This window comes from Hymenobacter montanus (genome assembly GCF_014699115.1).
Taxonomy (GTDB): domain Bacteria; phylum Bacteroidota; class Bacteroidia; order Cytophagales; family Hymenobacteraceae; genus Hymenobacter; species Hymenobacter montanus.
The window spans coordinates 1-57,671 of record NZ_JACXAD010000028.1; the positions used below are offsets into that span (position 1 = coordinate 1).

Genomic DNA, 57,671 nt, shown 5'->3' on the forward strand with positions numbered 1-57,671 from the left:
CGCAAATCATTCGAATAGGCTTTCATGTGCAAAAGATACACCCAAACCCATACACCATCCTGAGAACCGCTCTAGTTGGTTTAATACCGAGCTGCAAGGGAGAAGTTACTGAGTGCTCCCGTGTAATTACCAGTCGAGCTGGATTCCGGGATGGCAAACCGCTGCGCCGGGCCGGTGTTCTATCTTTGGTATGGCCAACACATTCAGGGCCCTTATTTCCCATGCCTGCTTCCTACGAAAACCTGCTTTACGATCTAGACGCCACCAGTGGCATTCTCACCATCACCATTAACCGGCCCAGCAAGCTCAATGCGCTGAACGCGGCCACCATCGACGAAATCGCTGCGGCCATGCAGCAGGCGCTCGACGAGCCGACGGTGCGCGGCATTATCGTGACCGGCAGCGGCGAAAAAGCCTTCGTAGCCGGAGCAGACATTGCTGAGCTGGCGGCCCTCACGCCCGCGCAGGCCGCCCGCGCGGCCGAGCGCGGCCAGGAAGCCTTCTGCCGAATCGAGGAAAGCACTAAGCCAGTGGTGGCCGCCGTGAACGGCTTCGCGCTGGGGGGGGGCTGCGAGCTGGCCATGGCCTGCCACATGCGCGTGGCGGCCGACAACGCCCGCTTTGGCCAGCCTGAAGTGAACCTGGGCCTGCTGCCGGGCTACGGTGGCACTCAGCGGCTGCCGCAGCTTATCGGCAAAGGCAAGGCCATTGAACTGCTACTCACGGCCGACCAAGTGAAGGCCGACGAGGCCCTGCGCCTGGGCTTGGTCAACCATGTGGTGCCGCAGGCCGAGCTGCTGCCGTTTTGCCACCAGTTGCTCAGCAAAATTTTGGGTAAGGCGCCCTTGGCCGTAGGCATGGTGCTGGACTGCGTGAACGCGCACTACGTGAAGGATGCCAACGGCTACGCCATAGAGGTGAAAGCATTTGGCCAGGCCTTCGCAAGCGACGACTTCAAGGAAGGCACGCAGGCGTTTATCGAAAAGCGGGCGGCCGTTTTCCGAGGAAAATGAATTCAATTAAAAATTAAAAATGGAGAATTAAAAATTAAAAGGAAAAGAGGAGCCGTCGACTGGTTGGGAAGGCATTTTTAATTCTCCATTTTTAATTCATTCTGGATGAGTATTTTTAAGAAGCTAGCCTCGCAAACGGCTGTGTACGGGGTCAGCAGCATCGTGGGCCGGGTGCTCACCTATTTGCTGGTGCCGATATACACCAGCGCGTTTGCGGCAGCAGAGTACGGCGTGGTTACGGCGCTCTATGCCTACGTGTCGTTTCTGAACGTGGTGTTCACCTACGGCATGGAGACCACGTTTTTTCGCTTTGCCAACCAGCCGGGAGCCAACCGCCGCGAATTGTACGACCGGGTGCTTAGCCTGCTGCTGCTGAGTACGGCCGGGCTCACCGCTGGAATGGTGCTGCTGGCCCGCCCGCTGCTGGGGCTGGTAGATATTCCGCCGGAACACGAAAGATATGCCGAATGGGTAGCGCTCATTCTGGGGCTGGACGCGCTGACGGCCATTCCATTTGCCCGGCTGCGGCTGGAGAACCAAGCGCGCAAGTTCGCCGGCATCAAGTTGGCCGGCATCGTAGCCAACGTGGGGCTGAACCTGTTCTTTATCGTGCTGTGCCCAGCCGTGACCCGCGGCCAGCTGCCCGCCGTACAGCCTTTGGTGGCGCGCGTGTACGACCCCACGATGGGCGTAGGCTATATTTTCCTGTCGAACCTGTTCGCCAGCGGCCTCACGCTGCTGCTGCTGTGGCGCGAGCTGCTCGGCTTTCGCTTCCGGCTGGACCTGGCCTTCCTGCGCCCGCTGCTCGGCTACGCGTATCCGCTGATGCTAATGGGCCTGGCGGGTATGGTGAACGAAACGCTCGACCGCATTCTGCTGCCCAAGTGGCTGCCGGCTAATTTTTACCCCGGCCAGAGCAGTCTGACGGCCGTGGGTATTTACGGCGCTTGCTACAAGCTGAGCATCTTTATGTCGCTGGTGATTCAGGCGTTTCGCTACGCGGCCGAGCCATTCTTCTTTGCCCAAGGAACGGAAAAGAATTCGCCCGCCACGTTTGCCTTAATTCTAAAATGGTTCACGCTGTGCTGCGCCATTATCTTCGTGGCAATCAGCTTAAACGTGGAAGACATCGGGCCATTATTTCTGAAGCGGCCCGAGTATTTGCAGGGCTTGGTGGTGGTGCCCATTCTGCTGCTGGCCAACCTGTTTCTAGGCGTTTACTACAACTTATCGGTCTGGTTTAAGCTGACGAATAAAACGTACTACGGCACCTACATCGGGGCTGGCGGGGCGGTGCTCACCGTTGGCCTCAACTTCGTTCTGATCCCGCTGCTGGGCTACCTGGGCTGCGCCATTGCCACACTGGCCTGCTACTTCACGATGGCCGTGCTGTGCTGGCGGCTGGGCGAACGACACTTTCCGGTGCCCTACCCAGCTTTGCGGCTGGGGCTGTGGCTGCTGGGCGCCTCGGGGCTGGTAGCGCTGGGCTGGCACCTGCCCGTGGCCGGGTGGTGGGCCCGCCATGCCTGGCACGCGGGCCTCACGGGGGAGTTTCTGCTCGCGCTGTACCTGGTAGAGCGGCCCCGGCGGGCGGTGGCGTAAGCCGCGAGTACTAACAGTTTCTCGTCGCGCCAGCGTCAAAGCCCCCCAAAGCCAGCGGTAGCTAGGGCTGAGCCGGGGCCGCCCGCAGCTCCCAAACCTGGAAGTCGCCCACGCGGGTTACTTCCCGGGCCAGGTACGGCTGCAGGCGGGGGTCGCGCAGGGTGGTGGAGTCGTCCGAGTACAAGTAGCGGGCCCCGCGGGTCACACATTCGGCCACGTACGGCTGGCCCGCGGATCTTTTTTCCAGCAACTGTTCCGGGCGGTCAAAGCCGAAGCCCTTCTTGTGCAAGAAGTAAAAATATTCGCAGCCGGAATCATCAGGGCCCACCAGGCACAGCGCGGCCGGGGGCGTGACGGCTTCCAGCGCGGCCCGGGTAGCGGGGTTGAACAGCTCGGGGGCAATGGCCGGGCCGCCCTTCAGCCAACGGTTCCACCCTATGCGTATAAATGCCCACCCGGGCTGCACCAACAACAGGGCCAGGAACAGCCCGTGGGCCCGCGGAAACCGGCGTAGCCAGGCCGCCCCCCACACCCCCAGCAGCAGCAGCACGGGTAGCAGCGGCAGCATGTAGTAGGTGTGGGCCTGCATCTGGTGCAGCTCGATGAGGTAATAGGCCAGTAAGGCTCCGGCCCAGGCCACGCCCGGCAGAAACCACGCGTGGTGGGTTGGAGCATGGCGCAGCAGCCGCCACAGCCCCACGAGCAGCAGCCCCAAACCGCCGTAACCCAACAGCAGTTCCGGCCAGTCCGACACCAGGTTGCGTTTGATAATGGCCAAGGCCGTGGCGACGTCGGTGGCAGACCGAATCTCAAGGCCAAAATCGGCCAGACCGGAAGCTTTAATAAGATTTATGGCGTAAGCGTACCAGGCCAGCGGCACCCCTACGGCCACGAGGGCGTAGGCCGCCAACCCGGCCAGCGCCGGCCAGGACAGGCGGCCTTGCAGCAAATCACGGACTACAAAGACGGCAATGGGAACGCCCACCACCAGGAACTGGAGCTTGGTGAGGCCGCCCAGCGTAACCGCCAGCAGGCTTAGGAGCAATAAGCCTGAATGCCGACTTTCGCGCCAGCGTACAAACCAAAGTAAGCCCGCCACCGAAGCCGTTAGAGCCAGCACATCGGGTAAGGCATTAATGCCGTGGTAGTACATTTCCGGGCTCCAGGCCAAGCACCAGGCGCCCACCGCCCCGAGCCAGTCGGCCCCGCTCACTCGCCGCACCAACTGGTAGAAAGCCAGCACCCCAGCCATATAAATCAGCCAATTGATGAGGCGAGGCAGGCTTTCGTGAAACCCCAGCAGGTGGTAGCTCCCCGCCACCAGCCACTCGTAGGACGGAAACTGCATGCCCGTGATCCCGTTGGTGGTATTGCGCCGGTCTACGCGCGGCTCCAGAATGTTCATGCCTTCGTCGTAGAAATTACGCGCGACGGCCATGGTGTTGCATTGCCGCCAGACGTGAATGCCGGCCGGCGGCAGCCGGAAGAAGGGGGCGTGCAGCAAGAAGTTTAAGCCCAACAGTAACGGCCAGAACCACCGGGGCAGCGGCCCCGCAGTCAGCTTTTCAACAATAGTCATGCAATCGCAAACGAGTAAGTCAGGGCCGTAAAGGTATGGTTTGTTCCAACGGCCGGGGGAGTTAGAGCAGCGCGCCGCTAAGGTTCTCACCCGGCGAAGAAAGCAGGCAGCCTTTTACTGGCGGCGGGGCTTACTCGGGCAATTCCGCCGGTCCCTATCTTTGCGCGCCCTTCCCGCCCTTCGTTATGCACATTCCCGTTCTTAACCGCTCGCGCCACCCGCTGCCGGAATACCAGACGGCCCACGCGGCGGGCCTTGACCTGCGAGCTAACCTGGATGCGCCCGTAACGCTCGGGCCGCTGGAGCGAGCCCTGATTCCGACTGGCCTAAGCCTGGAGATTCCGGTCGGCTACGAAGCCCAGGTACGGCCGCGCAGCGGGCTGGCCGTGAAGCATGGGATTGGCATAGTGAATAGCCCCGGCACCATCGACGCCGATTACCGCGGGGAAGTGCGGGTGCTGCTCATTAACTTATCCAATGAGCCGTTCGTGGTGAACGACGGCGAACGCATTGCGCAGCTGGTGGTTGCCAGGCACGAAACCATTTCCTGGCAGCCCGTTGAGACATTAAGCGCAACCCAACGCGGCGCGGGCGGGTATGGAAGCACGGGGCAGAGTTAGTTATTAACTGCTGGTTGCTACTTGTCGGGGTTCAGCCGGGAACCGTCATCCAAACTCAAACAGCTAACCATCAGCCCCGCCCCCATCAATCAGCCACCACTTACTAGCTACCAACAATAATTATAACCCACCCAGCAACATGAAAATAATCGTCCCGATGGCCGGCATGGGCAAGCGCATGCGCCCCCACACGCTCACCGTTCCCAAACCCTTGATTCCAATTGCGGGCAAGCCCATCGTGCAGCGCCTCGTGGAGGACATCGCCAAGGTGTGCGGCGAGTCGGTCGACGAGGTGGCCTTTATCATTGGTCGCTTCGGCGAGGCAGTGGAGAAAAGCCTGGTGAAAATTGCCGAATCCGTGGGGGCGCGGGGGACCATCGTGTATCAGGACGAGCCGCTGGGCACGGCCCACGCTATTCTGTGCGCCAAAGAATCGTTGACGGGGCCGCTGGTGGTGGCTTTTGCCGATACCTTGTTCAAGGCTGACTTTACGCTGGACTCGTCGGTGCCCGGCACCATCTGGGTGCAGCAGGTGGAGGACCCCCGGCCTTTCGGCGTGGTAAAGCTGAACGAGCAGGGCCAGATTACCGAGTTTGTGGAGAAGCCCCAGGACTTTGTGTCGGACCTGGCCATCATTGGTATCTACTATTTCCAGGACGGCGAGTATCTGCGCAAGGAGCTGCAGTACCTGCTCGACAACGACATCAAGGACAAAGGCGAGTACCAGCTCACCAATGCCCTGGAAAACATGAAAAACAAAGGCACAGTGTTCGTACCCGGCCGCGTGACCGAATGGCTGGACTGCGGAAATAAAGACGCTACGGTGTTCACCAACCAGCGCTACCTGGAGTACCTGCGGGAGCGCGGCGAGTCGCTGGTAGCCGAATCGGCCACCATCACCAACTCGGTGCTGCTGGAACCAGTGTACGTCGGCGAAAACGCGGTAATTACGGATTCGGTCGTGGGCCCGCACGTGTCGTTGGGCGCCCACGCCAACGTGCGCGACTCCCGCCTGTCTAACTCCATCGTGCAGCAGTCGGCTTCGGTACTTAACGCGGTCATCACTAATTCGATGATTGGGAACTTCGCCACCGTAGCCGGCACGCCCGACGACCTGAGCCTGGGCGATTATAATCAGCTGCGGGTGTGACGTTTTAAGACGGAAATGCGTTACTAGCGACGCGGCTTTCTGGTGGAGGCCGCGTCGTTGGGCATTATTACCCGTATTTTCGTGAGCCGGGTTGAGGGTTCGGTTCTATTGTATATGCGTCAAGTTGTTCTTATTCTGCTATTTTGGCTGGGGCTGACGGCCCTGAGCTACGCTCAGCCCACGGATGGTACCCCCATGCCCCCCGCCAAAATGACCCGTAAAGAAAAGCGGGCCCTGGAAAAAGAGCAGCGCGATTGGGACCGGGAGCAGATCAGCACCATCATCCGGCGCGGGGGACCGCGGACGTCGACGCTGGCGCAGCTCTCGGAGCGCGAGCGCGAGCAGAGCGAGGCGCTGTTTGTGGAAGGAGTGAAGTACGTGCTGCTGGAAGACTACAACAAGGCCCTGGAGCGCTTGCTGAAATCTTACCTGATGAACCCCAATAATGCCGCCGTCAATTACAAAATAGCCGAAGCCAACCTACTGAGTGGCAACTTGCGCGACGCCACCAACTACGCCGAGGCAGCCGTCCGGCTCGACCCCCGAAACGCGTATTACTACCTGCTGCTCGCCCAGATTCAGGCCAGCCAGAAGCAGTACGACGCCGCCACGAGAACCTACGCGGCCCTGATTAAGCAGGTGCCCAACTCGGGTGGCTACCTGTTCAATCTAGCCGATCTGTATTTGGCGCAGAACAAGCTGCCCGAGGCCCTGAATACGCTGGATCAGGCCGAAAAAGAGTTCGGGCAGGTAGATGAAATCTCCTTCAAGAAGCAGCAGATCTACTTAAAGCAAAACAAGCTGGACCTGGCCTTGGCCGAAGGTGACAAGCTCATCAGGGCCAACCCCACCGAAAGCCGCTACGTGCTGGCCCAGGCCGAGATGTACGCCAGCAACAACCGCCTGCCCGACGCCCTGCGCGTGGCCCAGCAAGCCCTGCGCCTCGACCCCGGCAACCCGCAGGGCCACATGATCATGGCCGAAGTCTACCGGCAGCAAAGCCAGCCCGACGAAGCGGCCCAGCAGCTTAAGCTGGCCTTCGCCAGCCCGACACTCGGCATCGATGAGCGGGTGCGCGTTTTGATGGGCTACATCACGCAACTGCCCAGCCCTAAGGAGTCGGTAAACCAACTGGCCCGCGACCTGGCGGCCGCTACGATTAAAACCCACCCTAAGGAGGCCAAGTCCTACGCCATGGCCGGCGACATTCACCATCGGACGGCCCACAAGAAGGAAGCACGCAACGCCTATCTACAGGCCCTGCGCTACGACAATTCCAAGTTCCAGCTCTGGCAGCAGGTGGTGCTGATCGACGCCGAGCTGAACCAGACTGACTCGCTGCTTACCCACACCGACCGGGCGCTGGAGCTGTTCCCGAACCAGTCGTTGCTCTGGTTTTACAACGGGGTGGCGCACTTGCTGAGAAAGGAGCCCCAGAAGGGCATCAAGGCCCTGGAGCACGGCCGCAAGCTGGTAATAAACAACCCCGAGTCGCTGGGGCAGTTCGACGCGCAGCTGGGCGACGCCTACCACGAGTTGCGCGAATACGAAAAATCCGATGCGGCCTACGAATCGGCGCTGACTAACGACCCTGGTAACGTGCAGGTGCTAAACAACTACAGCTACTTCTTATCGCTGCGGGGCGAGAAGCTGGAAAAGGCCAAGCAGATGTCGGGCAAGGTGATCAAGCAATTTCCCGACAACGACACCTACCTCGACACTTACGCGTGGGTGCTGTATAAGATGAAAGATTACACCGGCGCCAAAGCCGCGCTCGAAAAAGCCCTGCAAACTACCAAAGACGCCTCCGTGATCGAGCATTACGGCGACGTGTTGTTCCAGCTCGGCGAAAAAGAAAAGGCCGTAGCGGAATGGCAGCGGGCCCGCAAAATGGGCATCGCTTCCGACCTGCTGGAGCGCAAGCTGAAAGACCGGAAATTGTATGAATAAACTCACTTTGCTGCTGGCCCTGGGGCTGCTGCTAGGCAGTTGCCACCGCAAGGCGGTGCCCACAACCACATCGGCCAACGGGCCGGGCACGTCGGTGTCGATGCCCGGTTTTAAAAGGCTGGAGCCCGCGCTGCCCTCAATGCGGGCCGTTAATACCACGTTCATCTTTCTTAATGCCAAGGGCAAGGCGCAAATCAACCTCAAGGGCAACAAGCAGGGAGCCAACCTGGCCCTGCGCGTGCGCCGCGACAGCATCATTTGGGTGTCGGCCTCGCTGGTCGGCGTAGAGGGCGTACGGGCCGTGCTCACCCACGACTCGGTACGCGTGCTGAACCGACTAGAAAAAACATATTTTTCGGGCGACTACAAGTACCTGAGTAAGCTGTTGAACGTGCCCGTAAGCTTTGCGCAAATGCAGGCCCTGCTGCTGGGCGATTACCTGCCTGCACCAGCCGGCACCACCCCCACCATGGCCACCGAAGAGGGGGGCCGCCAGCGCGTAAGCTACCCCTTGGGCGAGGTGGTGGTTGAGCGGCTGCTGCAAGCCGGCACCGGCCGGGTGCAGCAGCTAAAGGTGAGCGATGAAGCCACCAAGCGCAATCTCACCGTAGATTACACCGACTTCCAACCGTTGGAAGGACCGGGAGACTTGGTGTTCGCGCACGCCATGCTCATCCAGGCCCAGCAACCGTCGTCGGGCGTAACGACGGCCGCTATTAACTTCAGCAAAGTGAATGCCGGGCGCGAGCGCCTGGCTTTTCCCTTTAGTGTGCCGAAGGGCTATAAGCGGCAGAAATAAGTAGTGGTTTTGAATGGCGCACCTTGAATAAGCGAGGACGAACGGTAAGCAATACATCCAACGCCTGGGGGCAGCCCCTCGCGGGGCTAGCCCGCGGGTGGCTGCTGCTGGGCCTGCTGGCTTTGGGGCTGGCAATGCCGGCGGCCGCGCAGCAGCGCAAGAAGCAGCCGGCCCGGACCACCAAAAACACTAGGCCCGGTCCTCGGGGCAACGGCAAGCCGCCCAGAAGGAGCGTCCGCGCAGCCAACGTTAAAAGCAAGGCCCAACTGGAGCGTGAGCGCCTGGCGAATCTGCAGCGAATTCAGGAAACCAGCCAGGCTCTCGACCAAACCCAGGAAAAGAAGAAGGTGAGCCTGGGCCAGCTCCACGTCATCAAGGAGAAGCTGACGCAGAAACAGCAGGTAATCGAAGGTATTTCGACCCAGTTGCGGGGCATCGAAACCAACGTGCACCAAACGGCTACGCAGGTGCTGCAAACTCAGAAAACCCTGCGCCAGCTAAAAGCCGAGTACGCCCGGATGGTCTACACGGCTTCTAAAACGGCCAATGGCTTCAACCGGCTGATGTTTTTGTTCGCGGCGGAATCCTTCAACCAGTTCGCGCTGCGACTGCGCTACATCCGGCAGTACACTGAGGAGCGGCAGCGGCAGGCGGCCCGCATTATGGGGACGCAGTCGCGGCTCCACCAGCAGCTGTCGGGCCTCACCCAGCAGCAGCGCCGCAAAAGCAGCCTGCTCAACAACCAGCTGATCGAGAACAAGAACCTGCTAACCCTGAAATTTAAGGAAGACGAGATGGTGCAGCAGCTCAGCCAGCAAGAGCAGGGCCTGCGGCAGGAGCTGGAAGAGCGTCGCCAGGCCGTGAGCCGCCTCGATAACCTGATTGCCGAGCGGGTGCGGGAGGAGATGGTCCGCGCCGCCCGGGCAGCGCGCCTCGCGGCCCGCCGCCAAGCCGCGCTGGCCGCCCGCCGGGCGTCCCGCGGGTCGGCCCCCGTCCGCCCGCGCCGCGACCCCGAAGTAGCGAGCAACGACCCCGACGACGCTACCGCAGCCCCCGAAAGCGACGCTCCCGAAACGGCGGCCGAAACCGCCGCCGACCGCCGGGCCGTGCGCATCGCCCTTACTCCGGAAACGGCGGTGCTCTCGTCGTCGTTCTCCGGCAACCGGGGGCGCCTGCCCTGGCCCGTGAGCCGGGGCTTCATCACCCAGCGCTTTGGCCGGCACCCGCACCCGGTGCTGAAAAACGTGACCGTCGAAAATCGCGGCATTGACATTCAGACCGACGCCGGGGAACCGGTCCGGGCCTGCTTCGATGGCAAGGTGCTCACCATCGCCACCATCGCCGGCATGAACAACATCGTCATGATTCAGCACGGCGACTTCTTTACCGTGTACGCCAAGCTACGGGGGGTGAGTGTGCAGGAAGGCCAGCACGTAAGCGCCCGCGAAGTGATTGGCACCGTCGCCACCAATGCCGAGGGCACCTCGGAAGTGCAGTTTCAGGTGTGGCACAACTCGGCTAACCTGAACCCGCAAAACTGGTTGAGGCGCCGGTAGTCCCCTTGGCGGGACGCCCGCTGGCCCGCCCCGAAAAGCCATCCGCAGCCCTTCCGCTGCTTCAGTTGGCTGCTGGCGCCCCCACCACTCCTAAACCAGAAGCAGCTCTTATCAAGCGGCCGGCCACCAACGACTAGCCGAGCCAAGGCACTGACCCGTAAAAACACAAAAAAACCCCGACCAAAGGTGGGGGTCTTTCTGAGCTATGAAAACAAACTTAGTTTCCAGCGGAAGGGGCTACTAGCTGCTTCCGCCGATAACCGAATCAAAGGTGGCACTTTCTGTAACGGTGCCGCCCGATATTTCGGCGAATCAAAGAATTGGACCGGTGAACATTCATTTTATGAGGCTACAGAGCAAGTTCTTGCCGGCGGCCCCGCTAAACCAGAATCAGGCGCCCCAGTAGCCCGGCTCGGTAGGAGCTGCCGATGGGCACCCGCATGGGAGCCCGAACCAGGCTGCCTTCGCGTACGCCGTCGAGCAAAGCCATGTCGGCTTCAATGGCCACGATGCGGTCGAGGCGCACGATGTACTTGCGGTGCACGCGGGCAAAGTCGCGCCCGGGCAGCTTCGTTTCCAGGTCCTTCATCGTTCCGTACACGGTGAACCGCTCCCGGATGGTGTGCAGGTTGACGTAGTCGCCCAGGGCTTCGACGTATTGCAGGTCGGCCGTGGCAATGCGCACTAGCCGCTGATCCTGCTTGACAAAGATTTCCTTGCGGGAGGTGTTGTACAGGGCCTCGCCCGAATTATTGGCCATGCGCAGGATGCCATTTAGCTTCTGGCGTTCGTCTTCAAGCTGAAGGCGGGTGCGGCGCAGCTCGAGGTGGGCCATTACTTGCCGGGCTAAAATGCGCAAGGCCTCGCGCTGGTCGGTGGTCAGCTCCCGCGGCACGGTGTCGAGGGCGCACAGAACCCCCAGGGGCTTGCCTTCGTGGGCAACAAGCGGCGCGCCGGCGTAGAAGCGGATGTTGGAGTCGCCGGTCACCAGCGGGTGTTCGGCGAAGCGGGCGTCGACGGTGGCGTCGGCCACTTCGTACACGTCGGGGGCCTGCATAGCGTATTGGCAGAAGGCGTACTCGCGCGACCCCTGCGTTACTTCCAGGCCCACTTGGGCTTTAAACCACTGCCGCTCCCCATCAACCAAACACAGCAGTGCCATCGGAGTGTCGCAAACGATGGCGGCTAACTGGGCCAGATCGTTAAATACCTGTTCCGGGTCAGTATCGAGTATATTGTAGCTCTGCAGCACTTCTAAGCGCTCCTCTTCGTTCGCTTGATGGGAGGCAGAATCATCGGGAGTAGTGCGCTTGAGTGATTTCACGACGTATGAAGAATAAAAAGTCTCGCAGTTGGATCAATTATAAGTAAGTACGCTCAGAAGGAAACGCTTAGCAAAGCTAAACCTCTACCCAGAAATTTCATGGCTCATCTTGCTTAACCTCAGTTACCACTCGGTTAAAAGCATCAATCCATCTGCAAAACCGCATCTTCCGCGCTCAGAAGTTACTATCGGGTATCTTTACCACTCCAAAAAGCATTCCCCTGCGTATCTTTTCATTTTATCACCCTGATCGGGCCCCCGCCCCCACCTACTTATGCTTAATTCCTTATTTCTAATTGGCAGCTTCGGCACTACCGAGATGCTGCTTATTCTATTCGTCATCATCCTGTTGTTCGGGGCCAAGCGAATCCCGGAGTTGTTCAGAGGCATGGGCCAAGGCGTACGCGAGTTTAAGGACGCTACCAAGCAGCCCGAGCAGCCGCAGTACCGCGACCAGCCAGCTGCCCCCAGCCCGCCCCCTTACCAGCAGCAGGGATATGCCCCGCAAGGCGGAGCGTCGCAGCCAGGCTATGCCCAGCCCACGCCCCCCGTTTTCAACCCGAACGATCCGAACAATCAGCCGCGTCAATAAGCACTCTTCTCAGCCATGCAACCTCTCATTCTCTTCCTGGGCGATATCGGCGGCTCCGAGCTGATGCTGATCATGGTCGTCATCCTGGTTTTCTTTGGGGCCAATAAAATTCCTGAGTTGGCGCGGGGCTTAGGCAAAGGCATCCGCGAGTTCAAGGACGCCAGCAGCGAAATCCGCCGCGAGTTCGAGCAGGCCGACCAGCCTCAGCCCCCGCGGCCGGGCGGTTACGGCACTCCAAACCACTACCCGGGGCAGGACCCATACTCCGCCCCGGCACCCGCGGCTCCGGCTGCGGAAAGCGGCTCCGGATTCGACCCGTGGGCAGCCCCTGCCACGGCCTCGATACCCTCGCCGGCAACTTCCGGCCCGCCGTCGGAGCAGAATGCCGACGAGCCCGCCGCTCCCGTGGCGCCTTCCTTGCCGCCCAACCGCGCACCCGAAGGCACCCAACCCCGGCAGCCCTACATTCCGGCCTCCTCCACGCCTAACGCCTGATTGGTCACCTAATTTGCAAACAGCTTGAAGCGCTTTCATTCTCTATCCGAAGTTCGTAACGAGCTGATGGCAGGCACCACAACCTGCCGTCAGCTCGTTGAGTATTACCTGGGCAACATCGAGCGCCAGCAGCACCTCAACGCTTTTCTCGAAGTGTGGGCCGACGAAGCCCGGGCCCAAGCCGAGGCCGTAGATGCCAAGCTGGCCGCCGGCACTGCCGGCCCCCTCGCGGGCATGGTCGTCGGCCTCAAAGACGTGCTGGCCTACGCCGGCCACTCGCTGCAAAGCAGCAGCCGGATGCTCGACGGCTTCAAGTCGCTCTTCACCGGCACGGCCGTGCAGCGCCTGCTCGATGCGGACGCCATTCTTATCGGCCGCCAGAACTGCGACGAGTTTGCCATGGGGGGCTCCAACGAAACGTCTTATTTCGGACCGGCCCGCAACGCGGCCGACCCCAGCCGGGTGCCGGGCGGCTCGTCGGGCGGCTCGGCGGTGGCGGTGCAGGCCGATATGTGCCTGGCGTCGATTGGCTCCGACACGGGCGGCTCAGTGCGTCAGCCCGCCGCGTTTTGCGGGGTTGTTGGCTTCAAGCCCACGTATTCGCGCATCTCCCGCTACGGCCTGGTGGCGTTTGCCTCGTCGTTCGACCAGATTGGCCCTATCACCCGCTCGGTGCAGGACGCCGCTCTGCTTCTCGAGATCATGGCGGGCCCCGATGGGATGGACAGCACGGCCAGCCAGCGCGAGGTGCCCAAGTACAGTGAGCAGCTCACTCCCGCCGCCCACTACCGCATCGGCTACATTGCCGATGCCATCGATAACGAAGGCCTGAACCCGGAAATCAAAGACGCGATGGCCACGCAGCTGGACCTGTTGCGCGACCAAGGCCACTTGGTAGAGGCCGTGGAGTTCCCGTACCTGGACTTTATGATTCCGACCTACTACATTCTCACTACCGCCGAAGCGAGCTCCAACCTGGGCCGCTTCGATGGCGTGAAGTACGGCTACCGCGCCCCGGATGCAACGGACCTGGAATCGCTCTATAAAAAGAGCCGGGCTCAGGGCTTCGGGGCCGAAGTGCAGCGGCGCATTCTGCTCGGAACCTTCGTGCTCAGCGCCAACTACTACGATGCGTACTACACCAAAGCCCAGCGGGTACGCCGGCTGATTAAGGACAAAACCGACGAGCTGCTGCGGCAATACGATTTCCTGGTGCTGCCCACCACCCCCACCACCGCCTTCAAAATCGGTGAAAAGCAGGACCCGGTTTCCATGTACCTGGCCGACATTTTTACCGTGCAGGCATCGCTGGCCGGAGTGCCCGCCATTTCGGTCCCGGTAGGGGAAGATGCGGCCGGCCTGCCCATTGGCTTGCAAGTAATGGCCGGGGCTTTCCGCGAGGCGGAGCTGCTGGCCTTTGCCAACGTACTGACAGAAAAAGTACTGGCTTAAGAAAAAGCGTAGCCCTAAACCGGTAAGGCCATCCTGTCCCACATCGCACGGCAGGATGGCCTTACCGGTTTAGGGCCTTTATCATATTCAGAATCGGCTAGACGGCCAGATCGGTTAAGGCAGCGGCGGGCGCGATATATATTACAGTATAAGATAGCCTGCGCTTGTTTTCTGCTGATTTGAAGGGCTTCCCGGCGTTCTCATGCATGAAGAAAGTGGAAAGGGGCATCGGTCGGGCCGGCATTTGATGGGCGCCCCGGTCTTCTCATCCACCCGCAAGGTAAAGGCCAGCCTTGTCGGGGCCCGAGCTTCACCTAGAGCCTTTTCCTCATCCGTGTACCCGCCGTCAGGCTCCCCTCTCCTGGGGAGAGGGGTTAGGGGTGAGGTTTTCCCGCTTGCGCTTGGTACACGGAACTGAAAACTGCTATAAAATGCCGGGTTAAGCCTCACGCGGCGTTCTGACCCGGAATTGCCACGATTCTGAATCCGGTGCTGAAACATTACCCGTATTAATTCGTTTTGAGCAGAATTCAAATTTTATCTCTACAAGTTGTTTATCTATGCCCTATCTTAGTGCTATGAAGCAAGGGATTAAGCAGGCAAAAACTGATTGGCGCAGCCGTCTATGGATGGCGCTCGGGCTGCCTTGGCTGCTGTTGCAAACAACCCAGACCAAGGCCCAAGGGGTACCGCAACCGGACCCCGTTGGCGGGGTGAAAGCCACGATGCCGGCCCTGCTGGGCGACACCGTGCGGGTACGGCTCGAGCCGCAGCCCGACTCGCTGGCGGCCGTACCCCTGGGCCCGGCTGCAATTGATTCGGCCCGGCTGGAGTGGCTGCGTACTCCACCCACCATCCGCGACTTGGTGTGCGACCGCTTGGGCTGCATCGAGACCGATGCCCCCCGCCAGTTCAACAATGCCGTATTGGCTTATATAAACCTATTCACGACCAGCAAACGCGGCTACATGCAACGGGTGCTGGAGCGGGAGGGCCTGTACTTTCCACTCTTTGAGAAATACCTGACCCAGTACAACCTGCCCACCGACTTAAAGTACCTGGCCGTGGTAGAATCGGCCCTGATCCCGACCGCTAAGTCGCCGGTGGGCGCCACCGGCCTCTGGCAATTCATGGGCCCCACGGCGGGCGACCTGCGCCTGAAGCGCGATGAGTGGATAGACGAGCGAATGGCGCCCGAAAAAGCCACGGAGGCCGCTTGCAAGCACCTGCGCTACCTCTACGGGGTGTTTCACGACTGGGAACTGGTGCTGGCGGCCTACAACTGGGGCGCGGGCAGCGTGCAACGGGTAATGCGCCGCACCGGCAAGAAAACCTTTTGGGAGCTCTATCCCTACATGCCCGCCGAGACGCGCAACTACGTGCCCACGTTCACGGCCATCATGTACACCATGAAGTACGCCGAAGCCCACGGCCTTCGTACCAATAACCTGAACTATCAGTACGCCGAGGCCCTGGACACGCTGGGCCTGCGGGGCCAGGCATTCGACCTGCGCCGCCTGAGCCGGGCCTGTGGCTATCAGGACTCGCTGTATCTCACCCGCTTCAACCCGGAGCTGCGGCGGGCGGCGCTACCGGCGGGCTACCGTTCTTACGTCGTGCGGTTTCCCGCCGCGGCGGCCGAGCACTTGGGTGACGTCGACCGGGCTACGCTACTCGATTACTGCCAGCCCGTGGCTGCGCTGCCGCAACCCCTGGTGGCGTTGCCGCCCCGCTTGGCGGGCGTGGAGCCTTGGGCCAACGAGCCCCTGCTGGCCGCTACGCAAGGGCCCCGAACGCGCGACGAAGCCAACGGCCCCCGCTTCCGCCGGGTACCGCACCGAGTACGGCGGGGCGAAACCCTGGCCAGCCTAGCCGAGCGGTATGAAGTCAGCCAAAAACAGTTGCGCCGCTGGAATGAGCTCGCCAAAGGCCAGCCCCTCAAACCGGGTAGGCAGTTGGTAGTTTTTGTGCCCCTACCCGACGCGGCTCCCCGCTCCACGCCTGAGCCCGCCTCGGCCATGCCCGTTCCCGAAGTGATTGCCACGGCCACCCAGCCCGCTAGGGTAACTCCATCGGCCGACGAAGTGGCCCGCCAGGCCCAGGCCGAGGCTAATGCCCGCGAAATGGCGCGAATGCAGGAAGTAACCCGCCAGGAAAAGTTGCAGGAAGCCCGCTTAGCAGCCATTCGGCAGCGGCAGGCAATTCAGCAAGCGGCGGCGGAAGGGCAGGCCCGGGCCGCCGCCCGCCGGCTCGCCCAGGCTGCGGCAGCCGAGGCCAAGTTAGCGGAAGCCAAGCAGGCTGAAACCAAGCCAGTTGCCGCGCCGACTCCCGAAGTAGCCATCGACGTAGCCCCCGCGCCAACCCGGGACGACAAGACGCCCTACACCGTGCGCAAGGGCGATTACCTCACCAAGCTAGCCCGGGAGCATGACGTGAGCGTGGCCCAGGTGGTGGCGTGGAACAGCCTGGAATCGGAGCAGGTAGTACCCGGCCAGCTACTCGTATTCAGCGCCCCTGCTGATGCCGGAGCCGCCCCGGAAAAGCGCCACCAGCCAGCCGCCCGTCCGACCCTGGCCCGGAACACTGAAAAATCCGCTGGTTTGGACAAGCCGGGTGGACCGGCGAAAGTGCACCTGGTGCAGCCCGGCGATACGCTCTTCAACATTTCGCGCCGCTTTGGAGTAAGCGTGGGAGTGCTGCGCGAAATAAACCACCTCACTTCCGACGATGTGAAGCTCGGGCAGAAGCTGCTGGTGCCGCAAGGATAGTTTTAACAGTAAGATGCGCGAAACGGCCCCGCGCCGGCCCGTTACCGAGCCGCTGCGGGGCCGTTTCGCGCGCAACCCAACGATGAGGGTTAATTTCGGCGGAATAAACCGGACCCTGGCGAGCTCAAACCGGCTCGCTGCTCCGCCCTCGTTTTTGCTCAGACTTCCCAATGCTCAAAATAAATAAACAGGACGCCCTCAACTACCACTCCCAGGACCCCGCCGGCAAAATCGAAGTGGTGCCGACCAAGCCAGTCAGTACGCAGCTCGACCTGGCGCTGGCTTACTCGCCGGGCGTCGCCGAGCCCTGCAAGGAAATTGCCGCCAACCCCGACGACGTGTACAAGTACACCGCGAAGGGCAACCTGGTGGCCGTTATCAGCAATGGCACAGCGGTGCTGGGGCTGGGTAACATCGGCCCGGCGGCCTCCAAGCCGGTAATGGAAGGCAAGGGCGTGTTGTTCAAGAAGTTTGCCGGTATTGATTGTTTCGATATCGAAATTGATGCTACTGACCCGGATGAGTTTATCCGCATCGTGAAGGCGCTCGAGCCCACGTTCGGCGGCATCAACCTGGAAGACATCAAGGCCCCGGAGTGCTTTCGCATTGAAACCGAGCTGCGGGAAAAAATGAACATCCCGCTGATGCACGACGACCAGCACGGCACGGCCATCATTACGTCGGCCGCGCTGCTGAACGGGCTGGAAATCGTGAACAAAAAAATCGACGAAATCAAGGTGGTGGTGAGCGGCGCCGGGGCGGCGGCGGTATCGTGCCTGCGGCTGTACCTGGCACTGGGCCTCAAGAAGGAAAACGTGGTGGTGTTCGACAAGGACGGCATCATTAACGCCGAGCGAACCAACCTGGCCCCGATTCAGATGCAGTTTGCCACCACCCGCGACATCACGACCCTGGACCAAGCCATGCAGGGGGCCGACGTGTTTCTGGGATTGTCGGCCGCCAACGTGCTGCCGGCCGGCCTGCTCCTGCACATGGCGCCCAACCCCATCGTGTTTGCCCTGGCGAACCCCGACCCCGAGGTGAGCTACCAGCTGGCCATGGCCACGCGCGACGACCTCATTATGGCGACCGGTCGCTCCGACCACCCCAACCAGGTGAACAACGTGCTGGGCTTCCCGTACATTTTTCGGGGCGCCCTCGACGTGCGCGCCACCGAAATCAATGAGGCCATGAAGCTGGCGGCCGTACACGCCCTGGCCCAGCTGAGCAAGGAGCCGGTGCCCGAAATGGTGAATAAAGCCTACGGCGACAACACGCTGACTTTCGGGCGAACCTATCTCATTCCCAAGCCGCTCGACCCGCGCCTCATCACCACCGTTAGCCCGGCGGTGGCCAAGGCCGCCATGGCGAGCGGCGTAGCGCGCCTGCCCATCGATGACTGGAGCGCCTACGAAGACCAGCTCCGCGCCCGCCTCGGCGTGAACCAGAAGCTGATGAACCGCATCACCTCGGCCGCCCGGGCCAACCCCAAGCGCGTGGTGTTCGCCGAAGCCGACAACTATAAAATCCTCAAAGCCGCCCAGATCCTGCGCGATGAGGGCATTGCCACCCCCATTCTGCTGGGCCCGCCGGAGAAGATCCAGGCCATTGCCCGCGAGAACAGCCTCGACCTGGAAGGCTGTGAAATCATCAACATCCTGACCCAGGACGCTAAGCGCGACGAGTACGCCGCCATACTCTACCAGAAGCGCCAGCGCCGGGGCATGACCCTGTACGAAGGCCGCCGCCTGATGCGGGAGCGTAATTATTACGCCGCCATGATGGTGGAAACGGGCGAGGCCGACGCCTGCATTACCGGCCTGACGAAGGACTACGGTAAGAGCATCATTCCCTCGCTGCGCGTGGTGGGCACGGAAGAGGGCGTGCGGCGGGTCGCCTCGATGTACATCATCCAGCACAAGAAAGGGCCGTTCTTTTTTGCCGACACCACGGTGAACATCGACCCCACGGCCGAGGAAATGGTGGAGATTATCGGGCTCACGGCGCGGACCGTGCGCTTCTTCGACACCGAGCCGCGCATGGCCGTCATCAGCTACTCCAACTTCGGCTCCAACGCCGGGGCGCTGCCCGAAAAGACCCGGCGGGCCACGGAACTGGCCAAGGCTCGCTTCCCCAACTTACTGATTGATGGTGAGATGCAGGCTAACGTGGCCCTGAGTCCGCGGCTGCTCCAGGAGCACTACGACTTCAGCCCCCTGGCGGAGAAGGGCGCCAACACGTTGATTTTTCCCAACGTGGAATCGGGCAACATTGCCTACAAAGTACTCCAGGAAATTGGGGGAGCGGAGGTTATCGGGCCCATCCTGATGGGGATGCGCAAGCCCGTACACATCCTGCAGCTCGGGGCCTCGGTGCGCGAGATCGTAAACATCGCCGCCATTGCCGTAGTAGACGCGCAGTTGGGCAGCAAGGCGCTATAGGCTCAGCTTACTGGCTGGCGTAAACCGTTGTCGGAGCCACGCGCGCCAAGCCATCCGGTGAGGGGCAGGGACTTGGCCAAACGGGCCGGACATCCTGCCCAACGCCAGCGAGTATCCTACTTGCTTTTAGCTCGCGGCAGCTTCTTTTCTTTATTTCACCCAATACTTTTAAGGTAAAAGCCAGCAACTTTGGGGAGCAAAAAGCCGGCCCCCGTGTTGGTTGGCCACTGAAGAGCTTCTTTCTTTTTTCTCTCCCCGAACGCATATGATTGCTTACCTCGACGGTAAACTCGCTTATAAGGACGCCACTCAGGCCATTATGGACCTGGGTGGGGTGGGCTACGAAGTCCGCATCTCGCTGGCCACGTATTCCAAGCTGCCCGAAGAAGGCGCGACGACAAAAATTTACACCTACCAGCACATTAAGGAAGATGGGCACACGCTCTATGGCTTCCTCGACCCCAACGAGAAAGCCTTGTTCATGCTCCTGATTGGGGTGTCGGGCATTGGGCCAGGCACGGGCATTGTAATGGTGAGCAGCATGAGCGTGGGCGAAATCCGGGAAGCCATCGTGAGCGAAAACGTGCGCGCGATTCAAAGCATCAAGGGCGTGGGGCCGAAAACTGCCCAGCGTGTGATTCTGGAGCTCAAGGACAAGCTGCGCAAGGACGAGCTGCTGGCCAAAGCCGGGGTCGATACCGTGCCCCTGGCGCGCCAACACAATACCCGGCGCTCCGAAGCGTTGCAAGCCTTGGTAACCTTGGGCTTCGCGCGCGCCGCCGCCGAGAAAAACCTGGATCAGATCCAGCAAAAACATGGCGGAGACCTGAGCGTGGAGGATTTGATTAAATTTGCTTTGAAGTCGCACTGAGTCGCGACGTAATTTTTTGCCTACGCACCCCACACGGGTTGTCGCCCGGAGTAGTCAGCACTAAGTAGTTGATAGCAACAGTGCTATAGCCTCTGAACTGCCACTATCCTCCGCCAACAACCCTGTTTTATCATCGAAAGCCGTGGTTGACGTGGGCTGTCCGGCCCGCCGCCACTATTATCCATCCTGCTTGAAATCTGGTCAGAAATTACTTCCCGTTTCCGTTGCTGTAGTTGCGTCGTTGCTAACGTGGTGGGCCCAGGCCAGTCCCGTTGGCAGCGCGCGCCTGATCCGGGCCTGGCGGCGGGCCAGCCAGGCCCTGGCGACCGATACCCCCCGGCCCCGTGGTGCGGTGGTGGACACGACCGGACCGTACCGGCCCAGCCGTCGGCCGCGGGTACAGGCCCGCGACCGGCCCGGAAGCCCCTTTGGTCCGCACCGCCGCGAGTCGCCGCTGGTGCTGCCCTTGCCTAAAAACGTAAAACTGGCGGTGACGGTTGACGACAGCCTGAAACAGTTTGAGGTTAAAGAAAAAATAGGCGACAAAATCGACTACCGCGACCCGAGCGTGCTCACGTACAAGGAGTATGCGGAGTACCAGCGGCGGGAGGCGGTACGCAACTACTACCGGGAGAAGGCCAAAGGCGGCGTTACCGGCCCCGAAGCCAAGGCGGGCACCCCCCAGGCCCAGCGCCTGATTCCCAAAATCTACCTGGGCCCCATTGCCAACCGCATCTTTGGGGGCAGCTACGTCGACATTCGGCCGGCGGGCTCGGTTTCGCTCAAGTTTGGCGGCCGCTACAACAAAAACGAAAACCCGGCCCTGACCTTGCGCCAACAGGGCGTGGGCGATTTCCTGTTCGAGCAGAACATCAACCTCAACCTGACCGGGCAGATCGGGACCAAGCTCAAGCTGGCGTTCAACTATGACACCAAGGCGTCGTTCGACTTCGACAATCAGATGAAGTTCGACTACGTGGGCGAGGAAACGGATATTATCCGGAAGCTAGACTTGGGCAACGTGAGCCTGCCGCTTACCAACTCGCTGGTGCAGGGCGGCCAAAACCTGTTTGGCATCAAAACTCAGCTGCAGTTTGGCAAGCTGGGCGTGACAGCCGTAGCGGCCACCGTACGCGGCACGGCCGACGAGGTGCGCATCCAGAATGGCTCCCAGAGCCGGCAGTACGAGCTGAAGGCCAGCCAGTACGAGCGGGACCGGCACTTCTTCCTGTCGCAGTTTTTCCGCGACCGCTACGACCAGGCCCTGCGTAACCTGCCCACTATTCAAAGCGGAGTATCCATCACGCGGCTGGAGGTGTACGTCACCAACGACAACCGCAGCACCGAGAACCTCCGCAACGTGGTGGCGCTGATGGACCTGGCCGAACCCGTACGGCTGTACCAGGATCAGAAGTTTCGTATTGGCGCCCCGACTGCTCTGACGCCCGCCAATAACAGCGCGAACCGGGAGTTTGGGCTGGTTACCAGTGGTCCTCGCGACAATATTGGCATCGACAACTTTTTGCAGGGCCAGGACCTAGTCAAAAACGTGGACTTTGAACGGGTGCGGGCCCGCAAGCTCGACCCGCGGGAGTTCACTTACAACGCTCAGCTGGGCTACCTTTCCCTGAACACGGCGCTGCTGCCCGACCAGGTGCTGGGCGTGAGCTACGAGTACCTGTTCAATGGCAAGACGTATCGGGTGGGCGAAACGTCGCTCGAATACGGCACGGTGAAGCCCGACGAAGTAATCTTCCTGAAGCTGCTGCGGGCCAGCAACCCCGGGGTAGGCCTGGCCGACCCCAACAAGAATCCGAACAATCCCAACCTGCTCACCCGGAATACGCCGACCTGGGATTTGATGATGAAAAACATCTATCCCCTGAATGCCTCGCAGCTGCAGCGCGATAATTTTCAACTGCAGCTCATTTACAAGGACGACGAAACGGGGGTGGACTTGATTTCGCTGAAGGAGGGCAACCGGATTGTCAACCGCCCGCTGATTGAGGTGCTGAACCTGGACAATGTTAACCCGAACAACGACCGCAACCCCGACGGCAACTTCGACTTCTTCCCCGGCGTCACGATTGACCCGGAGCTGGGCAAGATTATCTTCCCCAACGTGGAGCCGTTCGGCGCCTATCTGCGCTCACAGTTCGACCCCAGCGAAACGACGCTGATTGACAAGTACGTCTACTCGGAGCTATACACCCAGACCCAGAGCGACGCCCAGCAGCGGCAGGAAAAGGACAAGTTCTTCCTGCGCGGACGCTTTCAGGGCGGCGCGAGCTCCGACGAGATCAGCCTGCCCGGCATTGGTATCGCGCAGGGCTCGGTGCGGGTGCGCTCGGGCTCGACGCTGCTCACCGAGGGAGTCGACTACCAGGTATTTTACGACCAGGCCAAGGTGAAAATCCTGAACCCGGCCTACCTGAATTCGGCTAATGAGCTCCGGGTTGAATTCGAAAAAAATGCCCTGGTGCAGGTGCAGCCCCGCCGGCTGGTGGGGGTGCGCCTCGACTACCAGCTGAACAAAGACGTCAATATCGGGGGTACGGCGCTGCACCTGCTCGAAAACCAGGCTCCCGGCATCAACCGGGTGAACATTGGCGACGAGCCGAGCAACAACACCATCGTAGGGCTGGATGGCGGCTTTCGGAAGGACAGCCGGGTGCTGACCAAGTACCTGGACAAGCTGCCTTTTGTATCGACCAAAGAGATTTCGACCATCGCCTTCAGTGGCGAGGTGGCGAAGCTGCTGCCGGGCCGCTCCCAGCTCGGCAACGGCGAAAACGGGGTGTCGTACATCGACGACTTCGAGAACGCGCGCACGCCCTACACCCTCGGCGGGCTGGCCTCTATTCCGGCGTGGCGCCTGGCCGCGACGCCGCTGCCCATTCCGGGCAGCACGGTGCAGGGCTTGTCGTCGAACTACCAGCGCGCCAAGCTGGCCTGGTACACCGTAGATCAGAGCTACTACACCAACGGGCCTAACGTACCCAGCAACATCAGCGCGGCCGACCTGACCAACCATTACACCCGGGGGGTGAAGCGCGACGAGGTGTTCCCGAACAAGGACCTGGGGGCGACCGGTAATGGCTACGAGTATACGTTCGACATGGCTTATTTCCCGAATGAGCGCGGGCCCTACAACTACAGCCCTAACGTCGGGAGTGACGGTAAAACGTTTGTCGGGACCGATCCCAAGGATAAGTTCGGCGCCATCAGCCGGGCCATTACCTTCGACACCGATTTCGACAACGCCAACATCGAGTACCTGGAGTTCTGGATGATGGACCCGTTCCTGAAGGTAACCAACCCCACCGCGCCGGACTCGCGCGTTAACGTGGTGGACCGCGACGGCAACGACCAGGCGAACACCTTCGGGGGTGACCTGTTCATCAACCTCGGCAACGTGAGCGAAGACGTGCTGAAGGACAACAACCTGCATGAGTTCGAAAACGGCCTGCCCATCAGCGACGACCCCCAGGAGATAGACAATAACAGCAATCCTACGGTGTGGGGCCGCGTCACGCGTCAGCAGTTTCTTACCGATGCGTTTAACTCCGCGCCCGGGGCCCGCCAGCGGCAGGACGTGGGCCTCGACGGCGTAAACAACGACGCCGAGCGGGCTAAAAACTACGGCCCCCAGTACAGCAGCCTGCCCGACCCGTCGGGCGACGACTTCCGCCACCACCTCGACCCGAGCTACGATCAGGCCAACGCCAACATCCTGGGCCGGTACAAGAACTACAACGGCTATGAGGGCAACTCCGCCGAGAACAACCGGCTCAGCGCCACGCCCTATCCCGACAAGGAAGACCTGAACCGCGACAACGTGGTGCAGGAGGTGGAGCGCTACTACGAGTACGGCATCCGCCTCACCCCCGGCAGCCTGGAAGTAGGCCAGAACTACATCATCGACAAGGTAACGAACAAGGATGAGCGCACCAGTGGCGACCAGGTAACCTGGTATCAGTTCCGGATTCCGATTCGGGAACGCTACCAGGTGCGCGGCGCCACCCAGGAGTTCGGCTTCAAAAATATCCGCTTTCTGCGCATGTACCTGACCAACTGGCAGCAGCCGGTGGTGTTGCGCCTGGTGCAGCCGCAGTTCGTGGCCAACCAGTGGCGCCGCTTCTTGTCTCCCATCGTGGATGAGCGCCTGCCGCCGCCCGTGGGCACGCTCACCGATGCTGATGCGTTCAACATTTCCACGGTGAGCGTAGAGGAAAACGGCGTATCGTTTAATCCCACGGGAGCAGCCAAGATTCCGTATGTGTCGCCGCCGGGTATTAAGCGCGATAAGGAGTACGGCAGCAGCAGTGCCTCGCGCCTGCAAAACGAGCAGAGCTTGCGCCTGGCAGTTACTAACCTGCGGGATGGGTACGGCAAGGCAGCCTATAAAAACCTAAGCATCAACATGCTGCGCTACAAGCGCCTGCGGCTTTTCCTGCACGGCGACAGCGAAGAGTTCGATGATCTTAGGACGGGAGATGTGCGGACGTTTGTGCGAATCGGCACCGACTACACCCAGAATTACTACCAGTACTCGCTGCCGTTGGCCCTGACGCCGCCCAACGCCACTTCGCCCGACCAAGTGTGGCCCGAAGCCAACCGCATCGATGTGTCTTTTCAGGACTTCATCGACGCCAAGGCCGAACGTAACCGGCGCACCCCGGTTAATTACACGCTTCCGTACACGAAAGTGCTGCCCAACGGCGCCACCATTACGGTGGTAGGCAACCCCGATTTTTCGGCGGTGCAGGGCGTAATGATCGGCATCCTGAACCCAGCCGCCGACGCTACCAACCCAAGCACGACTCCCTTCAGCGTAAACCTGTGGGCCGATGAGTTCCGGGTGTTCGACTTTGAGCAGCAGGCCGGCTACGCCGCCACGGCGCGGCTCAACGTGAAGATGGCTGATCTGGCTAATGTGACGGCTACCGGCAGCTACACCAGTGTGGGCTTTGGGGGCTTACAGGACAAAGTGCAGCAGCGCTCCGTCGACGATGTCTTGCGTGGGGACTTGCAGGCCACCGTGGCGGCCGAGAAGTTCCTGCCCGAGCAGCTGCGCCTGCGCATACCCGTACTGCTGCAAGTGGGCCACGAAAGCCGCTCGCCCCTTTACGACCCCCTCGACCCCGACACCAAGCTCAGCCAGAGCCTGAAGAAATTCACCGACAACAACGGCAACGAAAACAGCACGGCGCAGGCGGAGTACCGCAATAAGGTAATCGACCAGACTACCAGCCGCAGCATCTCGGTGCTGAACGTGCGCAAGGAGCGCGCCCCCGACAAGCCCGGCGCGCCCCCCTCGACCCCCAAGCCCTGGGACATTGAGAACCTGGCCGTGAGCTACTCCCTCACCGACCGCCTGCATACGGACATCCGGACCGAACGCGACTACACGAAGTCGTACACGGCGGCCCTCGCCTACGTGTACCAGACTACTCCGAAGAACTACGCGCCCCTGAGCAAGGTCAAGGCGCTGGACAACCCCTACCTGAAGATTTTCCAGGAGCTGAATTTCACACCCCTGCCGTCGCGCTTCTCCTTCCGCACCGATATCGACCGGCGCTACAACGAGCGCTTCCTGCAGCGGATCCTGACGCCCGGCACCCTGCCCAGCACCCAGGGCATCGCCCCGGTTGTTCAAAAGTCCTTCTTCATCAGCCGCATCTACGACCTGAAGTGGGACCTGACCAAAAGCTTGATCTTCGACTACACCGCCACCAACCGGGGCGTGGTTGACGAGGGCCGGGGCCGTAACCTCGGCAGCAGCCGCGAGGCCATTAGCAACGACAGCCTGCTACGCAAAAACCTGCTGCGCGGCGGGCGCACCACCAACTTCAACCAGGTGGCGGCGCTCACTTACCGGTTGCCCCTCGATAAATTCCCGCTCACCGATTGGCTGAGCGCCGATACCCGGTACGCAGCCAACTACACCTGGCAGGCCGCCTCCGCCGACCAGCGCGCGCCCGTCAACCCGACCGGCACCGATAATGCTACTGTCCAGATCAACCTAGGCAACACCATTCAGAACAGCGCGGAAATCAGCGCCAATGGTAAGGTTGACCTGGTGAAGCTGTACAACAAGGTAAAGTTTCTTAACATCATCAACAATGCCCCGCCGCCGACTGCTCGCCCCAAGAATGGGGGCTTGGGCACCGCCCCAACCCGGGCCGGCGCAGGCGGCCAGCCGGGCGCTCCGGCCAACGCCGCGGCCGACACTACGCGCGAGAGAAACCGCTTCGTCAAGGCCGTGCTCCGCTCGCTGATGACGGCCCGCTCAATCAACTTCACGTATGCCCGCACCAACGGGACCCTGCTGCCGGGCTACCTGCCCAAAACCTACTTGTTCGGGCTCGACCACGATTTGACGGCGCCGGGCCTGCCATTCATTCTCGGCAAGCAGTACCCACTGAATGAGCTGTACGAAAAGGCGGCCAGCAACGGCTGGTACACCAACAGCAGCGAGTACCTCAACACGCCGCTGAGCTCCTTACTCACCGAAAACCTCACCCTGCGCACGACCCTGGAGCCGTTCCGGGCCTTTAACATTCAGGTTGATGCGCGGCGGCAACTGGCCCTCAACAATGAGGTCTTGTACCGCACCCTGCTCGACTCGGTAACGCTGAAAGGAGTTACCGAGCTGGACCCGCGGACGGGACGCCCGATACTGGCCCCTCATCCGCTGCGCAGCACCGGCTCCTTCCAAACCTCCACCGTTACTATTCAGACCTTATTTGGCGATTTGGGAGCCAATGGCCAGACTTCCAAAGCGTTCGACCAGTTTGTGAAAAATCGGAAATTCGTGCAGGAAAGCTTAAGTAAAGCCAACCCTTCGCCCGCGAATGTTCAAGGCTATGGGTATAACTCCCAGGACGTGCTGGTGCAAAGCTTTATTGATGCCTACCACGGCCGCTCGTCGGATGGTTCCACGGCCAAGAAGTTCGACCCCTTTGCCATGTTCCCGCTGCCTAACTGGACTATTCAGTACAATGGCCTGGCCGACCTGCCCTTCGTGAAAAAGTATTTCAGCTCGTTCACGTTCAACCACGCCTACTCCTCCACTTACAGCGTGGGCAGCTTCACTACCTCGACTATTTACAGCTCCGAATTTGATCCTAAGCAAAGCTTTCCCAACCTACGGAATGCCACCCAGCAATTCATTCCCTACTACGTGGTAGCTCAGGTAAGCATTGTTGAGCGACTGTCCCCGCTGATTGGCGTCAATTTCCAGACCGTGAGCCGGGCTACGGGTCGCGTGGAATACCGTACCGACCGGCTCGTAACGCTGAGTACCACTACCGCCCAAGTCACGGAAGTATCCACCAATGAGTTAGTACTGGGTCTCGGCTACGCTACCAATAGCCTCAAGCTGCCCTTCCGGATGAAAGGCGAGCAGATGGTGCTGAAAAACAGCCTCACCGCCCGCCTCGACTTGAGCATTCGCGACAACATCACCGTGCAGCGCAGCATTCTGGACGTGGTCGACCCCAGCAACCCGCAAAATCAGGCAAATCCCGAAGGCCGCCCGGAGAGTCAGGTTGTCAACGGTGCGAGAACGATGCAGCTGCGCCCCACGGTCGACTATTTGCTGAATACCCGGCTGAACCTGCAGCTCTACTACAGCCAGACCATTACTAGCCCCCGTAATGCCTTCCGCAACTCCAACACCGAAGGCGGGGTGCTGTTGCGCTACAGCCTGACGCAGTAATCCCCCGGTTGAATAAGTCAAGGAATCAAGGAGCAGCGGTTGGGTCGGGGGGCGAACACCTTCCCGCCCAAACTTCCGCCGCCTTGCCTACTTTTGAGCTGTCGTGAATCGTTCACCCCTCCACCCTTCATCATTCGTATCAATGAATTTGCCCGCCACTCTTCACTACACCAAGGACCACGAATGGATTCGCGTTGAAGGCGATGTCGCCTACGTGGGCATCACCGACCACGCCCAGAAAGAGCTTGGCGACATTGTGTACGTCGACATCGACACGATTGACAAGGAAGTGGCCCAGCACGACGTGTTTGGCACGGTGGAGGCCGTAAAAACGGTTTCCGACTTGTTTAGCCCCATCACCGGCACTGTGCTGGAAGTGAATGCCAAGCTTGCTGATGCCCCCGAAACGGTAAATTCCGACCCTTATGGCGACGGCTGGATGGTCAAGATCTCCATTGCCAACCCCGAAGAGTTAAACGGCTTGCTCTCGGCCGAAGCGTACGGCGAGCTGGTAGGCGCGTAAATTTAAAGAGCCGGCTGTAGCTTGGTACTGTGACGCTGACGCCTTTTCCATCCAAGCCACGGCCGGAACTGGCCTCCCGCCGTTCTTACGCAGCGCTGCCCCTTTCGTGGGCCGCCGTGGTGCTGGTGCTCACGCTCACCCCCGCTGATGAAATGCCGCGCACGCCCGTGTGGAAGCTGCTGTCGTTCGACACTGCTGCCCACGCGGGCGTGTTTGTGGTATTGGCGGGCCTCAGCTGGTTTTCGTTGCGTCGGCAAAGGCACTGGCCCCGGCTGGCTCGCCACGCCGGAGTAGCCGTGCTCGTGGGCAGTACTCTTTTTGGCGGCCTGATCGAAGTCTTACAGGTGACGATGCGCCTGGGCCGCCACGGCGAATGGACCGACCTGATCAGCGATGCCATCGGGGCAGTATTGGCGGTGGGTGCCGCCACCGCCTGGGCCGGCTGGCGAGGAACCCCGACCCGCTCCCTGGCTGCGGCTCTTTGGCTGGGGGGAAGCCTGGGGGTGGCCTGCATGGGCTCGGCAGCACCCGCCCGGGCGCAGGATATAGCCCGGGCCCGCCGCACCATTGAGAAGCTGGCCTCGCCGGGCATGCACGGCCGGGGCTATGTGGCTCAGGGCGAGCACCGGGCCGCGGCCTACTTACGCGGGCGCTTCCGCGAGTTGGCGCTGCAGCCCTTGGCGCCCGACTTCACCCAATCGTTTACGCTGCCGATTAATACTTTCCCCGGCGCCATGCGGCTGGCCGTGAGCGGCACGCTGGGCAACGCGGAGCTGCGACCGGGCCAGGACTTCATCGCCGCGCCCGCTTCCGGCAGCGGTCAAGTGCAGGGCCGCCCCTGGCGGCTCGATTCACTGGTGTTTACTAACCCCGATACGGCCGCTGCCTGGCAACGCCGGCTGCGCCTGACTCGACCGCTGCTCTTGCTCACGGCCCGCGACCAGGCCCGGCTGCCCACCCTGCCGGTGCCCTTGCGCCAGCGCATCGACTCAGCGGCCTGGCTGGTGCTGGTGCCCAAGCTCACCGCCTCGCTGGCTGGTGAGCAGGCCCCCCGGCCCCGCCTGGAAGTGCTGAGCCCTCGCTGGCCCGCGGACGCGGTGGTTCAGGCCCGAATTGATGCCCGGCTGCAGCCCGACTACCAGACTCAGAACCTGGCTGCCCTGGTCCGGGGCACCACCCAGCCTGACTCCTTCCTCGTTGTATCGGCTCACTACGACCACCTGGGCATGATGGGCCGCAAGACCTATTTCCCGGGGGCCAACGACAACGCCAGCGGCGTAGCGCTATTGCTGGAGCTGGCCGCCCACTATGCGCGGCCCGAAAACCGCCCGGCTTACTCGGTCGTGTTCCTGCTGTTTGGCGCCGAAGAAGCCGGCTTGGTTGGCTCCCGCTACTTCGTGGCTCATCCGCTGATTCCGCTCCCAAACATCAGGTTTCTGGTCAACCTCGACCTGCTGGGCACTGGTGAGCAGGGGGCCACGGTCGTCAACGGGCGGCTGCTGGAAGCCCCTTATCGCCGGCTGGCGGCCCTCAACGACGCCCACCGCTACCTACCGGGCCTGAGTGCCCGGGGCCGGGCGGCCAACTCCGACCATTTTCCCTTTTCCGAAGCAGGCGTACCAGCCTTTTTTATCTACACCCGGGGCGGCAGCACGGCTTACCACGACGTGAATGACCGGCCTGCAGCGTTGTCGCTGGCAGGCTTTGCTGGTGCGTTCCGACTGGTGCGGGACTTTCTCAATGGCCTGGGTGCTGAGAAATCAACCGTGAGACGAGAATAGCGGACTTCCGGCAGCTTTACTGGAACACCCCACGTAGACCTCGGGCGCGGACCAAGGCCAGCTCGGCGTGGGTACGCTCCCAAATCAACTCGCGCTCGAATTCAGCCAGCGAGGCAAACATATTGAAGACGAGCCGACCCTGAGGCGAGGTCGTATTGATGGCATCGGTGGGGAAACGAGTCCCACCCCCAGTTGCTGTAGGTCCGCTACAACGGTCAGCAAGTGGCGCAACGAGTGGCCAAGTCGGTCGAGCTATAAGCTTAAGCCGCGCCCGCCCGTTGCTTTTGCAAGAGGGTTTTGCCACGCAGCAGCACGCGCAGCCCCTGGCGCTTGAGCTGAATAATGGGCACGGCGCGGCCGTGGTCGTCTAGGCGGTGGTAGGCGGCCAGCACGTCGCGGCAGGAAATTATCCCGGCCACCACGGGCCGGGGACCGGGGGTGAGCACGGGCAGCGCATCCACGTTTTCGCGCGCCAAGTGCTCGGCGGCCGTGCGTAACGAGTCGGTTAGGCGCAGCACCGAGGGGCGGGGCTGCACCAAGGTACTTATCGAGGCTTGCGCGTCGGCCGCGTAGCTGGCCAAGGCGGCGGTGCTTACCAGGCCGGCGAAGTCGCCGCCGGGGTTTAGCGCCAGCAGGTGCGCCCCAGCCTGCGCGGGCTCACGGCTAAGCCACTCGCGCACCTGCTGAACGGTATTATCCGTGCTGATGGCTGCTACCCGGTTTTGCAGCACCTGGCTCACGGGCAGCTTGTCGAGCAGGTCCGGCTCGTAGTCCACGGGCGTTTTCACACCCCGGCGCGCAATCTTCTCGGTCATAATGGTGTTGCCCATCAACAGAAAGGACACCAGGTAGGCCCCGGTGCAGGCCCCGAGCAGTGGCAGCAACGCCTGGGCCTGCCCCGTAGATTCAACCGCAAACACCAGGGAAGTGAGCAGCGCCCGCGAGGCTCCGGCGAACATAGCGGCCATGCCCACCAGCGCCGCCAGCGGCAGCACGATGTCGGAGGCCGGGAAAACGTGGCGCACGGCCAGCCCCAGCAGCGCCCCGGCCGCGCCGCCGATGGTGAGCAGCGGGGCCAGCGTACCGCCCGAGGTACCGCTGCCCAGCGCAATAGCCCACGAGGCAAACTTGAGAAAACATAGCGCTAGCAGCAAGTTCAGCGGGGCCGTGCCCGACAAAATGCTGGTAATGTTCTCGTAGCCCACGCCCAGCGTGTGCGGGGCAACATATCCGATACCGCCCACCGCGAGCCCGCCCAGTGCCGGCCACCAGGCCCAGTGCAGGGGCAGCTTCTCGAAGCTGTCTTCAATAAGATACACAAGCTTGGTCACGCCCACCGACACCAGCCCTATCACCAGCCCGATGGCACTGTATGCAGCCAGGGCCGCGTTGCTAGGGGCGGCCAGCGCCGGCATCTCAAACACCGGCCCCGACTCAAACAGCACGTGGTGACCCGCCGCTCCAGTGATGCAGGCCAGGGCCACCGGCAGCAGCGAGCGGGGCGAAAACTCGAATAGCAGCAACTCAATGGCCAGAAACACCGCCGCAATGGGCGTACCGAAGATGGCCGACATGCCCGCCGTGGCCCCGGCCGCCAGCAGCACCTTGCGTTCGTGAGGGGTAATGGACAGGAGTTGCCCCAGCGTGGAGCCCAGGGCTCCACCGGTGGCGATAATCGGTCCCTCAGCCCCAAATGGCCCGCCTGTACCAATCGAGACTGCCGCCGACAGCGGCTTGAGGAACATGATGACGGGCTTGATGCGGCTTTGGTTGGTCAGAATCTGCTCCATGGCCTCCGGGATGCCGTGGCCTCGGATGGCCTTGGACCCGTAGAAGGCCATCAGGCTGACGACCAGCCCACCCAGCGCGGGCAGCAGTACAACCCATAGCCCCAGGTGGTTGTCGGCCGGGCTATGGTAGGCCATTGACACTTCGCCGTGAAAAACCAAGTTCGTCACCAGATTAATCAAATACACCAGCAGGCGCGCCACCAAGCTGACGGCCACGGCGACCAGCACGGCCAGCAACGCGATGCGCACCAAGCGCCGCTTCGCCGGCACGCGGCGGCGCGGCGCGGGGGTATCAGCCAGGGTAGGTTCTAGGGACGGCGCAAGGGGAATGCCGGTCTGGGGCAGCGGGAAGGGATTCATAAACGAAAGCTGAAGAGCAAAATAATGACGTAACCGTAGGTCCACCCCCGCTATACGAGCCCCGCGCAAAGCCGATGGACTTTGTAACCTAACCCGACCAGACCGGGGAAGTTGTTTCGCAAATCCGGGCGGGTAGCCGTTTTCGTGCTGACTAGCGGTGTGAACCCGAGTCATTATCTAGGGGCGGCCCTAAAGCCACTACGGCGCCGCACCCGTAGTCGGCCGCCAGCTGCTGCCTCATTCTGGTAACCTACTGACGTATCGTGCGTTGACACGAGTTCAGCCCCGGTTAAAAGTTTGGTCCAGAAGTTAAGCAGTTTTCTTCCGGAGGCAGCACTTATACTTTCGTAGCTGGTCGCGCTTACAGCAATGCCGGCTCAGCTCTACTTTGCCGCGACTCAAGCGCCGGTTGACCAAGCGCTAGGAATCAACTACGGCGGCAATGTTCTCGTGCATTACCCCAACAGTCACAGCACAACAGGCTTATTGGCCCATATTACTGAGTTGAATCCTCAGTTCGTGTTTGCCTCGGATAGCAAAATTAAAGTCCCCCCGGTCAAATTTGGCACGGGCGAAAGGACCTCTGTCATTGGCAAGATGGAAGGAAACTTTGATAGCGCACGTCGGCGACGCAGCCCTTCCAAGGGCCAGGAACGCGAGTGGCGCGTCACAGACGCCTAGCGGCAACGCGTCGCGGACCTGCGCCAACGCCTCTTCACTACCCCATCTTAGCACCTTAGCGCCGCCGTTAACTGACATAGAAAAGCCTCGGCCGTTTCCTGCCGAGGCTCGCGCTAAGAATTACAGGGGTCTGTTCGTGAGATTATCCCTTGGCTTTCAGGGAGAGCATTATTTGCTTGGCGATGGGCTCCCACTCGGGCTTCTGGCGGTCGGCGCAGTTGAAGGTGCAGATCATCAGCTTCCCTTCAACGTCGGTGAAGAATACCAGGGTGTACACCTCGTGGCCCATTTCAGGCTTCATGAACTCCAGGAAGCCCACTTTGCGGTTGTTGATGTTTTTCACACCATCGCTGAACCATGTCGCTTCCTTGTACTGCTTGTGGTAGGTTTTGCCAAACGACTGGGAGTAGATGTCAATCATGTCCTGATCGGCATCGTTGTCGCTGTAGTTAAAGGCAAGGCTGATGAGGTTGTTGTTGGTGAAAATGATGCTCGGGCGGCTCTGAGCTTTGGCGTAAGCAAAATCCATTTGCTGCTCGGTCATCACCTCAAATCCCTTGGGAATCAGAATCTCAACCCGTTCGCTGAGAACACGCTTCTTCACCAACTCAATCTCAGACGTCGGCCGGGCTGCCGTCAGCAGCAGGGCCAGAATGCAGAGTAAAAGTGTAGGTTTCATGCTAATGGGGATAAAAGTGGGTAATTAAATCGTTAATCGGGAACCCAAGTTAGTTACAAATGCGGCACATTCAATCTTTGTAGAACGAATATCGCAATTTTTTTTAACAATCAGGTAAATAAGCAGCTTTATTTGCTAATAACATTCTAAAGCTGGGAAGGTTCTGCCAGAAAGTAAATTTTGCTTAAGTCATGAGTCAGCCTACCAGCCAGGAGGTAGCGCCCGGACACTTGGCTTTATAAACTACCAATTCAGCCTCTCATCCACGGTCAGGCCTACCAGATCGGGAAATGTAGCTATTACAGGATATTGTTCAATTGTTCTTTTATTTTCTCTAATTCTTCCTTCATCCCCACGACTAGGTGCTGCACGGTAGCATCGTTAGCCTTGGAGCCAATGGTGTTGATCTCGCGGCCGATTTCCTGAGCCAGAAAGCCGAGCTTCTTGCCTACCGCTTCGTCGGGCTGGTGAACGGCTTGCTCGAAGTAGGCTAAATGCGCGGCCAGGCGGACCTTCTCCTCGGCAATGTCGAGCTTTTCGATATAGTACAGTACTTCCTGCTCGAAACGGGTGGCATTAAACTGCTCGTGCCCCGTGAGCTCGGCCAAGTGGCCAGCCAGCCGCTGTCGGACGTGCTCGATGCGCGCCGGGTCGTGCTGCTCGATGGCCGCCAACTGCTGGCGGATGGTGGCCACGTAACCCAGTATTTCGGCGCTGAGGGTAGTGCCTTCATCCTGCCGGAACTGCTGCAGGGCCGCGAGGGCTGCCAAGAGCAGGGGTTGCAGTTCGGACCAGGCTACGTCTTCGACCGCAATTTCAGTTTCACGCGCCTCGGACGCGCTGGGCACTACCCCCGGTAAGTGCAGCGCCGCCAGCAGCGTATTTTCGCTCACGGGCAAGCCGAGGCTTTGCGCCACGGCGCGTAACTCGTGGAAAGCCGCTACCAACGCCTCCTTATTAAGAGTGGCCGCTGCCCGGGCCAGCGCGGGCCGAACGAAGTCGAGGCTCAGGTTGACTTTGCCGCGCAACAGGGCTTTGGCCACGGTATTGCGAATTTCCAGCTCATGGGCCTGCAAGAACCGAGGCAGTCGGAGGGTCAGGTCGAGGGTTTTGGAATTAAGCGACTTGAGTTCGACGGTGACCGCATACGAATCGGTTTCGCGATGGGCCTGGCCGTAGCCGGTCATGGAAATGAGCATAAGGAGGAACAGTAGGTAAATTGAGAACTGAGGGCCGGCTACGCCACAAAGAAACGGCCAGGCTAGTGGGCTGGAGCCCAACAGGCGCGGGGCATCAGGCGGAGCGGGAGCTATGCTAGCAGAATACTAAGCAGTTGACTAAAAATAAAATAAGCGATAAAGTCAACAATAAATAACAAAAATCGCCCTTAGGATGAGGGCCGGCAGTTTAAATACCCGGGCTGAAACTGGGCTGGGCATTTTTGCCGTGACTCACTTTCAAACTATGCTTCCGCTTATCACCGTGCCCTTGGCTTGCTCGCGGACAGTTAGGGCGTGAGCAACCTTTTCCTTCCTGAGCGATATAGTGACTCCCGCCGCGTGCGAAGGGGCTGCATAACACAGTTGGCTAACGTGCCCAGCAGCGCCGAACCTGTGCGTTCGCACTAATACCGCCCAGCCCCGTACTGCGGGCCACCTACGTGCTGCCCTCTTGACCTGGAAGAGAAAACTACCCGCCAGGGCAGCGTAGCAGCAGTTATTAGCTTTACGGCTTCCCACCTCCTGCTGTCTCATGTCCCGATTTACTAAAACGCTGCGCGGCCTAGCCAGCCTCGTGCGTAATCCCTGGCTCCTCAACCACGTGCTGGCCGCCGATGAGGCCAGCTGGCAGCAGCGCGCCGTGGCCCACCGCGCCCGAAACGTTACCGCTCAGGGACTGCCAGCCGTACCGCTTACGCACTTCCTTTCCCCTGGCGTCGACTACACCATGCGGCCATTTGCTTTCCGCGAAGGGGGTTCGCTTCCCACCGACTTGTTGCTGTTGCGTGCCCTGGCTGGCCGGGTGCCCGGTTGCCGCTACTTCGAGATTGGCACGTGGCGGGGCGAAAGCGCGGCCAATGTAGCCGAAGTAGCGGCCTGGGTACACACCCTTAACCTCTCGGCCCAGGAAATACGGGATCTGGGCCTGCCCGAGCGTTACATTGAGCTACATGGTTATTTCTCGCGGCCTCTCCCCAACGTCACGCATCTGTACGGCAACTCCGCCACCTTCGACCTGGCAGGCTTAGGGCAGCAGTTCGATGTTATTTTCATTGATGGCGACCACCACTACGAGGCCGTGCGCACCGATACGCGCCGCGTGTTCGAGCACCTCGTTGGTCCAGCGACCCTGGTGGTATGGCACGACGCCAACCGGCAACCGGGCGTGCCGCGCTGGGAGGTCTTGGCCGGTATTCTGGACGGCCTGCCCGGCACCGCTGCTGGCCAGCTAACGCAGGTCGAAAACACACTCTGCGTCCTATACTCGCCCCAGCCCCTGGCTACGCAGCCCTTCGACCCGCTCAGCGACCCGACAACCTGGTTTGAAGTAACGGTGCGGCCCCGGCCTGATACTGCTGCTAACTACACCACCTAGCGGGTTCTGACCAATTCTCATAGATAAGCCACAGCCCGAGCGCTGGGCGACCAACTGGCTTAGCTGGCACTAATGGCCCACGCGAACTGCCTCAACAGGTAGGCAGTAGAAAAAGCGAAATCCGTATGACGAGGACGGCTCAGGCCGTGCTCTAAGGCGTTACTTTGTGAAGAGTCTTCGCTTCACCCTTCATTTTTGTTGGAAACGATACGTGTTCTGATGCTGCCCAAGTGGTACCCCAACCGCTACGATGACCTCGACGGCGATTTTGTGGAGCGCCACATTGAAGCCATCGCGGCGCACGGCAGCCCCGAGGGCGGGCCCGTCCAGGCAGCGGCCGTGTATGCTTCCGTGGCCCAGCGGGCAATGGTTACGCTGATAGATGAAGAAATTGACCATTCAGGGCCGGTACCGACCTGGCGCTACTACTACCGCGCCCGACCTACTGGCCTACCCGGCGTTGACAAGCTGCTGAAGCTGCTGCTGTGGCTGGAATGCCTGCGGCGCGGACGGCGGGCCGTGCGCCGGTTCTGGGGAGGCAAGCTACCCCACGTAGTGCACGCGCATGTTTTGTTTCGGCCCGCGGTGCTGGCTTGGTGGCTAAAGTGGCGGTACGGCATCCCATACTTGATAACGGAACATTGGACTGCTTTCCACCCGGACAGCGCGAGGCGGCTGGGATGGCTGCGGCGCTGGCTGGCGGGCTGGCTGATCCGGCAGGCCGCGGCTTACACGCCGGTATCGGACGACCTACGACGGGCGCTGGCGGCTTTAGGAGGTGTAAATCCCTGTACGGTAGTAATTCCCAACGTAGTTGATACTGAGCTATTCCGGCTGCCTGCCAGGCCGGGCGAACGACGGGGACTGCTTAACGTGGCGGCTTTCAACGAGCGGGCCAAAAACCTGAGCGGCCTGTTGCGCACCCTCGCCCGGCTTCGTACGGCCCAACCCGACCTGCCGGGCCTGCACTTGCGCGTTGTTGGTTACGGAGCGGCCGAACAACAGCTCCACCGGTTAGCCGCCGACCTGGACCTGCTGGCCGATGGCACCGTGGAGTTTGTGGGCAAGCAGACTTCGGCCCAGGTAGCCAGCGAAATGCGGCGGGCCGCCTGCTTCGTATTGTTTTCCAACTACGAAAACCTGCCGTGCGTGCTCATCGAGGCGCAAGCCAGCGGCTTGCCAGCCGTGGCCACCCGCGTCAACGGCGTACCTGAGCTGCTGCCTGACGACGGTACCGCGGGCCTGCTGGTGCCGCCCCGGGATGAGGCCGCATTAGGCGAGGCCATCCTGGCCGTGCTTACGGCCCCGCTAGGCCGATTCGACGAAACGGCCCTGCGGGCCCGGGCGGTGGAGCGGTTTAGCTACCCCGCCGTGGGCCGGGCGTTCGGGAGGGTGTACCAGCAAATCCTTGGTGAGCCGCTGAACCAAGGCAGAGCGCACCAACCGACCAGCCGATGACCCAAGACGTTCTTTTGTGGAAAGCCGCAGCAGCATGATAAGACGCATCCTTCAGCATTTCGCGGCGCGGGTTCTCACGGCGGGGCTGAGCTTCATGGTCGTGTGGCTCACGGCGCGGTACCTGGGCGCGGCCGGGCGGGGACAGGTCAGCTTGTTTGTCACCGACATGTCGGGGCTGGTGCTGTTGACCGGGCTGGTGGGCGGCTCGTCGCTCATTTACCTGGTGCCGCGGCGCAACGTGTGGCACCTGCTGCGCCCGGCCTACGGTTGGGCCGTGGTGGTGAGCATGGCTGGGACCGCCCTGATAGGTGCCCTGCGGCGGGTGAGCCCTGAGTGGATGTTGCACTTAGGGGCCGTGACCCTGGTGCAAGTGCTGTTGTCCATCAACGTTTTCTTGCTGCTGGGCCGGCAGCGCGAACGGGCCTACAACGGGCTGACCTTGGCTCAGGCGGCCCTGCTGGCCGGGGCCCTGGCGCTGGCTTTTGCCGGGGCACATTGGCCGGATATCCGGGCATATTACTACGCCAACTACCTGGCCTGCGGGTTGCCGTGGCTGATCAGCACCGTCCTGCTGCTGCGCTTACCCGATGCCAGGGGCGGTCTTACCCGGTACGGGCGGTCCCGCCGCCGCATTACGGCGCGCGAGCTGGCCCGGCACAGTCGGGGAGCACATCTTTCCAACTTGCTGGCTTTCGCTAATTACCGCTTTGGATACTATGCCGTGGCTTATTTTACTACTGACCGGGCGCTGGGCATCCTCTCGGTAGGCGTGGCCCTGGCGGAGGCAGTCTGGCTGATTCCGCGCAGCACGGCCCTTATTCAGTACGTATCCCTGGTAAATACCGCCGACAAGCCCGGGCAGGCGTACGCGGCGTTGCGCGGCAGCCGCCTGACCCTGCTGGTCACGGCTGGGGCCGTGCTGGTACTGGCCGCCGTGCCGGCGGCTTGGCTGGCCGCTTTTTTCGGTCCGGAGTTTGGCGCGGCCCACAACGTAATTCTGGCGCTGGCACCGGGCATTCTCATCAATAGCGCGGCCATACAAGTCAGCGGCTACTTCAGCGGCATCGCCCGCTACGGCGTGAACAACCGGGCGACCCTGCTGGGCCTGGCCGTAACCGTGCCCGCGTGTTTGCTGCTGGTACCCTGCCTGGGCATAGTGGGCGCTGCGCTAAGTATGTCGGCTTCCTACACGGCCAGTGCTTTCTACCTGTTCGGACACTACCGCCGGGCCTTAAGCGCGAATTGGCAGGATATTCTACCGGGTAAGAAAGACCTGCAATGGCTGGTGCTACGCTTCAGCAAGCGGACCGCATAGGCTTTGGCGCTTAGCTGGCGCGCTATGTGGTAGAAGACGGGCCGCCTGGGCAGAGCCTTGAACGGTATGCGGCCCCGCAACGCTTGGCTGCTGGTACTTGCTGTTTATCATAGCTCATCTTTCGCGCTGGGGTGGTGGTCTAAATTAGGATGAAATCCGTATTGGCAGTTATAATTTATACGCAACACTTCTGCGCCAAATGCGGCAGCGACCAAATGCGGCGCAACGGCCACAGCCAGGGCCACGCGCGGTATCAATGCAAAGCCTATCGGTACCAAGCGCGGTTTGAGCCCGCCGCCGTGGCCAAAGCTGCGCAGTACGCGCAGGTCGACCAGCTGTTGGGCGCGCGCAACTCGCAGCGCAGCATCGTGCGCGTGACCGGCGTTTCGCGCATGAGCGTTGCCAAACGGATAAAAAAAGCGCAGGCCTGCCGCCCGCCGCTGCCGCGCCTGCGGCCGAAGAAGGCACAGAAAAAGTGCTGGGAAGCCCTCGATGAGCTGTGGACGTTTGTCGGGCGCAAAAAGCGGAAGCTGTGGCGCTGGTTGGCCGTCGAGCGGGCCAGTCGCCGCATTGTGGCGTGGACGTTGGGCGGCCGGGGCGAAGCCGCGGCCCGTCGCCTCTGGCACCACCTGCCCCGACGTTACCGGCGGTACTGCTGGTACTTCACGGACGAGTGGAAGGCATGCGCCAGCGTGCTGCCCCGCTACCGGCACCGCCCCTGCCCCAAAGGCGAGGGCCAGACCAGCATCGTGGAGACCATCAATTGTTCGTTGCGCCAGCGAAGTGGCGTGCTGGTGCGCCAGAGTTGTTCGTTCAGTAAGTGTCGGAAAATGCACACCGCCCGCATCAAAATCGTCATCGACAATCATAATCGTAGTGTCATCCTAAATTAGACCACCGCCCCGAGGTTATCTGATTATCAAACGGATTGAAACAGCAACTGCGTGCATTGGGGGTAGAACACGGCCTCTCTTACTGAGGTTATCCGATTATTATATGAATTGAAACCTGCTGTTCCAGCTCGTGATTACCCACGCTGTCGGCTTACTTAGGTTATCCAATTATCACACGGATTGAAACAGTTCGACCTGTCGCTCATGCTTACCATCCACGCACCTTATTGAGGCTATCTGATTATCACACGGATTGAAACCAGGAGCAAGCCAAGGAAGAAGCCCAGAAGATCCGGTATTACTGAGGCCATCCGATTATCACACGGATTGGAATAGCTCAACCCGAGTCTTACGTAACGGTTACAACTTACCTACTGAGGCTGTCTGGCTATTACACTAATTGAAATTTCGACCGGACGGCGGCCGCCTCTGCCCAGTCAGTCACGCGCTGGCCCGACAAACCGGTTTGCTTTTAGCCATGAGCGGGCGAGCCCTGCCGTTACTCCACGTAGAGCGTTTGCAACACGGTCTGCCCAACCGCCTTCAGAGTTTTGCGGTCGATGATGCTCATGTTGTCGGTGGTAGCGTGGTGGTAGGCGGGGAAGAAGTCGCCGCTATTGTTGTAGTGGTAGATATCCAGGGTTGGGATGCCGGCCTGGTTGGTGTACACGTGGTCGTCGGTGATGGCGTCGGTATCTTCGAAGCGGAAGAAATCGGAGTAGCCCAGCTGAGAAGCCGTGTTCCAGATTTTATCGAGGGGGCCGCGGGCCCGCTCGCGCGAGGTTGCCTCGCGGGTGAAGGTGCCGCCTTTGGCCCCGACCATGTCGAGCAGTACGCCATACTCGGCCTTGTAATTGGCGGGGAGCAGGTGCTTGGCCCAGTACTGCGACCCCAGGCACCACGAGTCGGTGCCACTGCCGGCGAGCTGGTCTTTGACGTCGGCCTGGGTGGTCGCGTCGTGGCCCCAGTCTTCGGCGTCGAAGAAGATGAAGTCGACGCCCACGTTGGGAGCGAGGCTGTCGGGCTGCTGGCTGAGCACGCGCGCCATCTCCAGGGCTACGGCCACGGCGCTGGCCCCGTCGGAGGCCCCGTCCATGGGGGCGTTCTTCTTCTGCTTGTCGTTGTCGGCGAAGGGGCGGGTGTCCCAGTGCCCGAATATGGCAACCCGGCGGGCGGCCTGGGGCTGGTATTGGGCGATGATGTTGCGGGCGTGGATGTAGGTACCGTCGAAGGTCATCGCCTCGAACGGCTGCTGCATTACTTTCAGGCCGTAGCCCTTGAGCTTGGCCACCAGCCAGTCGCCGCAGGCCACGTGAGCCTTCGAGTTGGGTACCCGGGGGCCGAAAGCGACCTGCTTGGCCGTAAAGGCATACGCCGAATCGGCGTTGAAAACGGGGGCTTTCGTCAGCTTGGGGGGAGCCGAGGCGCTAGTTTCCGACGTTTCAACGGGTTTTTTATCCGGGCAGCCCGTGAGGAAGAGCAGACCGGCCAGCGCGGCCAGCGGAAGGCGGAGGGAGGTTTTCATTGCGGTGAGTGAAACGGCGCGGACGATGAACCTCACCCCCCGGCCCCCTCTCCCGGGGAGCGGGGGAGCTTAATGATTGTGGCTGTTTATACTACGGTATCAGGTGAGGGCGGGTCGGTAGGAGTTATTCTTCGCTGTAGGCCCACTCCACGCCGGCCTTGGTGTCTTTAATCACGATGCCCTGGCATTTGAGGGCGGCGCGAATCAAATCTACTTTGTCGTAGGCTTTGTCGGCTTTGGCTTCGGCATAAAAGCTAAGGGTAAGGTTGAGGAGCTGCTCGGCGTTGGCGCGGGGCTCGTCCTGCAAGCCTAGGATGTCGGTCACCACGGTGCGGTAGGCGGCGGTAGCCTGGATCAGGTCCGCTGCCGGGACGTCGGCCAGGGCTGCCGGCGTGCTAGCCAACGTATTGAACTTGCGCAGCAGGTTAAAGAGGCTGGCAATGCTGCGGGCCGTGTTCAGGTCGTCGTTGAGGCCCACGAACAGGTCGGCGGTGAGCTTGGCTAGCTCGTGGCTGGCGGACTGCGGGGGGGTGGGGCTTGCGTGGTCGGCCGTAGTAGCCGGTTGCGGCGCGGCTTGCGCGGGCTCCGCTGCCTCCCTGGCCAGTGAGGCATCCGCTGTCAATTTATCAACCAGGCGCAGGCCGTTCATGAGCTTGCGATAGCCTTTGCGAGCGGCTTGCAGGGCGTCGTCGCTCAGGTCGATGGGCGAGCGGTAATGGGCTTGCAGCAGGAAGAAACGCACCACCATCGGCGAGTAGGCCTGGCTGAGGGTGAGCGTGTTACCAGCAAACAAGTCGGGCAGGGTGATGAAGTTGCCGAGCGACTTGCTCATCTTGGCCCCATTCACCGTGACCATGTTGTTGTGCATCCAGATGCGGGCCTCAGCCGTGTGGCTGTGGCTGGCCTGGCTCTGGGCAATTTCGCACTCGTGGTGCGGAAACATCAGATCCAGCCCGCCGCCGTGAATGTCGAACTCGGTGCCGAGGTACTTACGGCTCATGGCGGAGCATTCGAGGTGCCAGCCGGGGAAGCCCGTGCCCCAGGGCGAAGGCCAGCGCATGAGATGGGTGGGGTCGGCATTCTTCCAGAGAGCGAAGTCCAGGGGGCTGCGCTTCTCATCCTGCCCCGCCAGGTTGTCGCGGGTGCCGGCCAGCAGCTCTTCGGTCACGCGGTTGGAGAGCTGGCCGTAGCGGTACTCGGCGTTGTACTTGGGCACGTCGAAGTACACCGAGCCGTTGACTTCGTAGGCGAAGCCGTTGGCCAGGATTTCCTCAACCATGGCAATCTGCTCGGTGATGTGGCCGCTAGCCTGGGGCTCGATGTCGGGGGGCAGGCAGCCCAGCGCGGCCATGTTCTGGCGGTAGCGCGTGGTGTAGAACTGCGCCACCTGCATGGGTTCGAGCTGCTGGGCGCGGGCGGCCTTGGCCATGGGGTCCTCGCCGTTGTCGGAGTCGCCCTGCAGGTGCCCCACGTCAGTGATGTTGCGCACGTAGCGTACCGTATGGCCCAGGTAGCGCAGGTAGCGGGTCAGTACGTCGAACACCACCGGGCCCCGGGCATTACCCAGGTGGGCTTCGTTGTACACGGTGGGGCCGCACAGGTAGAGGCCTACCACGGGCGGACGCAGGGGCTGGAATTCTTCTTTCTGGCGGGTAAGCGTGTTGTAGAGCGAGAGCGGCATGGCGCAAAGGTAGCGGGCAAGCAAACGATAACGCCCCTCCTCGACGGAGGCGGCGCACTTTTCGCTCAACGGCGCAGCTCATACAGCCCCTCGACCGGAAAATGGTCGCTCCAGGTAATCTCCCGGTGCACCTGGCAGCCCAGCACCTGCCACTGCGGGCTGGCAAACTGCTGGTCGATGCGCAGGCCCGGCAGCCGGCCATTGTACGTAGCGCCGATGCCCAGGCCAACCGTCGCCCAGGCATTTTGCAGGTGGTCGGCCAGCTGGTCGTAGGCGTAGGAGTAGGGCAGGTCGTTGCAGTCGCCGGCCAGCAGCACGGGGTAGGGCGAGCGACGAACTTGGGCCATCACGGTATCGACCTGCGCGCCGCGCGCCACGGCGCCGTTGCGAAAGCGACGCAGCAGGTTGGGCGCTTTCTGGCGAAGACCGGCGCGGCTCTCGGTGGCGGTGGCAATGTCAGTGGCTGCCATTGACATGCTCTGTAAGTGCAGGTTGAAGACACGGATGGTGTCGGCCGGGCGGCCGGAGGCGGCCGGGCGGGCCAGGTCGGCCCACATGGCGTGGTTTAGCGACAGCCGGCCGAAGGCGATGGTGCCGCGCCGGACGATGGAAAAACGCGAGAAGATGGCCAGCCCGAACTCGGCCCCGGCACTGTTGGTAAGGCTAGGAGAGATAAAAGCGTGGCGACCACTGCGCCGGCCCAGGTATTCCTCCGTCCGAAACACGTCTCCCTCCCCTCGGGTACCGACCGACTCATTATAGAACTCCTGCAGGCAGAGCACATCCGCCGGACTATCGGCCAGCCAGCGAATAAATCCTTTGGAAGAAGCAAAGTCCGGGTCGCGCAGCTGAGGGTACACGTTGAAGATGCGCACGTTAGCCGACAGCAGCGAAACGGTATTCGGGCGAGCGATGAAAAAGGAAGAGCTCAGCACTCCGCCGTTCGGCAAGGCCTGACGCTTCGTTTCGGTTCGCTCACCGAGCGGAAGGTGCACCGCTAAACCGCGCTGCACGTGGGGCCACGTCAGCCCCAGGGCCAGCAGCGGCAGCAGGGCCACCCGCCAGTTGCGCCGCAGCCAGTACAGGGCCAGCAGCGCGGTGGCGCCCAATGCCAGCGGCGTGGTCAGAGCCCCGAATACTACGGGCCAGAATACTTTGGCGGGCACCTGCTCGCAGGCAATGGCTAACCAGAGCCAGAGCAGGGTAAGCAAGGTAACTTTAAAGGCGAAAGAGCGGCGCACAACACGGGTAACAGGCCCGCAAAGGTAGTGGGGCAGCCCGAAGACCCCGCCGCACTTTCCTTTATCTTTAACCTCCTCAACGGGCTCGACCGCCGCCGGTCCTTAGCCGCTCCCAGGGCGAGCCCGGCCGCTGAGGCGCTGCTTGCACGAATTTTGTACCCCCACGGCTTGCGGCAAACGTAGCGGCAATTTCTGGTATCAGCTTCCGTTCTCTGCTCGGCTTTTTCACCACTCTTTGCCTCTGCTGCTTGTATGCTAGTACTTCTCCGCACTTTTTGCCGACTGTTTCTGGCGCTGCTGGTTTGCCCCACGCTGCTCCTGGCCCAAAGCCGGCCCGCTAGCCCGGCCTCGGCGCCTCCGGGCACCGCCAGCCTGGAGTTTATTCCGAACCAAGGCCAGTGGGACGACCGCGTGCGCTACGAGGCCGCCCTGCCGGCCGGCCGCCTGTTCGTGCTGCTCCACGCCCTCACCTACGCATTTCTGGACCCGGCCATTCTGAGCCACCACCACGGCGCGGCCCAGGGCGGGGCCCCGGCCGCTGGCGCGGCGACTGGCATTGCAGCCCACGCCTACACCGTCCACTTTGAGCGGGCCAGCCCCCAGGTTCGCCTAACCGCCGAGACGCCTACCGCGGGGGAACGCAACTACTTCGTGGGCAACGACGCCCGACGCTGGGCCCGCCACGTGGGCGCGTTTCGTCGGGTGCGCTACACGAGCCTGTGGACTGGTATTGACCTGACGCTGTACGAAAACGCCCAACAACACCTGGAGTACGACGTGTTGCTGGCCCCTCACGCCAACCCCGACCGGATAGCCCTGCGCTACGACGGCGCCACGAGCCTGGCGCTGGACGCTGCGGGCAACCTCACCGTGAAAACCAGCGTGGGCACCACCACCGAGCAGGCCCCCCGGGCCTGGCAGCTCGACGCCGCCGGGCAGCGCCAAGCCGTGGCCTGCCAGTACGTGCTGACCGGCAGCACCCTCCGCTTCGCGCTGGGTGCCTACGACCCGGCCCGCGCCCTCACCATCGACCCTACGGTCCAGTTTTCGACCCTTACCGGCTCGACGGCCGACAACTGGGGTTTTACGGCCACCTACGACAACGCGGGCAACCTGTACTCGGGCGGCATCGTGTTCGACACCGGCGGCAGCTACCCCGCCACCCCCGGCGCTTACCGCACCACTTTCAGCAGCGTGGTCGACATGGCAATCATCAAGTATAATGCCCGGGCCACGGGGCCGGCGGCGCGGGTGTGGGCTACCTACCTGGGCGGCAACGGCAGCGACTTCCCCCACAGCCTGGTCGTAAACGCGCAAAACGAGCTGGTGATTCTTGGCAGTACGGGCTCCACGAACTATCCTACCTCCAGTAGCGCCGCGCAGCGCAGCTTCCGGGGTGGCTCCCCCCTTGACCCGTTTCGCGCCAATCGGGCGCCCTACGACGTGCCCAACGGTTCTGACCTGGTAATCAGCCGGCTTAGTGCCAACGGGAGCGCGCTGGTAGCCAGCACCTACCTAGGAGGCAGCGGCAACGACGGCGTGGTAGCCCCATCAACCGTACGCGCCAACTATGGCGATGCGTTCCGTAGCGATGTTCTGCTCGACGGCGCGGGCAACGTGTACGTGGCTTCGGCGACCAGTTCGGCCAACTTCCCCGGCCTGAGCGCGGGGCGCGGGGCCACCTACCGTGGCGGAACTTCCGATGCCGTAGTATGCAAGCTGACGCCGAACCTGGACGCGGTGCTATGGGCCAATTTACTGGGCGGCACCGATACCGACGCTGCTTACTCGATCCAGCGCGACAGCCAGGGGCGGGTGTACGTGTGCGGGGCCAGCGTGCAGCTGGACGCCAACCAGCCAAATGGTTTTCCGGTCACGCCCAACGCGTACTCCTCCAGCTTTCAGGGCGGCGGCATCGACGGGTTCGCGGCCCGCATCAGCGCCGATGGCCGGGCCTTGGAACGGGCCACGTTCATCGGCACCAGCGGCTACGACCAAGCGCAGTTCCTGCAGCTCGACGCCACTGGCAACGTCTACTTATTCGGCCAAACGCTGGGAGCTTTTCCCATTACTCCGGGCCGGTACGGTACGGTGGGCGGCAGCCTGTTCATTCAAAAGCTTACCCCCGACCTGACGGCCAGCCTGTATAGCACCACTTTTGGCAACCGCGCCGGCGCCTACGGCGGGCCCAACCTGGTGCCCACGGCTTTTTTGGTTGATGAATGCGAGCGGGTATACATCAGCGGCTGGGGCGGCGAAGACAACGACCTGGGCGCTTGGCTGGGGGGCACTACCACCGGCCTGCCCGTAACCGCTAACGCGGTGCAGACCGCCACGGACGGCAGCGACTTTTACCTGGCCCAGTTCGCCGCCGGGATGACCGGCCTGGAGTACGCGACCTTCTTCGGCCAGCAGGGCAACGCGCCCGAGCATGTCGACGGAGGCACTTCCCGGTTCGACAAGCGGGGTATCGTGTACCAGGCCGTGTGCGCCAGCTGTGGCGGCAGCCAGGGTTTCCCGGTGCCGCCGGGGGCGGGCAGCTATACCACCCGCAACGGCAGCTCGAACTGCAACAACGGTGCCTTCAAAATAAATTTTGAGCTGATTCAGGCCGACCCCGGTCCTGCTCGCTGGGTGTGCGTCACCGACGGGCCCGTGACCCTGGGCGGCACCCCGGCCGGGGGGGTATGGAGCGGGCCGGGCGTGCAGCCGGGGCCGAGCGGGGGGTACCATTTCGTACCCGCCGCGGTGGGGCCGGGACAGTACTTCATCCGCTACGCAGTAGCCGGTACGGGGACCTGCATCAGCACCCGCACCGTGCGTTACCTGGTGGCGCCGGCCGTGGTGCCAGTATTCGCCCCCGTACCATCCCAATGCAGCACGGGAGCAGCCGTTGCCCTCACGGCCACCCCGGCCGGGGGCACGTTTACCGGCCCCGGCGTGACTGGCAGCCAATTTGACCCCACCCGAGCCGGCGTAGGGACCCATACCCTGACCTACTCCTTATCTGATTCGCTCGGCTGTGGGGTAGTCAGCCAAAGGGTCACAGTGGAGCAGGCGCCTACCATCCGGCTCCGGCCCGACACCACGCTCTGCGCCGACCAGCAGCAGCCGTTTCAGCTGCGCGGCAGCTCCCCCGCGGGCGGCACCTGGAGCGGCCCGGGCGTGACGGGCAGCGGCTTTTTTACGCCCCCAAACACGAATAACCGGGGCGGTATTTTCACCCTCACATACACGGTTATCCAAGGGCCCTGCCGGGTGTCGGCTACCCGCACGGTGGTAATCGCCCCCACCGCCAGCCAAAACGTGAGCCTCAACCTGCCCGTGTGCGCAGCCCAGCCGCAATACGGCGGGCTAGCGCCCTTCGAATGCCCGTTGAGTCCGGTTCTGCTAGATCCTAATGCCACGTACCGCTGGGATTTTGGCGACGGCAGCCAGCCCAGCTCGGAGGCCCAGCCCACGCACCGCTACCTGCAAGCCGGCAGCTACCGCATTCGACTCGTGGCCCGCTACGGCAACTGCGAGGTTATCACGGGCTTCGCGCCCCTGGAAATAGGCGACGTATTTGTGCCGAACATCATCACACCCAACGGCGACGACCAGAACCCCACCTTCCAGCCGCGCTTTAGCTGCCGCCCTACTTCGCTTGAAGTGTTTACGCGCTGGGGGCAGCGGGTGTACCAAACCGATGACTACCACAACACCTGGGATGCCCAGGGGCTGCCCGATGGCATTTACTACTACCTGCTGCGCGACGCCGACGACCGCCGGGCCAAGGGCTGGATTGAAGTGCGCCGATAAAGAAGCAGCCAGCTAGGTTCCCGGCCCTGAACGAGTTGCCCGGAAACGGTGCTTGCCCAAACCTACTGATTCTCCCGCAGGCCGCCTGTATTCTGGTATAATCTTTAGAGCGAGGTGATAATTTTCCTTGCATCCGGAAGCTACCTTTACGACGTGTTCACTTCGGCCTGCTTCGATGAAAAGACTTTTACCTTTTGGGTATGCTGCCCTCTTATGCCTCCTGACAACCAGCACTCTTGCTCAGCCGGCCCAGCACCCTGGGCCGGCCAGCGGCACGCTTGAGTTTATCGAAAACAAAGGCCAGTGGGACGCACCCGCCCGCTACGCGGCGCCCCTGCCCGGCGGCCAACTATTCGCCGAAGCGGATGGGTTAACTTTTGCCCTTCTGGCCAATGGTGGCCCGGCCCAGCATCGGCACGATGGCCAGCCCATCTCTCCCAACGTGGATAATAGCATCGTGCGTGGGCACGCCTTCAGCCTGCGCTTCGCGGGCGCGAGCGCGGCGGCCCTGACCGCGGAAACGCCCACTGCCGAGCACCGCAACTACTTCCTGGGAGCCGACGCCAGTCGTTGGGCCCGCGACGTGCGCAGCTACCGCGCGCTGCACTACGCCGGCCTGTGGCCAGGCGTGAGCGCGCGGGTGTACGAAAGCGCCGATCAGCACCTGGAGTACGATTTTGTGCTGGCGCCCGGCGCCAACCCCAGCGCTATTGGCCTGCGGCACGAGGGAGCCGACGGTGTGGCCCTCGACGCCGCGGGCAACCTGCTGGTGACAACCAGCGTGGGCACCGTCACGGAACGGGCCCCACAGGCCTGGCAGACCGCAGCCGACGGCGAGCGCGTGGCCGTAGCCTGCCGCTACGTGCTGGCCGGGCCGCTGGTACGATTTGCGCTGGGCCCCTACGACACCAAACGCCCCCTGACCATCGACCCCGTAGTGGTGTTTGCCACGTACACCGGCTCAACGGCGAACAACTGGGGGTTTACGGCGACCTACGACAACGCGGGCAACCTATACTCGGGCGGCATTGTGTTCGGATTGGGCTACCCGACCTCGCCGGGGGCTTTCCAAACCACGTTCGCGGGCATGATTGACATTGCCATTATCAAATTCAACACCGCCGCGAACGGCCCGGCGGCACGGGTATGGGCTACTTATCTGGGGGGCAGCAGTACCGATTATCCGCATAGCCTAGTCGTTAATAATCAGGGCGAACTGCTGGTACTCGGCTCGTCCGGCTCGAACAACTACCCAACGACAAGTGGGGCCCTGCAAAGCCGGTATGGAGGCGGCCGGCCCGCCGATCCCTTGGGCTATGGAGCATCTAATTACATGCCCAACGGCTCGGACCTCGTCGTGACGCGGCTGGCGGCCAACGGGGCCGCCCTGGTGGGCTCTACTTACCTGGGTGGCTCCAACAACGACGGGATATTGCCACTGGTGCCTTCGTTGTCGTCCAATGCACCCGTACCACAACTGGCGCGCAATTACGGCGACCCGTTCCGGGGCGACATCATCGTGGATGCGGCTGACAACGTCTACATTGCCTCGCACACTTCGTCGAGCGATTTCCCGATGGCGGGGGGCTTCAATAGCACTTACCGCGGCGGCAGCTCCGACGCGGTGGTGTGCAAGCTCACCCCTACCCTCACAGCCATGACCTGGGGGAGCTATCTGGGCGGCAGTGGCGCCGACGCGGCGTATTCCATTCAGCTCGAACCCACCAGCGGCGACGTATACGTGGCCGGCGGCACTCTCAGCGACAATTTCCCCGTCACCACCGGCGCTTACCAAACAACTCGGCCGGGCCGGGTCGATGGCTTTGCGGCGCGCATTGCAGCCACGGGCACGGTGCTGCGGCGGGCCACTTACGTGGGTACGGCCAGCTACGACCAAGCGTACTTTGTGCAACTGGGCACCGATGGCGGCGTGTACCTGCTGGGCCAGTCAACAGGCCCCTTTCCCGTCACCCCCGGCCTTTACGCTACGCCCAATGGCACTCAGTTCATCCAAAAGCTCGACCCCAACCTCAGCACCCGATTACTCTCCACAACATTCGGCTCCAATAACTCCTTCGAGGTTGGAACTACTAACTTGTCACCAACCGCCTTCCTCGTCGACCGTTGCGACCGGATTTACGTGTCTGGCTGGGGTGGGGAGCTCAACAGGGAAAATTCTTACCAGTTGGGCAATGGTACCACCTTCGGCTTGCCAACCACTCCTGATGCACTCCAGACCACTACCGACGGCAGCGACTTTTACCTGGCGCAATTTGCAGCCGACCTCACGGGGCTCGCTTACGGAACCTATTACGGTAACACCAACCGTGACGCCGCCGCAGAGCACGTCGATGGTGGTACCTCCCGCTTCGATTCCCGCGGCATTGTGTATCAGGCGGTATGCTCCTGCTTTTCGAGAACAGGTTTTCCAATTCCACCGGGTGCCAATACCTATTCCACTACCAACAACAGCGGAAGCATCTCACCAGGGTGCAATAACGCGGCTTTCGTGCTCGACTTCCAGCCCAGTAGCGCCGCAGCCGGAGCCGATCAAACGGTGTGCACCACGACGGCAGCCTTCCCCTTAGTAGGCACCCCAGCCGGGGGACTGTGGACGGGGCCCGGCGTGACTGGCAATCAAGCTCAGGGCTACGTGTTTACGCCCAGTCCTGCCCTGCTGGGGGTAAATACCCTCACGTACACCGTGGTCCGGACGGGGGGGTGTACTACCACCGACACCCGGCTCATCACGGTAGTCAGCCCACCGGAGGTAACCTTTGCCCCAGTGGGCCCGGGCGTCTTCTGCCGCCCGCTCACGGGGCCCGCCCTGCCCGCGATTCCGCTGGTGGCTAGTCCAGTGGGGGGCACCTTCAGCGGACCCGGCGTGACAAATGCTCGCTTCGACCCGATGCTCGCCGGGCCGGGCCTCCACACCATCACGTATACGTACACCGTGGGCTGCACCGTGACTAAGACGCAGCTGGTGCGCGTAACATTTGTGGGCGCGGGCCCCGACCAAGTGGCCTGCTCTTCCGCAGCGCCCATTTCCCTCAGGGGTAGCCCCACAGGAGGTACCTGGTCGGGGCCAGGGGTATCGGGCAGCCCAGCCGAGGGGTATGTTTTCACCCCGGCTACGGGACTGGTGGGGGCCAATACACTCACGTACTCGCTGACTACGAGCAACCCTCTTTCAACGGCTTCGTGCACCGCGGCCAGTACGCTGGTGCTAACGGTTGTTCTCAGGCCGACGATTAGCCTTACGCCCCTGCCGCCGCTGTGCGCGGCCATTACCACGCCCCAGGCCCTGACCGCCACTCCGGCGGGTGGCACCTGGGCGGGCCCCGGGGTGAGTGGAAGTGTAGGGCTGGGGTATTTTTTCACGCCGAGCATCGGCGTGGGTACCTACCAGCTTCAGTACTCGGCCGGAACGGCCTTGTGCCCGGTCACGGCGGTGCTGCCCGTCACGGTCTTCGCGGCCGTCAGCGTAACCGTGGGGGTTGATACGGCATTGTGCCCCGGCAGCACCCAGCCCTTCCGGCTGCGGGCCAGTCCGGGCGGCGGCACCTGGGCCGGGCCAGGGGTAACGGGCAGCGCCGCCACGGGTTACGTGTTTACGCCCCCGTTGGGCTTTGTGGGGTCGTCCAATCTGGTGTATACCGTGGCTAACGGCGCCTGTACGGGCACGGGTACCCGCCGGGTGTTCGTGGCACCGGTGCCGGCCCTGCAGCCCGCGTGGATGCCCGCAGCCTGCCCCGAAACCCGGCTGGCCCCGCTTACGCTACGCTTCACGCTCAACAGCACTGGCAATTCTCAAGAAATCAGGGTTTTATGGGACTTTGGCGACGGTACGCAGTCAGCCGAGCTTAACCCAACGCATATTTACGCGACGCTCGGAGTTTACCAGCCGCGCGTACGGGTTCGCTACAACCTCGACCGCTGCGAAACCTCGGCCATGCTGCCGGTGGTGGAAGTGCAGGAGCGCAAGCTTCCCAACATCATCACGCCCAACGGCGACAACCTGAACCAAACGTTCAAGCTGGGCCCCGATTGCCCTCCGCGCATGCAGGTATTCACTCGCTGGGGCCAGAGCGTATTCGAATCGGCGGCCTACCACGATGAATGGAGCGCCGAGGGTCAGCCCGATGGGGTGTACTACTACCTCCTCACCTACCCCGACGGGCACCGGATAAAAGGCTGGGTAGAAGTTGTGCGGTAGCCCATCGTTTTGGCAGCCACGGGCGTTATTATGTGCGGGGTCGAATCGTCCGGGCTTCTGGCCCGTTCTCCACGATAAGCTCAAGCAATGTCGACAAGCCCCGCTCTGAGCAGGGCTGGCCATCACCTCAATTAAAGCCCTCCTGGCCAGCAAATACGGCCAGGAGGGCTTTTTGGCCTACGCCACCCGTAGCCGCGCCCCCGACGCATCCACCATCAGCTCAGCTTCGGCTCCTACCACCAGGGAGATGTTCGCGGCTTCGTGGCCTACGGGAAAGCCGTAGCCCACCGGAAAGTGGTAGCGCCGGGCGTAGGAATCAATGATTTCTTCGGCCGTGCTGCCGAAGGGCACGGAGTTGTCGCGCATCTGGGAGAAGTGACCTACCACCAGCCCCGCCAGGCCCGCCAACTGTCCGCTGCGGTGCAGGTGCAGCATCATCCGGTCGATGTGGTAGAGGTACTCGTCCAAATCTTCTAAAAACAAAATGTGCCCATCGAAACGGGCCTGCGACGCCGTGCCGGTAATGGTGTGCAGTAGGCTCAGATTGCCGCCTACCAGGGGGCCGGTGGCAGTACCGGGCCGGTTGAGCCGCTGGGGAAGCACGGCTAGTGGTTGAGTGGCTTCGCCAAAGAGAACCCGGCGCAGGCTTTCCAGTGCCATCTCACCGCCCTCCTGATGAAATAATACCGGCATCACCCCGTGAATACTGGCGTAACCGAGGCGTAACAGGTGGCAGTTGAGCACGGTGATGTCGGAGAAGCCGGCTACCCACTTCGGCTGCTCGGTGAAGCGCGAAAAGTCCAGGCCATCGACGATGCGGCCAGCACCGTAGCCGCCGCGGGCGCAAAGGATGGCCCGGATGGTGGGGTCGTCGAGCTGCCGCTGGAAATCGCGCCGCCGCAGGTCGTCGTCGCCCGCAAATTGGTGATGGCTACCGGCAATGCTCTCGCCCAGCACCACTTCGAGCCCCCAGGCCGTGAGGGTGGCGATGGCGGGCGCCAACTCGGCAGCGCTGATTTTGCGGGCGGGGCTGACTAGGGCTACGCGCTGGCCGGGCCGCAGGGCGGGGGGGAAAAGTATTGACATAACGAAGAAAAAACGCCGCAAATAAAGTGAGCCAAACCAGGCCATTGTTAAAAAATCTTTTGTAGCTACTAGTCACGGAAAAACCCTAAGTTTATACTTAGATCATTTTCGGATTTGGTGTCCGTCGTTGGGCCCGCGTTCGCCCCTCAGCTCCTCTGCGAAGAACAGAGGGGACCAGCCAAAGGGGTACGGACACCGACCCTGAGACCGCTATAGTATATGCCCTGTATTCCAGTACCAGCATAATTTCTTCTTCAACCACTATCAACTAACGGATTATGAAAAAAATTATCTTGCTTTCGTTATGCCTGATTACGGGCTTCCTAAATTCGCTCGCTCAATCCCCCATCTATCCTTTTAAGCCTAAGGAAAAGAAAATTATAGTTTTTCATACAATTAGTCACTGTGATTGGGCGCCGGACCTACCCGAAGCTCTTCCTTCAATGCAATCAGCAAGGCCTTATATAAATGGTCTAGTTTTTCATGTTGGCCGGGATTATGAAAGTGCTGATTTCGCATTCAATAACGAAGTCTGGACTGAAGCAAGTTTGAAGTTTAACGATTTGAGATCAATTTCCACAAAGTGGACAACCTTAACTGATAATTTTATCCTTGTTTGGGGTCATTCCCGCAATGTAAATCCTGATTTTTATAATGACAATCTCTGGGCTCAAATAACAAGAAATGCTGAATTGACGGGGAGGGCCGTAATGACGGCTGGCTGCAAAGGCATAATGTTTGATCCTGAATTTTATTCTGCGGGTGAGACCTATAGCCCATGGTGGTTTAGCAAGTCAAATGTACGAGGTGCTCCTCCATACAGCGGAAAATCCTTTACTGAAGTGAAAGCCAAAGCACGGCAAAGAGGTAGAGAGTATGCGCGGGCATTGCAAAGGTATATGCCTAAAATTACAATCTTGACTACTTTTCTTTATGGCAGTAGCTGGGATTATTGCTATGGAAGTATAAATAATCAGCCGGCGTCTGAGTATGCGTTGCTTCCCGCATTTGCTGACGGAATGTTAGAGGCATTAAACTCAGAGAGCACTATTATAGATGGAAATGGGACGGCTTATTACATTAACAGTAGCAGGGAATACGTTGAAAACAGCGCTGCCAGTTACACCCATGTGAGGTTGGAAGCCACTCCCGCAGTGTGTGACCCAATGTTATTATCTAAGTGGAACGCGCAGGGCCAAGTAGCAATGGCTCCCTATCTGGATTTCTGCTATAACCTTTATGATGATCAGCCTTATAGTACGCCTTTATACCAAAGTAGATGGATGAAGCATAATGTTTATAATAGCCTGTTGACAACGGATCAATACGTGTGGGTATATATAGAGCAAATGAATTTTTGGAACGGAGAAAATTCTCCAGTGGGGGTAAATGTAGCCGCTGATGTGAGCGAGGCAGTTGCAAAGTTTAGAAACGCAGAGCCATTGGGTTTTGATATGTATTCATTAGGTGAACAGGCTCAATTTATAACATCTCCTCGCATAACCATGACCAGCCCTGCGAATGACATGGTTATTAATGCTGCCGGGCCCATTACGCTAAGTACAACTATAGACCCTTCAAATTCAGTTTCAAGAGTCGTATTTTATGCAAATTCTTTAAGGATAGGAGAAGCAACATCCCCACCATATAGCATAACTAGGAATTTTTTGAGAGCTGATTATACTTTATTCGCCAGGCAGTTCAATACGAACGGCACGCACACTACTTCTGCTCCCGTAAATATTTTTGCAAATAATATTGTAACCAAAACCACCAAGGGCAACGTTAATAGATTGGTGATATACCCTAACCCAGCCAAAACTAAAGTGTTTATTCCCGAAAATATTTCTAAAATTCAAAGCTGTGACATCACTTCTCTGGATGGAAGACTAGTGCAAACAGGCACTGTACAGGGCGGCGCCATTTTAGTAGAAAGCCTGAAGCCTGGGGTGTATATTATAAAACTTAAAACCGCTGCGGGAGAAAGTATGCAGCGGTTTGTAAAAGAGTAGCCCTCAGTATTTTTTCTTACAACGCAGTTAAATATGAAATCAAATTTCCTCCTAACACTACTGCTGTTCGTGTCGAGCCTGCAAGCAGCTAATGCCCAGATTGATACCACGCGCGGCCGCTACTACCAGCCCATCTTCCCGGCCGTGACCGTAACGCCCAACGTCCCTTTCGGCTCCGCCCTAACGTATTCCGGCGCCACCCAAACGCTGCTGATGGATATTTACCAGCCCACGGGCGACACCGAAGCCCGGCGGCCAGTTATCATTTTTGCCCACCAGGGAGGCTTCATCACAGGCTCCCGCACCGACCGATACATGGTAGACGTATGCACGCGGTTCGCCAAGCTGGGCTACGTCACGGCCAGCATCGAATACCGGCTGGGCTTCACGTTTACGGGTATTGCCTCCCCGGCCGATACCCCTCAGGTAGCCCGGGCCGCTATTCGGGGCATGCAGGACCTGCGCGCCGCCGTGCGCTTTTTTCGGAGAGATGCCGCTACGAACAACACCTATCGGGTTCGCCCCGACTACATTGCCGTGGGCGGTTCGTCGGCCGGAGCTTTCGCCGCCTTGGAAGTAGGCTACCTGGATAAAGCCAGCGAAGTACCAACCTACGTAAACCTCGCGGCGCTGGGCGGCATTGAGGGCCAGAGCGGTAGTCCCGGTTACAGTAGCGCCGTGCTGGCCGTGCTCAACCTGAGCGGGGCGACGGAGCGGCCGAGCATCATCGAAGCTGGCAATGCCCCCCTGCTCAGCGTACACGGCACGGCCGACGGCACGGTGCCGTACTTCCAAGGCCGGGTGGGGTCGCTTTTGCCACCTAAGTACGTGTATGGCAGCGGCCGGCTTCATCCACGGGCCACGACTCTGGGCATCCGCAACACGCTGGTCAGGCTGAGCCGGGCCGGACACATTCCGTTTGAGAACAACGCAGCTTACGCCGACACCACGTTCCGCGCCATCCGCGACTTTTTGCGGCCCATCCTGGCGCAGCCCGGCACCGTGGTTACAGCCGTGGCGCCCAGTGCAACTAAAGCTGCCCCGAGCGCGCAAGCTTACCCCGTTCCGGCCGACGACGCGGTGCACGTAGTGCTACCCGAAGCCTGGCGCCTACCACTCGAGGCGCAGCTGTTCGATATTACCGGCCGGGTGGTGCGGACCATCAACCCCAACGTCCGGGATGTGGAAGTGGTGCGCGGCGCACTGCGAGCGGGTATCTATTCCTTAAAAATCTCTGGGCAGGTGCCGGTGCGCATAGAGTTCAAATAAGGCCTTTTTAACCCAGTAAGTAAATGGGGTAGCGACGCACAAGATGCTGTCGCTACCCCATTTGCCTGGGTGGCTACTCAAACCAACTCAGCTGCTCTCGCGGGAGTAATGCCCGCCGCGACGGTCGGCCGGACCTCCCCCAGGCGGGCGACGAACACCCCGGCGGCCCGTAGCTCCTGGCGCCACGTCCACAGCACCTGGATGGATACGGTACCGGTGGCCTGGGGCCCGTCGGCGTCGATTAGCAGCGCTCCGGCGGGCAGCTGCAGCCAGGTTAAGGCTTCGCGCAGAATTGCCGCGTCGGCGTGGCGCAGGTAAACCTCGACTTCCAGCCCCTCGGTGAGCTGGGTTTCCGGCGCCTCGGATTGCTTGGCGTAGGCGTAGCGAAAGCCGTGTTGCAGGGCCAGCACATCGGCCAGCACGGCCGAGCCGGTGGGATGGCCACCGGCCCCGCGCCCGTGCAGAAACTGCGAGCCGGCAAATTCCGCGGCAATGACTACCCCGTTAAACTCCTGCTCCACGGCGTAAAGGGGCGACTCGGGCCCAACGAATTGCGGGGTTACCAGGGCGGCCACGGAGCCATTGGGCAAACGGTAAAGGCCGGCCACCACTTTTACCTTGCGGCCCTGAGCGGCGGCCCGCGCAATATCGACGGCGCTAATGCTTTCAATGCCAAGGTTCAGCACCTCCTCGGGGTGTAAGAACACTCCGTAGGCGTGAGCGGCCAGAATCACGGCCTTCGAGCGAGGGTCGAAAGCGCCCATGTCGAGCGAGGGGTCGGTTTCGGCGAAGCCCTGGGCCTGGGCTTCGGCCAGGGCCGGGCCATACTC

The 57,671-nt window shown here is 61.2% G+C and carries 36 protein-coding genes (1 of these 36 running past the window's edge); 25 read left to right on the forward strand and 11 right to left on the reverse strand.

The window, feature by feature from the left end; all coding sequences use genetic code 11:
- Positions 1-221: 221 nt before the first annotated feature.
- A complete protein-coding gene (locus tag IC235_RS19480; protein ID WP_191006885.1) occupies positions 222-1,013 on the forward strand; it encodes an enoyl-CoA hydratase/isomerase family protein in 792 nt (263 codons plus the stop codon).
- Between the two features lie 105 nt (positions 1,014-1,118).
- Complete coding sequence (locus tag IC235_RS19485; RefSeq protein WP_191006886.1) at positions 1,119-2,615, forward strand: lipopolysaccharide biosynthesis protein; 1,497 nt, start codon at positions 1,119-1,121, stop codon at positions 2,613-2,615.
- 61 nt (positions 2,616-2,676) lie between these two features.
- Here the strand turns inward: IC235_RS19485 and IC235_RS19490 are convergent, their stop codons facing one another.
- Entirely contained in the window at positions 2,677-4,194 is a 1,518-nt protein-coding gene (locus IC235_RS19490; protein WP_191006887.1) for an ArnT family glycosyltransferase, read from the reverse strand.
- Positions 4,195-4,379: 185 nt separating this feature from the next.
- Between IC235_RS19490 and dut the strand changes: the two genes are divergently transcribed.
- From dut to IC235_RS19515, 5 genes are all read left to right on the forward strand, one after another.
- Positions 4,380-4,814: a dUTP diphosphatase gene (gene dut, locus IC235_RS19495; protein WP_191006888.1), complete on the forward strand. Its 435-nt coding sequence runs from the start codon at positions 4,380-4,382 to the stop codon at positions 4,812-4,814.
- 139 nt (positions 4,815-4,953) lie between these two features.
- The gene (locus tag IC235_RS19500) at positions 4,954-5,964 is read left to right on the forward strand and encodes a sugar phosphate nucleotidyltransferase (protein ID WP_191006889.1); all 1,011 of its coding nucleotides are present in this window, start codon (positions 4,954-4,956) and stop codon (positions 5,962-5,964) included.
- 114 nt (positions 5,965-6,078) lie between these two features.
- Entirely contained in the window at positions 6,079-7,914 is a 1,836-nt protein-coding gene (locus IC235_RS19505) for a tetratricopeptide repeat protein (RefSeq protein WP_191006890.1), read from the forward strand.
- Positions 7,907-8,713, forward strand: a complete 807-nt coding sequence (locus tag IC235_RS19510; protein ID WP_191006891.1) for a DUF4292 domain-containing protein — start codon at positions 7,907-7,909, stop codon at positions 8,711-8,713. The genes IC235_RS19505 and IC235_RS19510 overlap by 8 nt, the downstream gene beginning before the upstream one ends.
- Before the next feature lie 23 nt (positions 8,714-8,736).
- Positions 8,737-10,269 (forward strand): murein hydrolase activator EnvC family protein, encoded by a 1,533-nt coding sequence (locus IC235_RS19515; protein ID WP_223847426.1) that lies wholly within the window; start codon positions 8,737-8,739, stop codon positions 10,267-10,269.
- A gap of 379 nt (positions 10,270-10,648) precedes the next feature.
- Here the strand turns inward: IC235_RS19515 and IC235_RS19520 are convergent, their stop codons facing one another.
- Positions 10,649-11,593, reverse strand: coding sequence for a LytTR family transcriptional regulator DNA-binding domain-containing protein (locus IC235_RS19520; RefSeq protein ID WP_191006892.1), 945 nt, complete (start codon positions 11,591-11,593; stop codon positions 10,649-10,651).
- Positions 11,594-11,867: 274 nt separating this feature from the next.
- Here IC235_RS19520 and tatA (IC235_RS22700) point away from each other — a divergent pair, with 274 nt between their 5' ends.
- The 9 genes from tatA (IC235_RS22700) (at position 11,868) to IC235_RS19565 (ending at position 30,239) form a co-directional block, all read left to right on the forward strand.
- The gene (tatA, locus tag IC235_RS22700) at positions 11,868-12,185 is read left to right on the forward strand and encodes a twin-arginine translocase TatA/TatE family subunit (protein WP_191006893.1); all 318 of its coding nucleotides are present in this window, start codon (positions 11,868-11,870) and stop codon (positions 12,183-12,185) included.
- Positions 12,186-12,200: 15 nt separating this feature from the next.
- Entirely contained in the window at positions 12,201-12,680 is a 480-nt protein-coding gene (tatA, locus tag IC235_RS22705; protein WP_191006894.1) for a Sec-independent protein translocase subunit TatA/TatB, read from the forward strand.
- A gap of 24 nt (positions 12,681-12,704) precedes the next feature.
- On the forward strand, positions 12,705-14,132 hold the full coding sequence (gene gatA, locus IC235_RS19535; RefSeq protein WP_191006895.1) for an Asp-tRNA(Asn)/Glu-tRNA(Gln) amidotransferase subunit GatA: 1,428 nt from the start codon (positions 12,705-12,707) through the stop codon (positions 14,130-14,132).
- Positions 14,133-14,710: 578 nt separating this feature from the next.
- Positions 14,711-16,900 carry a LysM peptidoglycan-binding domain-containing protein gene (locus tag IC235_RS19540; protein ID WP_191006896.1) on the forward strand — a complete coding sequence of 730 codons (2,190 nt, stop codon included), beginning with the start codon at positions 14,711-14,713 and terminating at the stop codon, positions 16,898-16,900.
- 170 nt (positions 16,901-17,070) lie between these two features.
- Positions 17,071-19,341, forward strand: a complete 2,271-nt coding sequence (locus IC235_RS19545) for an NADP-dependent malic enzyme (RefSeq protein WP_191006897.1) — start codon at positions 17,071-17,073, stop codon at positions 19,339-19,341.
- A gap of 265 nt (positions 19,342-19,606) precedes the next feature.
- Complete coding sequence (gene ruvA, locus IC235_RS19550; protein WP_191006898.1) at positions 19,607-20,212, forward strand: Holliday junction branch migration protein RuvA; 606 nt, start codon at positions 19,607-19,609, stop codon at positions 20,210-20,212.
- 190 nt (positions 20,213-20,402) lie between these two features.
- Positions 20,403-27,935, forward strand: coding sequence for a T9SS outer membrane translocon Sov/SprA (sov, locus tag IC235_RS19555; RefSeq protein ID WP_223847427.1), 7,533 nt, complete (start codon positions 20,403-20,405; stop codon positions 27,933-27,935).
- 142 nt (positions 27,936-28,077) lie between these two features.
- Positions 28,078-28,458, forward strand: a complete 381-nt coding sequence (gcvH, locus tag IC235_RS19560) for a glycine cleavage system protein GcvH (protein WP_191006899.1) — start codon at positions 28,078-28,080, stop codon at positions 28,456-28,458.
- A 29-nt stretch (positions 28,459-28,487) separates the two neighbouring features.
- Positions 28,488-30,239 (forward strand): VanZ family protein, encoded by a 1,752-nt coding sequence (locus IC235_RS19565; protein WP_191006900.1) that lies wholly within the window; start codon positions 28,488-28,490, stop codon positions 30,237-30,239.
- A 16-nt stretch (positions 30,240-30,255) separates the two neighbouring features.
- Here the strand turns inward: IC235_RS19565 and IC235_RS22710 are convergent, their stop codons facing one another.
- Together IC235_RS22710 and IC235_RS19575 are read right to left on the reverse strand one after the other, a co-directional pair.
- Positions 30,256-30,360, reverse strand: a complete 105-nt coding sequence (locus IC235_RS22710) for a hypothetical protein (RefSeq protein ID WP_317173614.1) — start codon at positions 30,358-30,360, stop codon at positions 30,256-30,258.
- Positions 30,361-30,499: 139 nt separating this feature from the next.
- Positions 30,500-32,389 carry a chloride channel protein gene (locus IC235_RS19575; protein ID WP_191006901.1) on the reverse strand — a complete coding sequence of 630 codons (1,890 nt, stop codon included), beginning with the start codon at positions 32,387-32,389 and terminating at the stop codon, positions 30,500-30,502.
- A gap of 369 nt (positions 32,390-32,758) precedes the next feature.
- On the opposite strand from IC235_RS19575, the gene IC235_RS19580 reads away from it, so the two are divergent.
- Positions 32,759-33,070 (forward strand): hypothetical protein, encoded by a 312-nt coding sequence (locus tag IC235_RS19580; RefSeq protein WP_191006902.1) that lies wholly within the window; start codon positions 32,759-32,761, stop codon positions 33,068-33,070.
- A gap of 142 nt (positions 33,071-33,212) precedes the next feature.
- Here the strand turns inward: IC235_RS19580 and IC235_RS19585 are convergent, their stop codons facing one another.
- Both IC235_RS19585 and IC235_RS19590 read right to left on the reverse strand, forming a co-directional pair.
- Positions 33,213-33,749 carry a hypothetical protein gene (locus IC235_RS19585; protein WP_191006903.1) on the reverse strand — a complete coding sequence of 179 codons (537 nt, stop codon included), beginning with the start codon at positions 33,747-33,749 and terminating at the stop codon, positions 33,213-33,215.
- 299 nt (positions 33,750-34,048) lie between these two features.
- Positions 34,049-34,948, reverse strand: coding sequence for a YicC/YloC family endoribonuclease (locus tag IC235_RS19590; protein WP_191006904.1), 900 nt, complete (start codon positions 34,946-34,948; stop codon positions 34,049-34,051).
- Between the two features lie 553 nt (positions 34,949-35,501).
- Here IC235_RS19590 and IC235_RS19595 point away from each other — a divergent pair.
- From IC235_RS19595 to IC235_RS19610, 4 genes are all read left to right on the forward strand, one after another.
- The gene (locus tag IC235_RS19595) at positions 35,502-36,344 is read left to right on the forward strand and encodes a class I SAM-dependent methyltransferase (RefSeq protein WP_191006905.1); all 843 of its coding nucleotides are present in this window, start codon (positions 35,502-35,504) and stop codon (positions 36,342-36,344) included.
- A gap of 198 nt (positions 36,345-36,542) precedes the next feature.
- A complete protein-coding gene (locus IC235_RS19600) occupies positions 36,543-37,802 on the forward strand; it encodes a glycosyltransferase (protein WP_191006906.1) in 1,260 nt (419 codons plus the stop codon).
- A 34-nt stretch (positions 37,803-37,836) separates the two neighbouring features.
- Positions 37,837-39,117, forward strand: coding sequence for a lipopolysaccharide biosynthesis protein (locus tag IC235_RS19605; protein WP_191006907.1), 1,281 nt, complete (start codon positions 37,837-37,839; stop codon positions 39,115-39,117).
- A 161-nt stretch (positions 39,118-39,278) separates the two neighbouring features.
- On the forward strand, positions 39,279-40,010 hold the full coding sequence (locus IC235_RS19610) for an IS1 family transposase (protein WP_223847428.1): 732 nt from the start codon (positions 39,279-39,281) through the stop codon (positions 40,008-40,010).
- A 499-nt stretch (positions 40,011-40,509) separates the two neighbouring features.
- Here the strand turns inward: IC235_RS19610 and IC235_RS19615 are convergent, their stop codons facing one another.
- The 3 genes from IC235_RS19615 to IC235_RS19625 form a co-directional block, all read right to left on the reverse strand.
- A complete protein-coding gene (locus IC235_RS19615) occupies positions 40,510-41,535 on the reverse strand; it encodes a M28 family peptidase (protein WP_191006909.1) in 1,026 nt (341 codons plus the stop codon).
- Between the two features lie 124 nt (positions 41,536-41,659).
- Complete coding sequence (gene cysS, locus IC235_RS19620) at positions 41,660-43,216, reverse strand: cysteine--tRNA ligase (RefSeq protein WP_191006910.1); 1,557 nt, start codon at positions 43,214-43,216, stop codon at positions 41,660-41,662.
- A gap of 65 nt (positions 43,217-43,281) precedes the next feature.
- Entirely contained in the window at positions 43,282-44,427 is a 1,146-nt protein-coding gene (locus IC235_RS19625; RefSeq protein ID WP_223847429.1) for an endonuclease/exonuclease/phosphatase family protein, read from the reverse strand.
- A 282-nt stretch (positions 44,428-44,709) separates the two neighbouring features.
- Here IC235_RS19625 and IC235_RS19630 point away from each other — a divergent pair, with 282 nt between their 5' ends.
- Together IC235_RS19630 and IC235_RS19635 are read left to right on the forward strand one after the other, a co-directional pair.
- Complete coding sequence (locus tag IC235_RS19630) at positions 44,710-48,258, forward strand: DUF7948 domain-containing protein (protein ID WP_191006912.1); 3,549 nt, start codon at positions 44,710-44,712, stop codon at positions 48,256-48,258.
- 175 nt (positions 48,259-48,433) lie between these two features.
- On the forward strand, positions 48,434-52,474 hold the full coding sequence (locus tag IC235_RS19635) for a DUF7948 domain-containing protein (protein WP_191006913.1): 4,041 nt from the start codon (positions 48,434-48,436) through the stop codon (positions 52,472-52,474).
- A gap of 177 nt (positions 52,475-52,651) precedes the next feature.
- Here IC235_RS19635 and IC235_RS19640 read toward each other — a convergent pair whose 3' ends face one another.
- Complete coding sequence (locus tag IC235_RS19640) at positions 52,652-53,560, reverse strand: S66 peptidase family protein (protein ID WP_191006914.1); 909 nt, start codon at positions 53,558-53,560, stop codon at positions 52,652-52,654.
- A 278-nt stretch (positions 53,561-53,838) separates the two neighbouring features.
- On the opposite strand from IC235_RS19640, the gene IC235_RS19645 reads away from it, so the two are divergent.
- Both IC235_RS19645 and IC235_RS19650 read left to right on the forward strand, forming a co-directional pair.
- Positions 53,839-55,572: an Ig-like domain-containing protein gene (locus IC235_RS19645; RefSeq protein WP_191006915.1), complete on the forward strand. Its 1,734-nt coding sequence runs from the start codon at positions 53,839-53,841 to the stop codon at positions 55,570-55,572.
- A 33-nt stretch (positions 55,573-55,605) separates the two neighbouring features.
- Complete coding sequence (locus tag IC235_RS19650; RefSeq protein ID WP_191006916.1) at positions 55,606-56,841, forward strand: carboxylesterase family protein; 1,236 nt, start codon at positions 55,606-55,608, stop codon at positions 56,839-56,841.
- A 77-nt stretch (positions 56,842-56,918) separates the two neighbouring features.
- Here IC235_RS19650 and IC235_RS19655 read toward each other — a convergent pair whose 3' ends face one another.
- A protein-coding gene (locus tag IC235_RS19655; RefSeq protein ID WP_191006917.1) for a homoserine dehydrogenase crosses the window boundary here: on the reverse strand, positions 56,919-57,671 show its 3' portion. It continues 507 nt past the right edge of the window; only the last 753 of its 1,260 coding nucleotides appear in the window; the start codon falls outside the window, past its right edge; it ends in the stop codon at positions 56,919-56,921.

Excerpts from the sequence above, each read along its gene's own strand:
- IC235_RS19645 (WP_191006915.1), top strand. The coding sequence starts at position 53,839 with ATGAAAAAAATTATCTTGCTTTCGTTATGCCTGATTACGGGCTTCCTA.
- IC235_RS19485 (WP_191006886.1), top strand. The coding sequence starts at position 1,119 with ATGAGTATTTTTAAGAAGCTAGCCTCGCAAACGGCTGTGTACGGGGTC.
- tatA (WP_191006894.1), top strand. The coding sequence starts at position 12,201 with ATGCAACCTCTCATTCTCTTCCTGGGCGATATCGGCGGCTCCGAGCTG.
- IC235_RS19510 (WP_191006891.1), top strand. The coding sequence starts at position 7,907 with ATGAATAAACTCACTTTGCTGCTGGCCCTGGGGCTGCTGCTAGGCAGT.
- IC235_RS19490 (WP_191006887.1), bottom strand. The coding sequence starts at position 4,194 with ATGACTATTGTTGAAAAGCTGACTGCGGGGCCGCTGCCCCGGTGGTTC.
- IC235_RS19590 (WP_191006904.1), bottom strand. The coding sequence starts at position 34,948 with ATGCTCATTTCCATGACCGGCTACGGCCAGGCCCATCGCGAAACCGAT.
- IC235_RS19545 (WP_191006897.1), top strand. The coding sequence starts at position 17,071 with ATGCTCAAAATAAATAAACAGGACGCCCTCAACTACCACTCCCAGGAC.
- dut (WP_191006888.1), top strand. The coding sequence starts at position 4,380 with ATGCACATTCCCGTTCTTAACCGCTCGCGCCACCCGCTGCCGGAATAC.
- IC235_RS19580 (WP_191006902.1), top strand. The coding sequence starts at position 32,759 with ATGCCGGCTCAGCTCTACTTTGCCGCGACTCAAGCGCCGGTTGACCAA.
- IC235_RS22710 (WP_317173614.1), bottom strand. The coding sequence starts at position 30,360 with ATGTTTGCCTCGCTGGCTGAATTCGAGCGCGAGTTGATTTGGGAGCGT.
- IC235_RS19640 (WP_191006914.1), bottom strand. The coding sequence starts at position 53,560 with ATGTCAATACTTTTCCCCCCCGCCCTGCGGCCCGGCCAGCGCGTAGCC.
- IC235_RS19595 (WP_191006905.1), top strand. The coding sequence starts at position 35,502 with ATGTCCCGATTTACTAAAACGCTGCGCGGCCTAGCCAGCCTCGTGCGT.
- gcvH (WP_191006899.1), top strand. The coding sequence starts at position 28,078 with ATGAATTTGCCCGCCACTCTTCACTACACCAAGGACCACGAATGGATT.
- cysS (WP_191006910.1), bottom strand. The coding sequence starts at position 43,216 with ATGCCGCTCTCGCTCTACAACACGCTTACCCGCCAGAAAGAAGAATTC.
- IC235_RS19575 (WP_191006901.1), bottom strand. The coding sequence starts at position 32,389 with ATGAATCCCTTCCCGCTGCCCCAGACCGGCATTCCCCTTGCGCCGTCC.
- IC235_RS19635 (WP_191006913.1), top strand. The coding sequence starts at position 48,434 with ATGAAAAGACTTTTACCTTTTGGGTATGCTGCCCTCTTATGCCTCCTG.
- IC235_RS19615 (WP_191006909.1), bottom strand. The coding sequence starts at position 41,535 with ATGAAAACCTCCCTCCGCCTTCCGCTGGCCGCGCTGGCCGGTCTGCTC.
- IC235_RS19500 (WP_191006889.1), top strand. The coding sequence starts at position 4,954 with ATGAAAATAATCGTCCCGATGGCCGGCATGGGCAAGCGCATGCGCCCC.
- IC235_RS19585 (WP_191006903.1), bottom strand. The coding sequence starts at position 33,749 with ATGAAACCTACACTTTTACTCTGCATTCTGGCCCTGCTGCTGACGGCA.
- IC235_RS19650 (WP_191006916.1), top strand. The coding sequence starts at position 55,606 with ATGAAATCAAATTTCCTCCTAACACTACTGCTGTTCGTGTCGAGCCTG.
- IC235_RS19605 (WP_191006907.1), top strand. The coding sequence starts at position 37,837 with ATGATAAGACGCATCCTTCAGCATTTCGCGGCGCGGGTTCTCACGGCG.
- ruvA (WP_191006898.1), top strand. The coding sequence starts at position 19,607 with ATGATTGCTTACCTCGACGGTAAACTCGCTTATAAGGACGCCACTCAG.
- IC235_RS19505 (WP_191006890.1), top strand. The coding sequence starts at position 6,079 with ATGCGTCAAGTTGTTCTTATTCTGCTATTTTGGCTGGGGCTGACGGCC.
- tatA (WP_191006893.1), top strand. The coding sequence starts at position 11,868 with ATGCTTAATTCCTTATTTCTAATTGGCAGCTTCGGCACTACCGAGATG.
- IC235_RS19480 (WP_191006885.1), top strand. The coding sequence starts at position 222 with ATGCCTGCTTCCTACGAAAACCTGCTTTACGATCTAGACGCCACCAGT.
- IC235_RS19540 (WP_191006896.1), top strand. The coding sequence starts at position 14,711 with ATGAAGCAAGGGATTAAGCAGGCAAAAACTGATTGGCGCAGCCGTCTA.
- IC235_RS19630 (WP_191006912.1), top strand. The coding sequence starts at position 44,710 with ATGCTAGTACTTCTCCGCACTTTTTGCCGACTGTTTCTGGCGCTGCTG.